56 protein-coding genes, 12 pseudogenes and 1 riboswitch (1 of these 69 only partly in view) are annotated in these 57671 nt (G+C 44.8%); of the genes and pseudogenes, 51 read left to right on the forward strand and 17 right to left on the reverse strand.

Annotated elements, in window-relative coordinates:
- From MMY81_RS04695 to MMY81_RS04760, 14 genes and pseudogenes are all read left to right on the forward strand, one after another.
- Nucleotides 1-926: the final stretch of an exonuclease domain-containing protein gene (locus MMY81_RS04695; RefSeq protein WP_252311816.1), read on the forward strand. It extends 1240 nt beyond the left edge of the window; the window shows 926 of its 2166 coding nt (coding positions 1241-2166); its start codon lies beyond the left edge, outside the window; its stop codon occupies nt 924-926.
- Nucleotides 927-972: 46 nt separating this feature from the next.
- A complete protein-coding gene (locus tag MMY81_RS04700; protein ID WP_252311817.1) occupies nt 973-1212 on the forward strand; it encodes a hypothetical protein in 240 nt (79 codons plus the stop codon).
- Nucleotides 1208-1555, forward strand: coding sequence for a helicase C-terminal domain-containing protein (locus MMY81_RS04705; protein ID WP_252311992.1), 348 nt, complete (start codon nt 1208-1210; stop codon nt 1553-1555). The genes MMY81_RS04700 and MMY81_RS04705 overlap by 5 nt, the downstream gene beginning before the upstream one ends.
- Nucleotides 1556-1571: 16 nt before the next feature.
- Nucleotides 1572-2228, forward strand: coding sequence for an amidohydrolase family protein (locus MMY81_RS04710; protein ID WP_252311818.1), 657 nt, complete (start codon nt 1572-1574; stop codon nt 2226-2228).
- Nucleotides 2182-2637 carry an amidohydrolase family protein gene (locus MMY81_RS04715; protein WP_252311819.1) on the forward strand — a complete coding sequence of 152 codons (456 nt, stop codon included), beginning with the start codon at nt 2182-2184 and terminating at the stop codon, nt 2635-2637. Before MMY81_RS04710 ends, MMY81_RS04715 begins: the two co-directional genes overlap by 47 nt.
- Complete coding sequence (locus MMY81_RS04720) at nt 2637-2882, forward strand: hypothetical protein (protein ID WP_252311820.1); 246 nt, start codon at nt 2637-2639, stop codon at nt 2880-2882. Before MMY81_RS04715 ends, MMY81_RS04720 begins: the two co-directional genes overlap by 1 nt.
- A gap of 10 nt (nt 2883-2892) precedes the next feature.
- Nucleotides 2893-3064, forward strand: a pseudogene (locus tag MMY81_RS04725) (YpmA family protein).
- 13 nt (nt 3065-3077) lie between these two features.
- Nucleotides 3078-3554, forward strand: a complete 477-nt coding sequence (locus MMY81_RS04730) for a hypothetical protein (protein ID WP_252311821.1) — start codon at nt 3078-3080, stop codon at nt 3552-3554.
- A gap of 22 nt (nt 3555-3576) precedes the next feature.
- Entirely contained in the window at nt 3577-4866 is a 1290-nt protein-coding gene (gene asnS, locus MMY81_RS04735; protein WP_252311822.1) for an asparagine--tRNA ligase, read from the forward strand.
- A gap of 109 nt (nt 4867-4975) precedes the next feature.
- Nucleotides 4976-5677, forward strand: coding sequence for a DnaD domain-containing protein (locus MMY81_RS04740; protein WP_170146896.1), 702 nt, complete (start codon nt 4976-4978; stop codon nt 5675-5677).
- A gap of 15 nt (nt 5678-5692) precedes the next feature.
- A pseudogene (gene nth / locus MMY81_RS04745) lies at nt 5693-6353 on the forward strand (endonuclease III).
- Complete coding sequence (locus MMY81_RS04750) at nt 6346-6849, forward strand: YpoC family protein (RefSeq protein ID WP_252311823.1); 504 nt, start codon at nt 6346-6348, stop codon at nt 6847-6849. Before nth ends, MMY81_RS04750 begins: the two are co-directional and overlap by 8 nt.
- A gap of 45 nt (nt 6850-6894) precedes the next feature.
- Nucleotides 6895-10005: a dynamin family protein gene (locus tag MMY81_RS04755; protein WP_252311824.1), complete on the forward strand. Its 3111-nt coding sequence runs from the start codon at nt 6895-6897 to the stop codon at nt 10003-10005.
- A gap of 20 nt (nt 10006-10025) precedes the next feature.
- The gene (locus MMY81_RS04760; RefSeq protein ID WP_252311825.1) at nt 10026-10439 is read left to right on the forward strand and encodes a hypothetical protein; all 414 of its coding nucleotides are present in this window, start codon (nt 10026-10028) and stop codon (nt 10437-10439) included.
- Nucleotides 10440-10511: 72 nt separating this feature from the next.
- Here the strand turns inward: MMY81_RS04760 and MMY81_RS04765 are convergent, their stop codons facing one another.
- Together MMY81_RS04765 and recU are read right to left on the reverse strand one after the other, a co-directional pair.
- Nucleotides 10512-13076 carry a transglycosylase domain-containing protein gene (locus MMY81_RS04765; RefSeq protein WP_252311826.1) on the reverse strand — a complete coding sequence of 855 codons (2565 nt, stop codon included), beginning with the start codon at nt 13074-13076 and terminating at the stop codon, nt 10512-10514.
- A gap of 86 nt (nt 13077-13162) precedes the next feature.
- Nucleotides 13163-13765, reverse strand: a complete 603-nt coding sequence (recU, locus tag MMY81_RS04770) for a Holliday junction resolvase RecU (RefSeq protein WP_252311827.1) — start codon at nt 13763-13765, stop codon at nt 13163-13165.
- A 157-nt stretch (nt 13766-13922) separates the two neighbouring features.
- On the opposite strand from recU, the gene MMY81_RS04775 reads away from it, so the two are divergent.
- From MMY81_RS04775 to MMY81_RS04795, 5 genes are read left to right on the forward strand one after another with little or no spacing between them, the layout of a single operon-like run.
- Entirely contained in the window at nt 13923-14168 is a 246-nt protein-coding gene (locus tag MMY81_RS04775) for a DUF370 domain-containing protein (RefSeq protein WP_120193210.1), read from the forward strand.
- A gap of 12 nt (nt 14169-14180) precedes the next feature.
- Nucleotides 14181-14552 (forward strand): YppE family protein, encoded by a 372-nt coding sequence (locus tag MMY81_RS04780; RefSeq protein ID WP_252311828.1) that lies wholly within the window; start codon nt 14181-14183, stop codon nt 14550-14552.
- A gap of 2 nt (nt 14553-14554) precedes the next feature.
- The gene (locus MMY81_RS04785) at nt 14555-14995 is read left to right on the forward strand and encodes a sulfurtransferase (protein ID WP_252311829.1); all 441 of its coding nucleotides are present in this window, start codon (nt 14555-14557) and stop codon (nt 14993-14995) included.
- Nucleotides 14996-15003: 8 nt separating this feature from the next.
- Nucleotides 15004-15165 (forward strand): rhodanese-like domain-containing protein, encoded by a 162-nt coding sequence (locus tag MMY81_RS04790; RefSeq protein WP_252311830.1) that lies wholly within the window; start codon nt 15004-15006, stop codon nt 15163-15165.
- Nucleotides 15162-15380 carry a sulfurtransferase gene (locus tag MMY81_RS04795; RefSeq protein ID WP_252311831.1) on the forward strand — a complete coding sequence of 73 codons (219 nt, stop codon included), beginning with the start codon at nt 15162-15164 and terminating at the stop codon, nt 15378-15380. Before MMY81_RS04790 ends, MMY81_RS04795 begins: the two co-directional genes overlap by 4 nt.
- Nucleotides 15381-15423: 43 nt before the next feature.
- Here MMY81_RS04795 and MMY81_RS04800 read toward each other — a convergent pair whose 3' ends face one another.
- The 4 genes from MMY81_RS04800 to MMY81_RS04815 all read right to left on the reverse strand — a co-directional run bounded on the left by MMY81_RS04800 (nt 15424) and on the right by MMY81_RS04815 (nt 18520).
- Entirely contained in the window at nt 15424-16029 is a 606-nt protein-coding gene (locus MMY81_RS04800) for a trimeric intracellular cation channel family protein (protein ID WP_252311993.1), read from the reverse strand.
- 131 nt (nt 16030-16160) lie between these two features.
- Nucleotides 16161-17837: an ABC1 kinase family protein gene (locus MMY81_RS04805; RefSeq protein WP_252311832.1), complete on the reverse strand. Its 1677-nt coding sequence runs from the start codon at nt 17835-17837 to the stop codon at nt 16161-16163.
- 28 nt (nt 17838-17865) lie between these two features.
- A complete protein-coding gene (locus MMY81_RS04810; protein ID WP_252311833.1) occupies nt 17866-18198 on the reverse strand; it encodes a phasin family protein in 333 nt (110 codons plus the stop codon).
- A 142-nt stretch (nt 18199-18340) separates the two neighbouring features.
- Nucleotides 18341-18520, reverse strand: a complete 180-nt coding sequence (locus tag MMY81_RS04815) for a hypothetical protein (protein WP_252311834.1) — start codon at nt 18518-18520, stop codon at nt 18341-18343.
- 235 nt (nt 18521-18755) lie between these two features.
- Between MMY81_RS04815 and ilvA the strand changes: the two genes are divergently transcribed.
- From ilvA to MMY81_RS04845, 6 genes are read left to right on the forward strand one after another with little or no spacing between them, the layout of a single operon-like run.
- On the forward strand, nt 18756-20003 hold the full coding sequence (gene ilvA / locus MMY81_RS04820) for a threonine ammonia-lyase IlvA (protein ID WP_252311835.1): 1248 nt from the start codon (nt 18756-18758) through the stop codon (nt 20001-20003).
- Nucleotides 20004-20018: 15 nt separating this feature from the next.
- Nucleotides 20019-20765, forward strand: coding sequence for a DUF3891 family protein (locus MMY81_RS04825; RefSeq protein WP_252311836.1), 747 nt, complete (start codon nt 20019-20021; stop codon nt 20763-20765).
- Nucleotides 20766-20818: 53 nt separating this feature from the next.
- Nucleotides 20819-21343, forward strand: coding sequence for a type 1 glutamine amidotransferase domain-containing protein (locus MMY81_RS04830; RefSeq protein WP_252311837.1), 525 nt, complete (start codon nt 20819-20821; stop codon nt 21341-21343).
- 18 nt (nt 21344-21361) lie between these two features.
- Nucleotides 21362-21544, forward strand: a complete 183-nt coding sequence (locus tag MMY81_RS04835; RefSeq protein ID WP_120193201.1) for a hypothetical protein — start codon at nt 21362-21364, stop codon at nt 21542-21544.
- Nucleotides 21545-21556: 12 nt separating this feature from the next.
- Entirely contained in the window at nt 21557-21874 is a 318-nt protein-coding gene (locus MMY81_RS04840; protein ID WP_252311838.1) for a thioredoxin family protein, read from the forward strand.
- Nucleotides 21875-21887: 13 nt separating this feature from the next.
- Nucleotides 21888-22310: a TlpA disulfide reductase family protein gene (locus tag MMY81_RS04845; protein ID WP_252311839.1), complete on the forward strand. Its 423-nt coding sequence runs from the start codon at nt 21888-21890 to the stop codon at nt 22308-22310.
- Between the two features lie 75 nt (nt 22311-22385).
- Here the strand turns inward: MMY81_RS04845 and MMY81_RS04850 are convergent, their stop codons facing one another.
- Nucleotides 22386-23114 (reverse strand): metallophosphoesterase family protein, encoded by a 729-nt coding sequence (locus MMY81_RS04850; protein ID WP_252311840.1) that lies wholly within the window; start codon nt 23112-23114, stop codon nt 22386-22388.
- Between the two features lie 201 nt (nt 23115-23315).
- On the opposite strand from MMY81_RS04850, the pseudogene MMY81_RS04855 reads away from it, so the two are divergent.
- From MMY81_RS04855 to MMY81_RS04875, 5 genes and pseudogenes are all read left to right on the forward strand, one after another.
- A pseudogene (locus MMY81_RS04855) lies at nt 23316-24451 on the forward strand (conserved virulence factor C family protein).
- 23 nt (nt 24452-24474) lie between these two features.
- A complete protein-coding gene (locus MMY81_RS04860; RefSeq protein WP_252311841.1) occupies nt 24475-24687 on the forward strand; it encodes a hypothetical protein in 213 nt (70 codons plus the stop codon).
- The gene (locus MMY81_RS04865; RefSeq protein ID WP_252311842.1) at nt 24684-25199 is read left to right on the forward strand and encodes a PH domain-containing protein; all 516 of its coding nucleotides are present in this window, start codon (nt 24684-24686) and stop codon (nt 25197-25199) included. The genes MMY81_RS04860 and MMY81_RS04865 overlap by 4 nt, the downstream gene beginning before the upstream one ends.
- On the forward strand, nt 25183-25629 hold the full coding sequence (locus MMY81_RS04870) for a PH domain-containing protein (protein ID WP_252311843.1): 447 nt from the start codon (nt 25183-25185) through the stop codon (nt 25627-25629). The genes MMY81_RS04865 and MMY81_RS04870 overlap by 17 nt, the downstream gene beginning before the upstream one ends.
- Before the next feature lie 130 nt (nt 25630-25759).
- Nucleotides 25760-26659, forward strand: coding sequence for a PH domain-containing protein (locus tag MMY81_RS04875; protein WP_252311844.1), 900 nt, complete (start codon nt 25760-25762; stop codon nt 26657-26659).
- Between the two features lie 28 nt (nt 26660-26687).
- On the opposite strand, the gene MMY81_RS33055 is transcribed toward MMY81_RS04875, so the two are convergent.
- The 4 genes from MMY81_RS33055 to MMY81_RS04895 form a co-directional block, all read right to left on the reverse strand.
- Nucleotides 26688-27680: a DUF2777 family protein gene (locus tag MMY81_RS33055; RefSeq protein ID WP_252311845.1), complete on the reverse strand. Its 993-nt coding sequence runs from the start codon at nt 27678-27680 to the stop codon at nt 26688-26690.
- An 88-nt stretch (nt 27681-27768) separates the two neighbouring features.
- The gene (locus MMY81_RS04885; protein ID WP_252311846.1) at nt 27769-28725 is read right to left on the reverse strand and encodes an MBL fold metallo-hydrolase; all 957 of its coding nucleotides are present in this window, start codon (nt 28723-28725) and stop codon (nt 27769-27771) included.
- Between the two features lie 58 nt (nt 28726-28783).
- Entirely contained in the window at nt 28784-29698 is a 915-nt protein-coding gene (locus MMY81_RS04890; RefSeq protein WP_252311847.1) for a hypothetical protein, read from the reverse strand.
- Nucleotides 29699-29721: 23 nt separating this feature from the next.
- Nucleotides 29722-30759 carry a toxic anion resistance protein gene (locus MMY81_RS04895; RefSeq protein ID WP_120193190.1) on the reverse strand — a complete coding sequence of 346 codons (1038 nt, stop codon included), beginning with the start codon at nt 30757-30759 and terminating at the stop codon, nt 29722-29724.
- Nucleotides 30760-30955: 196 nt separating this feature from the next.
- Between MMY81_RS04895 and MMY81_RS04900 the strand changes: the two genes are divergently transcribed.
- From MMY81_RS04900 to kapB, 6 genes and pseudogenes are all read left to right on the forward strand, one after another.
- Nucleotides 30956-31366, forward strand: coding sequence for a DUF2203 domain-containing protein (locus MMY81_RS04900; RefSeq protein WP_252311848.1), 411 nt, complete (start codon nt 30956-30958; stop codon nt 31364-31366).
- Between the two features lie 42 nt (nt 31367-31408).
- Nucleotides 31409-32154 (forward strand): annotated as a pseudogene (locus tag MMY81_RS04910) (NRDE family protein).
- 200 nt (nt 32155-32354) lie between these two features.
- A pseudogene (gene gltB / locus MMY81_RS04915) lies at nt 32355-36946 on the forward strand (glutamate synthase large subunit).
- Between the two features lie 84 nt (nt 36947-37030).
- Complete coding sequence (locus MMY81_RS04920; RefSeq protein ID WP_252311851.1) at nt 37031-38515, forward strand: glutamate synthase subunit beta; 1485 nt, start codon at nt 37031-37033, stop codon at nt 38513-38515.
- A 127-nt stretch (nt 38516-38642) separates the two neighbouring features.
- Nucleotides 38643-38867 carry a hypothetical protein gene (locus tag MMY81_RS04925; protein ID WP_120193185.1) on the forward strand — a complete coding sequence of 75 codons (225 nt, stop codon included), beginning with the start codon at nt 38643-38645 and terminating at the stop codon, nt 38865-38867.
- A 30-nt stretch (nt 38868-38897) separates the two neighbouring features.
- The gene (gene kapB, locus MMY81_RS04930) at nt 38898-39266 is read left to right on the forward strand and encodes a kinase-associated lipoprotein B (RefSeq protein WP_252311852.1); all 369 of its coding nucleotides are present in this window, start codon (nt 38898-38900) and stop codon (nt 39264-39266) included.
- On the opposite strand, the gene MMY81_RS04935 is transcribed toward kapB, so the two are convergent.
- Both MMY81_RS04935 and MMY81_RS04940 read right to left on the reverse strand, forming a co-directional pair.
- A complete protein-coding gene (locus MMY81_RS04935) occupies nt 39263-40060 on the reverse strand; it encodes a PucR family transcriptional regulator (protein WP_308215231.1) in 798 nt (265 codons plus the stop codon). The genes kapB and MMY81_RS04935 overlap by 4 nt on opposite strands.
- A complete protein-coding gene (locus tag MMY81_RS04940) occupies nt 39991-40971 on the reverse strand; it encodes a PucR family transcriptional regulator ligand-binding domain-containing protein (RefSeq protein ID WP_252311853.1) in 981 nt (326 codons plus the stop codon). Before MMY81_RS04940 ends, MMY81_RS04935 begins: the two co-directional genes overlap by 70 nt.
- A gap of 198 nt (nt 40972-41169) precedes the next feature.
- Between MMY81_RS04940 and MMY81_RS04945 the strand changes: the two genes are divergently transcribed.
- From MMY81_RS04945 to MMY81_RS04980, 9 genes and pseudogenes are all read left to right on the forward strand, one after another.
- Nucleotides 41170-42387 (forward strand): cystathionine gamma-synthase family protein, encoded by a 1218-nt coding sequence (locus MMY81_RS04945; RefSeq protein ID WP_252311854.1) that lies wholly within the window; start codon nt 41170-41172, stop codon nt 42385-42387.
- Between the two features lie 20 nt (nt 42388-42407).
- Nucleotides 42408-43616, forward strand: a complete 1209-nt coding sequence (locus MMY81_RS04950) for a M20 metallopeptidase family protein (RefSeq protein WP_252311855.1) — start codon at nt 42408-42410, stop codon at nt 43614-43616.
- A gap of 19 nt (nt 43617-43635) precedes the next feature.
- On the forward strand, nt 43636-44667 hold the full coding sequence (locus tag MMY81_RS04955; protein ID WP_252311856.1) for a homoserine dehydrogenase: 1032 nt from the start codon (nt 43636-43638) through the stop codon (nt 44665-44667).
- 35 nt (nt 44668-44702) lie between these two features.
- Nucleotides 44703-46144 (forward strand): annotated as a pseudogene (locus MMY81_RS04960) (aldehyde dehydrogenase family protein).
- Between the two features lie 81 nt (nt 46145-46225).
- Nucleotides 46226-47134, forward strand: a pseudogene (locus tag MMY81_RS04965) (M24 family metallopeptidase).
- Nucleotides 47131-47367, forward strand: a complete 237-nt coding sequence (locus tag MMY81_RS33815; protein WP_308215221.1) for a M24 family metallopeptidase — start codon at nt 47131-47133, stop codon at nt 47365-47367. Before MMY81_RS04965 ends, MMY81_RS33815 begins: the two are co-directional and overlap by 4 nt.
- A 152-nt stretch (nt 47368-47519) precedes the next feature.
- Nucleotides 47520-47927, forward strand: a complete 408-nt coding sequence (locus MMY81_RS04970; RefSeq protein WP_252311857.1) for a hypothetical protein — start codon at nt 47520-47522, stop codon at nt 47925-47927.
- Between the two features lie 8 nt (nt 47928-47935).
- Nucleotides 47936-48538, forward strand: a complete 603-nt coding sequence (locus MMY81_RS04975; protein WP_252311858.1) for a hypothetical protein — start codon at nt 47936-47938, stop codon at nt 48536-48538.
- A 375-nt stretch (nt 48539-48913) separates the two neighbouring features.
- Entirely contained in the window at nt 48914-49702 is a 789-nt protein-coding gene (locus MMY81_RS04980) for a DMT family transporter (protein WP_252311859.1), read from the forward strand.
- 123 nt (nt 49703-49825) lie between these two features.
- Here MMY81_RS04980 and yidD read toward each other — a convergent pair.
- Nucleotides 49826-50030 (reverse strand): annotated as a pseudogene (yidD, locus tag MMY81_RS04985) (membrane protein insertion efficiency factor YidD).
- 131 nt (nt 50031-50161) lie between these two features.
- Nucleotides 50162-51005: pseudogene (gene dapA / locus MMY81_RS04990) on the reverse strand (4-hydroxy-tetrahydrodipicolinate synthase); the annotation flags it as partial.
- A gap of 155 nt (nt 51006-51160) precedes the next feature.
- A riboswitch (Lysine riboswitch) is annotated at nt 51161-51341 on the reverse strand.
- 607 nt (nt 51342-51948) lie between these two features.
- On the opposite strand from dapA, the pseudogene MMY81_RS04995 reads away from it, so the two are divergent.
- The 5 genes and pseudogenes from MMY81_RS04995 (at nt 51949) to MMY81_RS05015 (ending at nt 54582) form a co-directional block, all read left to right on the forward strand.
- A pseudogene (locus MMY81_RS04995) lies at nt 51949-52293 on the forward strand (type II toxin-antitoxin system PemK/MazF family toxin).
- Nucleotides 52294-52446: 153 nt separating this feature from the next.
- Nucleotides 52447-53195: pseudogene (gene nfsA / locus MMY81_RS05000) on the forward strand (oxygen-insensitive NADPH nitroreductase).
- A gap of 225 nt (nt 53196-53420) precedes the next feature.
- Nucleotides 53421-53807, forward strand: coding sequence for a hypothetical protein (locus tag MMY81_RS05005; protein ID WP_252311860.1), 387 nt, complete (start codon nt 53421-53423; stop codon nt 53805-53807).
- Nucleotides 53804-53983, forward strand: a complete 180-nt coding sequence (locus MMY81_RS05010; RefSeq protein WP_252311861.1) for a hypothetical protein — start codon at nt 53804-53806, stop codon at nt 53981-53983. Before MMY81_RS05005 ends, MMY81_RS05010 begins: the two co-directional genes overlap by 4 nt.
- Nucleotides 53984-54270: 287 nt before the next feature.
- A complete protein-coding gene (locus tag MMY81_RS05015; RefSeq protein WP_374561378.1) occupies nt 54271-54582 on the forward strand; it encodes a hypothetical protein in 312 nt (103 codons plus the stop codon).
- A gap of 44 nt (nt 54583-54626) precedes the next feature.
- On the opposite strand, the pseudogene MMY81_RS05020 reads toward MMY81_RS05015, so the two are convergent.
- Nucleotides 54627-55975 (reverse strand): annotated as a pseudogene (locus MMY81_RS05020) (YjiH family protein).
- A gap of 271 nt (nt 55976-56246) precedes the next feature.
- On the opposite strand from MMY81_RS05020, the gene MMY81_RS05025 reads away from it, so the two are divergent.
- Nucleotides 56247-56531, forward strand: coding sequence for a hypothetical protein (locus MMY81_RS05025; protein WP_252311862.1), 285 nt, complete (start codon nt 56247-56249; stop codon nt 56529-56531).
- A 123-nt stretch (nt 56532-56654) separates the two neighbouring features.
- Here the strand turns inward: MMY81_RS05025 and MMY81_RS05030 are convergent, their stop codons facing one another.
- A complete protein-coding gene (locus MMY81_RS05030) occupies nt 56655-57449 on the reverse strand; it encodes an HAD family hydrolase (protein ID WP_252311863.1) in 795 nt (264 codons plus the stop codon).
- Between the last annotated feature and the right edge of the window lie 222 nt (nt 57450-57671).

A 57671-nucleotide genomic window follows, 5' to 3' on the forward strand; every position in this document is an offset into this window, starting at 1 on the left:
CCTACTGTTTTTACGAACGTGCTAAAAAACAGGCAGCGGAAAGCCAAATTGTGATCGTAAATCACGCCCTGCTTTTTTCAGACGTTAAACGCAAAAATAGTATACTGCCTTCGTATGAAAGACTTATTATAGATGAAGCGCATCAAATTGAAGAAGCGGCGTCTAAACATCTGGGAGCAGACGTGGATTATTATTCATTCCAGTATTTATTAAACAAAATCGATGCCGGCACCGGCAAAGGCAGCTTTTTTAAACTGCAGTTAATAGAAGAAGAAACGGTTCATGCCCTCACGGATACATGGTACCAAAGACGACGGGATCATATTGCCCTTCTGAAATATGAGTGCAGCGAATTATTTCGTCTGCTGCGGCAGATTTGTATGAAAAACAGCCATTCCGAACGGACGGACGTCGGGCGGATGCTGTACCGCTATGAGCCCGGCGGCCAAAACGGCCCAGCCTGGAAGGCAGCCAGAGAAGCAGTTAACCGGCTGAACATGATCTTCCGGGAAGAGAAAAAAGAATGGGGAGTATTCCAGCAAATTCTGCAGAAAAATACGATCCCTTCTGATTACAACGAAGCGCTGCTTACAGACTTCCAGCAGACAACGGATGATCTAAGTGAGTCATTTCACGAACTCGCACAGGTCACCCTGGAGCAGACAGACGACCATGTTTACTGGATGGAAGCTGATCATAAAGGAGCTGCAAACGGAGTATCTATTTACAAACGGCCTCTGGATGTTTCAAATGATCTGGCAGATAAACTGTTTGGAGCCAAGAGCAGCGTAATTATGACGTCTGCGACCTTAATGGTGGAACAGTCGTTTTCTTATGCTGTATCGAAATGGGGCTGGACGATTTTACGCCGGAGACGCTGTATATCCCATCCCCGTATTCCTATGAAAACCGCTCTGCTCTTTTGATTCCAAGTGATTTTCCAGGGTCAGGGACAGGGATTATGTAGAGGCAATGGCTGATTTTATCTACCACGCGGCTTCTGTTACAGACGGCAGAGTACTTATTTTGTTTACTTCCTTTGATATGCTGGCCGACACGTATCATATGCTCCGTGAATGGGACGAAATGAACAGCTTTACGATTATAGCTCAGGGCATTCACAGCGGCAGCAAAAGCAAACTGTTAAAAAACGTTCCAGCAGAACAAGCGCACCATTCTGCTTGGGACGAACGCTTTTTGGGAAGGAATTGATCTTCCCGGCGACCAGCTGCGCTGTTTAATTATAGCCCGGCTGCCGTTTTCTCCTCCCGGAGATCCGCTTATTCATTCCCAGATGCAGCGGATCGAAAAAAAGGGAGGAAATGCATTCCAGGAAATGTCACTGCCTCAGGCAATTCTGCGTTTCAGGCAGGGTTTTGGACGAATGATCCGGGGCCATTCGGACAGGGGCACGGTTGTTGTGCTGGATAAACGAATTATGAAAGCTTCCTACGGCCCGGCGTTTCTACATTCGCTGCCGAGTATGCCCGTTGTGCATAAGCAGTCAGATGCATTGTTAAATTATATTCATGATTTTTATAACGAAACTAATTAATAAAGGAGAACAATCCATGCGTTATACGATAAAAAATGTTCATATTGTCCGGGGAAACCAAAATAATGCGGTTTCTTACAATCAGTGGCTTCGAGTAGAAGACGAAAAAATTGCAGCGATAGGAAGCGGAGAACCTGAAGTACAGGCCGGGGAAGAATTGATTGACGGTAAGGGGCGTTGGCTGACTCCGGGAATGTACAACACGCACGGTCACACACCAATGGCCCTTCTGCGCGGAGTATCAGATGATGTGGTGCTGCAGGAGTGGCTTGGCAATAATATCTGGCCAAGAGAAGCTCTGTTTGATAAAGAGGTATCAGAAGCAGGCACCATGCTGGCTCAGGCAGAAATGATCCGTTCGGGAACGGTAGCGTTTCAGGACATGTACCATATTGATATGGACGCAGTCTTCCAGACGGCTCAGGATTCAGGCTTAAAGGCAGTACTGGCACGCGCCATGATTGGCCTTGTCGATCAGCCGGAGCAGAAGAGACGGCTCGATGAAGCCATCTATCTTGGAGAGAAATGGGATACAGAAGGCGGTTCCCGCATCAAAGGAATGATGTTCCCGCATGCTCCTTACACATGTCCGCCGGGTTTTATGAAAGAAATAGTAAAAGCAGCCCATGAAAAAATGGACGCTCGGTGTTCATTTAATGGAAACGCGCCGTGAAAAAGCAGACTATGAAAAAGAAAACGGCGTCGATTTATTCGATGACTTGATGAATATGGGATTTTTCGAGGAGAAAACTATACTCACCCATACGGTGCACATGAGCGAAAAGGAAATGCAGCAGCTTAAAGGAAAACCTGCCTATATTTCACACAATCCAATGAGCAATGCTAAGCTGGGCTCTGGTATTATGCCTATGATGCAGATGAGAGAGCATGGGCTGTCGATTTCCATCGGTACAGACAGCACGGTTTCAAACAACAATCTGGATATGTTTGAGGAAATGCGGATGGCGGCCTTCATGCAGAAAGCATCTCATGAAAACCCGGCAGTGATTTCTTCTGAAGAAATATATAAGATGGCTACACAAATCGGAGCAGAGACGCTGGATTTACGAATGCCGGCGTAGTGGAAACCGGAGCGGATGCAGACTTTCTGTTAATTAATGCAGAAGAACTTCATCTCCAGCCAAAGCAGAATATTTCTTCTCATCTCGTCTATGCTGCTTCCGGAAGAGACGTAACGGATGTATTTGTAAATGGCCGCAGGTTAATGAAAGATCGGGAACTGCTTACGATGGACGAAGAAAAAATCATCTATAACGTGAACCGTCAGTTTGATAAACTAGAGAAAGTATACCAAAGCAAAAATTAGGAGGGGCAGTATGAGTGATCAATTGGAAGTAATGTCAACTACCCGTTTCAAAGCCGCAGACGATGTGTACAAGATAGTAGACACATTAAATAGAACGTTTAAAAGACGATGATCTGATGTTTGGGCTTGCGCTTGACGAAAAAGATTCGGATTATATGGTGTTTACGATCTACCGCACATAAAGGAGACAGATCTATGCTGAAAAAATGGTATGTCATTCTGCCTGCAGCAGCCGTTCTGTTTTTAGCTGCAGTGTTTATTCTGCTGCTGGTCGCAAGAGGCCCACTTCTCGAAGAAAGGGCTCTGGGAGAAGATCTTGCGCTGGAAGAACAGAATGTAGAAAGTGTGGACGATGTTTTTTTATATAATGGGAGCACTTTTTTATACAGCACCCTGGTAACAAATGAAGATGAAAGCCGTGACTGGGTGTTTTTGAATGAGGAAGAGGCGGTGGAGCGGATAAATGCCGCAGAGACCATTACGCTTGAAGAAGCCGAGACCCGGATTATGGAAGATAATAACGTAGAACGGTTAAAAAAAGTAACCCCGGGGATCGAAGAGGGCATTCCGGTATATGAAGGGGTATACGAAGCAGAAGGCAGGCTTCAGTATTATTATATCCGTATGGCAGATGGAGAATTTATTAAACGGTACAGTTTTAGAAAAGATTAGCTATTAACAGGAGGCCCGGAACATGAAACCAACGATAGAACAGATCAGCCAGCACGTAGATCAGACAATTACACTTGGCTGCTGGCTTGCTAATAAACGCTCAAGCGGAAAAATTGCTTTCCTGCAGCTGCGGGATGGAACAGGCTTTATTCAGGGGATTGTTGTGAAAAGTGATGTAGGAGAAGAACTGTTTCAAAAGGCAAAAGGGTTAACGCAGGAAAGCTCCATGTATGTAGAAGGGATAGTAAAAACCGACGAGCGGTCCCCATCCGGCTATGAACTGCAGGTAACCGGGCTTGAAATCATTCATGAAGCGGTTGATTATCCAATCACGCCAAAGGAACACGGCACGGAATTTTTAATGGATCACCGCCATTTGTGGATGCGTTCCAAAAAACAGCACGCCATTCTGCGCATTCGAAACGAAATTATCCGGGCAACATATGCTTTTTTTGACAAAGAAGGTTTTGTTAAAATTGATCCGCCTATTTTGACAGGTAATTCAGCAGAAGGCACAACAAACTTATTTCATACGAAATATTTTGATGAAAATGCCTATCTTTCCCAGTCCGGCCAGCTCTATCTGGAAGCGGCCGCCATGGCATTCAACCGCGTATTTTCATTTGGCCCTACATTTCGGGCCGAGAAATCAAAAACACGCCGCCACTTAATTGAATTCTGGATGATCGAACCGGAAATGGCATTTACCGACCATGAAGAAAGTCTGCAGATTCAGGAGCAGTATGTATCTCATATAGCAAAAAGCGTCATTGATCACTGTCCGCTTGAATTGGAAGCATTAGAACGTGATATTACAAAGCTTCAGCAGATTCAGGCACCGTTTCCGCGCCTCACGTATGATGAAGCCATCGTCTTTCTAAGAGGACAGGGATTTGATATTGCCTGGGGAGAAGACCTTGGAGCACCCCACGAAACAGCTATTGCAGAATCCTATGACAAGCCGGTATTCATTACGCATTATCCGCTTGGCATTAAGTCGTTCTATATGAAGCCGGACCCGGAAAATCCGGAAGTCGCCCTTTGTGCAGATTTAATTGCGCCGGAGGGATACGGTGAAATTATTGGAGGAAGCCAGCGTATTGATGATTTTGATCTGCTGGAACAGCGGTTTGAGGAACATGGTCTTTCTGAAGACGCCTACCGCTGGTATCTGGAGCTCCGCCAGTATGGGTCAGTACCCCATTCAGGATTTGGACTGGGACTGGAACGGACAGTTGCCTGGATGTCCGGTATTGAACATGTAAGAGAAACCATTCCATTTCCGCGTCTATTAAACAGGCTTTACCCATAAAAATAAATAGCCGCAGCCCTTAAAGCAAAGCCCTCTACTGTGAGGGTTTTGCTTTTAAGTCCTATAGGTAAATGATAAAATGAAACATGGCAGAAGGAGAGATCGGCTTATGGAACAATCGGATATTATTGACATAATGCACAGCGGATATTTAAGTGTCCCTAAGTTTTTGTTTGACCACTACAACGAGATGGACATTTCTGATTCTGAAATGATGATCCTGCTTCATCTGCACCGCTTTATGGAAGAGGGAGAATTTTTTCCGACACCGGATGCCATTGCAGCGAAAATGACCATCACAGCCGAGCAGTGCGCAAAAGCGCTCCGCCATCTTGTCGCTCATGGTTTTATCACAATAGAAGAGCGGGAAAACAATGAACGGGTCCGATTTGAAACGTACTCGCTGCGTCCGCTGTATGAACGAATCGTGGAGTCAATTACATCAGAGCGGCAGCAGCAGAAAGCCCACAAAAATGTAACCGAAGAAGGGGAAATCTACGCGATGTTCGAAAAAGAACTGTCCCGTCCGCTTTCCCCGATGGAGTCAGAAACGATCAGCGTATGGTTTGATCAGGATCATTATACGCCGGATATGATTAAAGCAGCCCTCAAAGAGGCCGTGATGTCCCAGACGCTGAGCCTGCGCTACATTGACCGTATTCTGCTGGAATGGCATCGGCGCGGTATTAAAACCGAAGAGCAGGCAAAAGCTTATAATGATACGCATCGAAGAAACCAGGTACAGCCGCCCCGTCAGAAAGAAAAGACCAAACCGGCCTCGTATCCGAATATAAACTGGCTTGATGAATAATGGAGGAAAGAGAGCATGCTGACGAATAAAAAAACAACACAGGCGATGGATATCATCGAAGAGATGTTTCCGGAAGCTGAATGTGAACTGATTCATGCCAATCCTTTTGAACTGTTAATTGCAGTAGTGCTTTCTGCGCAATGTACGGATGCTTTAGTTAATAAAGTAACGCCCGCTTTGTTTGCCAAATATAAAAAACCGCTCGATTATACACAAGTAGAGCAGGAGGAGCTGGAACAGGATATCCGCTCAATCGGCCTGTTCCGCAGCAAAGCAAAAAATATCCAGAAACTTTGTACCTCCTTGATAGAACAGCATAACGGAGAAGTTCCTAAAACGCGGGAAGAGCTGATGAAGCTTGCCGGAGTTGGAAGGAAAACAGCGAATGTAGTAGCTTCCGTTGCTTTTGGAATGCCTGCAATTGCTGTGGATACACACGTAGAGCGCGTCTCCAAACGTCTCGGCATCTGCAGATGGAAAGATTCTGTCACCGAAGTGGAGCAGACGCTGATGAAGAAAATACCTGAAGAAAAAATGGTCTGACTCCCACCACCGCCTTATTTTCTTTGGACGCTATCACTGCAGGGCACAGCGTCCCAAATGCGGTGACTGTCCACTTCTGCTTCTCTGCCGGGAAGGCACTAAGCGGATGAAACAAGGAAAAGTCCATGCCTGAATTAATTATTGAACCGCAGTGGAAAAAGCCGCCCTTTTATGATAAAGATACAGATTTTATACAGGCGGCGTCCGCCAGCTGGAAAGAGGAGATGAGTATGTATCCTTTTTTAGCTGAGATTGCTTTTCAAAACGGGCAGGCGGGTTACGAGTTTTGGGAAGCCCCGTTTCCAGCATTAGAGCACTGGCAGACATACTGGCAGCAGAATAAAATAGAAATAAAACATCACATTGCAGCGCGGGAGGCGGAAAAAGCCCATCCTTTAATCATTCCTGCCATTTCCGGAATTATTGAAAGTTATTTTTGGATGAACGGTCAGCCTGCAAGTATAGGTGACGGAAGCTGGGAGGCCCTCGACATTGTTCCTGTAAATGGAAGAGAACGAATCGATTTCATCTGCAGCCGGCCGGTACACCATCACAGTTACGCGCAGCTTAATGAGCTTTACGAAGAAAGCCGCCGTAAGGCTGCAGTACTTAAACGAACACGGACATAAACAGGAAAGATGAAGAAAGCGGGGTCATGCAAGGTGGAAAACACAGTGGTATCCAAATGGGAAGAATTATTTGAACAAAGAAGCCGTCGGAGAAGAGAAGCCCTTCAGGCTAAATCCGAGAAAAACTCTTTTGAGCTGGCGTTCTGCGGCCATTTTTCAGCTGGAAAATCAAGCGTTATTAACGATCTGCTCGGCCATGATATTCTTCCGACAAGCCCCATTCCAACCAGTGCCAACATTATTTCCATAAAAAAAGGAGACGTTGCGCTTGAACTGGTCGATCAAGAGGGGGGCAGACAGAAGTGGGAGCAGGAGATTCCCTGGGATAAAGCGAGAAAATGGGGAATGGACGGAAATGCAATAAGAGAAATGACCATTTTTGGTCCGTTTCCTTTTCTGCACGAACATGCAGCGATTATTGATACACCGGGAGTGGATTCCACGGATCCGGACCACCAGAAAATAACCGCGTCCCAGCTGTTTACGACGGATATGATTGTGTACGTGACCGACTACAATCATGTGCAGTCCGAAACAAATATTGAATTCCTGCAGCAGCTGTCCAGAGAAAAAAAGCCCATCGTTCTGGTGATTAACCAAATTGATAAACATAATAATAATGAATTGAGTATTCAATCGTTCGAAAATGCAGTCCGAAATATGCTGGCAAAATCCAACATTCGAATATTATCGCTGTTTTTTACTTCGATGAAAGAAGAAAGTCACCCTCTAAATCAAAAGCAGGATTTTACCCGGTTCGTTAAATCCGTTCTTTATTACAGCCAGTCGTTAATAGCGCCAAGCGTGCAAGCCCTGGAAACAGCAGCCGTATACGACCTTCTGGAGCAGCTTGAAGATGAAGAGGAAGAAGCCTGGGAGAAATGGGAAGAAGAAATACGCGCTGAAGGAATGGATCCAGCGGCTCTGCAGAAAATAGACAGTGCCGAAGAGGATCGTTCAAAAGAAGAAGCGGAGAAAAAAGAAAAACTGTCTCATACAGCAAAAGAAAGAAAACAAATACTGGAAAATGCTATCCTTTTTCCACATACGACGACCGAAAAAGCGAAAGCCTGGCTGGAAAGCATGGATCCCGGCTTTAAAACAGGGGGGCTTATTAAGTCAAAGAAAAAAATAGAAGCGGAACGAGAGAAACGAGAAGCAGAGCTGTGTGCCGACCTGAACGAAAAAATAAAGAAGCAGATGGTCTTTCATCTCCGTGATCTGCTGAATCAAATGGAAACATATGATGAAAAACGATTTGACGAAAATAAAGAAGCGATCCAGCAGGTCTCTTTTGAAGCGGACCCGGCTTTTCTTCGTTCCTTTATTTCTTCCCAGACAACCGACCGACGGTTTCTGTATACATTCATGGAGCAGGTCTCACAATCTACGGCCCGGCATTTAAAAACACAGTCTTCCGACCTTTTTGATACGCTTCAGGATGCAGTGAAGGATTATTACGAAACACGTGCAGACCGGCAGAAACAGGAAACAGAACAATCCGCATCGTATGAACAGCGGTGGGGACAGTGGAAAGAAACAAAACAGCAGTTTGAGAATAAAAAGCAGGCAGCAAAAAACTGGCTCCATCAGAACGAGTCAAAAGAACTGCAGGAACAGATTGAGCAGGTTTCCGTTCAGGAGGCACCCCGGGACATACCGGAAATGCACATCGTTCAGGAAACAGAGAGTCTAATCAGCACAGAAGAATATACGGAGGAAACAGCTGCAGTCAAACAAATGGATGAATCCATTATCCCTGCAGTAGAGTCTTATCTGGAGAAGTTTATGGAAAAGCCGCTTTTTCAAAACGAAAAACAGGCTCTGAGCCGGGAAGTACATCAGTTCAAAAACCATCATATAAAAATATCTTTATTCGGCGCATTCAGTGCAGGGAAATCCAGCTTTATTAATGCGATGCTCGGCAGTAATGTTCTGCCGGTGTCTCCGCATCCAACGACCGCTGCCATAAACCGTGTCCTGCAAAGTGATGATACACACGATCATGGTACTGTAGATCTTCATTTAAAAGAAGAATCGTTTTTGGATAAGGAAATTCAGGCTGTATCTAAAGAAATCGGCGAAAGCTGGACTTTCCATACGTTAAAAAACTGGAAGCGCCCATCCGGCCAGCAGGCAAACGCGCGGCTGAGAACGTATTATCAGCATTTATATACCCTGCAGCAGAGTATCAACCGTTACAAGCAGGACCTGGGAACAAAAAAAACGATTCTGCTTGACGAGCTTCAGGAATGGGTAGCCCAGGAAGAGAAAGCTTCCATGATTAAAGAAGTGATTGTATATTATGACTGTGAGTGGACACGTAAAGGCCTGGAGCTTATTGATACACCAGGAGTGAATTCAATTCATGGAAGGCATACGAATGTTGCATTTGAGCAGATCAGACAGTCCGATGCTATTTTTTACGTAACGTATTATAACCATGCCTTTTCAAAAGCCGATCAGATCTTTTTGCAGCAGCTGAACCGGGCTAACGAAAGCTTCTCGCAGGATAAGCTGTTTTTCCTTATAAATGCATCGGATCTGGCAGACAGCCCTGCCGAACTGAACGGAGTGAAAAGCCATGTGCGTGATCAGTTAAAGCGCAATGGCTTCCAGTCCCCGCGTCTTTCCGCCGTTTCAAGCAAGCAGGCTTTAGCGGATAAGGAGGAAGGCAGAACGTCTGTTTACAGTGGGTTTCAGGAATTTGAAACGCAATTTACTAATTCCGTATGGCATGATCTTCGTTCCAGCCACCTGGCATCTATTCAAGATCGGATGCGGAGTATTGCAGACGAACTGCAGCGGACGCTGAAAACGATGAATACGAATCAAGCCGGGCTGGAAGAAAAAAAGCGGAAGCAGGAATCGGTAGTACAGGAAAAAAAGGACGAGCTGACGGAACTTTCTCTGCGTCCGCATCTTCCGGCTTTTCTTCAGGAAATTGATGAACAATGTGCCTACTTGATTGACAGAGTGACGTTTGGAATGAATGATTACTTCACAATGGCGGTGAATCCTGCCGTTATTTCTGCCTCCTCTAAAAAACAGCAGAAAGAGCAGCTGAGAAACGGTATTAGAGAGGTAGATGGATTTGTACGCCAGTTTGTTATGCAGGAAAAGAAACGCTTCATATACGCATCGAATCCTTCGTAAAACAAAAAACACTTCAGATAATGAAGCAGAAAGTAGATAAATGGAGAGAAGATCTCCCGCTTCTTGACCTTCCCGATATAGAATGGAAAGAATGGACATCAACCATTGCTTTTCCATCCCTCGAAGAAGAAACGTATACAGCAATGTTTCGATCGAGCCGGGATTTCTTTGAAAATAAAGTGAATATGGAAATGAAACAGCAGGCCTCTGATGATGTACGTTCCCAGATGAACGTTATCGTTAAAAGGTATCAGCAGGAGCTGGAAAAGGAAACAACAGAGATGACAGACGACCTGGAAAAAAGAACGTCTGAAGGCTTTGAACAGCAGCTCAATGATGAATTGGAGCGGCTGGAGTGGCTTTATGACATTAATAAAAAGCCTTATATTGAAGAAGAGACAAAATGGCTTGAAGCTGAATTTGAAAAGCAGTAAGTTTAGAAACAGGTTTCAAACAATCTAAAAGGAGAGCGGCCTGTACAGGCTGCTCTCCTTTTTGCATATATTTTATTGCTCCGTTGTGGTTTCGTCTTCAGAGGAGCCGGAAGTGCTGTTCGAAGAAGCAGATCCTTCGTCTTCCGGAGCAGTGTTGGATTCCGATTCCTCAGCAGGAGGCGTTTCTTCAGTTGAAGATCCGCTGTCATCCTGCTCTGTTCCGCCGGAATTATCGTTATCGCTACTGCCGTTGTCCTGGCCGCCGTTGTTTTCGGAAGGCTCAGATTCTGTACCGCCGGATTCATCTTCTGAATCTGTGTTTTCTTCATCGGTAGTACTTTCTGTATCATCGGAAGATTCTTCGTCTGAAGGTTCTTCTTCCGGCGTTACTTCTTCCTCTTCGGTTGCTTCCTCTTCCGGAGGTGCTTCTTCTTCAGGAGCCTCTTCTGTATCCGGTACTGTTTCTTCGACCGGAACTTCTTCAACCGGCTCATTATTAGTATCGCCGGAATCATTACCAGATCCCAGATCGGGCTCTGTAGGAGGAGCTGTTAAATCCTGGTCGTTGCCTTTTACAATCAGCTCCGTCGTAATGTCTGAAGAAGATGTGGATCCTGACGCACGTTCACCGGTGCTTTTAACTAAATCAACCTCTTCTACGGAATCCGGCATCTCGAAATCCGGTGTGTCGATGCCGTTTGACGCATTGTCCATAGTCAGACGGAATATTTCTTTGGCGATTTCCCGTTCAGATTCATTCATATAATTGGCTCCCCGATCGCCGCTGAAACCGGTCCAGACAGAAGCCGTATACCGGCTCGTATAGCCGGTAAACCAGACATCCGGTACACCGCCTTCCGGAATCCCGTTAGCATCGAGTTCATCCTGAGTAAAGTTAGTCGTGCCGGTTTTTCCGGCGAGAGGAAGGCCTGGTATATTTGCAGCCCCGCCTGTTCCGGATGATTCTGTGACTACATCTTTTAACATATCCGTTATCATGTAGGCAGTGTAGTCATTCATTGCTTCGGTAGATTCAGGCTCCATCTCTATTTCACGGCCGTCCGGAAACTCAATTCGTGTAATCGCATAGGGTTCGTTGTATGTCCCACCATTACCGAAAGCGGCATAGGCTCCGGCCATATCAAGACTCGACACACCTGGTTCAAACGATCCCAGCGCGGCAGATTCGTAAAATTCGTCAAATTCAATCCCGAGACCTTCGGCAAATTCTTCTGCTTCCGGAAGACCGGTTTCCTGCAGCGTTTTCAGCGCAGGGATGTTTAAAGACTGAGTCAGTGCTTCACGCATGCTTACTTCTCCGGCATAATTCCGGGAGGAGTTTCGGATAGGCGTTCCATCTGAATAGGCATGTTCTTCATCGGTAAGCTGGTGGTAGGTGGACCATTGGTTATTTTCTATAGCCGGGCCATAGTCAACGATAGGCTTAATCGTTGAACCAGCATCGGCATTTGCGCCGGTGGCGTAATTGTAGCCTCTGGCTACATCGGCGCCCTGGCGGTTACCGACCATCGCTTTTATGGCGCCGGTCTGGGTATCAATTAAGGAATAGCCGACCTGAAATTCATCACTGTCAGGATAGCCTGCAATCTGTTCGTTTGTCTGAACCACTTCTTCACCATAATCCTGAGCATCACGGTCAAGCGTAGTGTAGACCCGCATGCCGGCGGAATATAAATCGGCAGAAGTGATTCCTTCTATGTTTTCAAGTTCATTCTGCACGTGGCTGATAAAGGAGTCATAAACAGCTCCTTCTTCAGAAGGAGTATGATCGAGCTGATCTTCCAAAGAGACGCTTGACGCCTGCTCTGCTTCATCTGCTGTAATAAAACCCTGCTCCTCCATTAAATGAATAATAAGATTGCGGCGGTCCAATGAATTTTCCGGATTCTGAAGCGGGTCATAATAGCTGGGACGTCTTGGGATAGCTGCCAGCAGAGCTGCGTCTTCAATTTCAAGCTCGGATACTTCCTTATTAAAATAAATGCTGGATGCTTCGCCGATGCCATAGGCTCCCTGGTTAAAGTAGATTAGGTTTAAGTACATTTCAAGAATCTGGTCTTTGCTGTACTGCTGTTCAAGCTGAACAGCCAGATACTGCTCCTGTACTTTCCGGGCAATAGTTTTGTCCGGGGATAAAAAGGCGTTTTTTACGACCTGCTGGGTAATTGTGCTCGCTCCTTCTGCGCCGAATCCATCAGAAACGTTAGCAAGCACGGCACCGCCGAGACGACGGAAATCTATGCCGAAATGGTCATAAAAACGGGAATCTTCTACAGCAATAAACGCTGATTTTGCATCGTCGGGTACCTCATTAATATCGATAAGCGTCCGGTTTTCGCCGGATTGCAGCCGGGTAATCTGCTCGCCGTTCTGGTCATATATTTCTGCCGCTTCAGAAAGAACAAGCTGCTCCGGATCCAGATCCGGGGCCCCGCTGATCATCGCTACGGCAGTTATGGCGCCGATGGTCATAACGATAAGAACGGCAGCTACTAAAGCCATAAATAGTTTCTTCCACAGTGGAAGCCCTCTTTTTTTCTTGGAAGGCTTTTTTTCAGTCTCCCTGCTTTTTGAAGATTTACGCCTATCCTGGCGGGAACGATATTCATTACTCATCTAGTCATTCTTCCTTTCTTTCTTCAATCCAGCTGTAAAAAGATCAGCAGCTAATTAGTCGCTGAACTTCTAAAAAAGTTACATTATTAGGAGTAATGGGAGTCGATAATCTGCAGGTAATCAACTCTGGCCTGATAACTCTGGGGAACGAGGTAGCCATTTTCTTCAAATGCTGATTTAGGGATGGATTTGCGTGCTTCGCTGTTATCATACCAGTCCAGGAAATGCCGGGCTTCAAAGAAATATACTTCTTCGAGCAGAGTAAACCGCACGAGCAGAAAAGCAACCCCTCCCTGAGCGATAATCCTTTTCATATGAAGGGCCTGGTGATCGTGGATATTCCGCATAGGAAATGAAGTTTTGTTTCTGGTTTCTTTGGCTTCGAAATCAATATAGCGTCCCTGATAGAGGCCGTTGTAGTCAGTAGTGGAAGCCTGTTTAAAATAAGCCTCGGTAATTTTAGCTGCACTTCTGGAAGGATAATCAACATTAACGATCTGCACCGGGGTCGGCTTTTTATGAATAACCGCTATATTCATTTCCAAATAATATTCATTGGTGGCATTAATATCTTCTTCAAGCGACATGCCGCGGTTGGCATAATCCTTGGCAGAAACAGGCAGCGGCTTTTTTTTCTTGTCTTTGGCAAGCGGTGAATATTTTTTCCCATTGGGGTAACGGAATGCCATTAATGATCCGCTCCTTTCCGTCCTGTATGAATGGCATGACATCTTTACTATAATAGCATAAACCACCAGGTGTGAGAATCAGAAGAATGTGCTTCCGGGTGGACAGAAGAAGGAAATTTCATGTTACGATTATAGACGAAACAAAAAGGGGGATATCATGTCAGAAAAAGCAATTAATATAGGATTTGGAAACATGGTTATTTCTGAACGGATTGTATCTATTGTGAGTTCAGATTCAGCACCAACAAAACGGATGATTCAGGAAGCAAGAGATAGAAAAATGCTGATTGATGTGACAAATGGCAGAAAAACAAGAAGCATTATTTTGTCAGACAGTGATCACGTAATGCTATCGGCGATTCAGCCGGAAACGGTAGCCCAGAGACTTCATGAAAATGAGTAAGGGGACATTGGTATGAACAGGCTTATGGAAGTAACAGAAGAGCTGTTACAGCAGAATGAAATGATGCTCGATTTTTATGAAGAGCGTATGGAACATGCGAAAAACAGGGATTATTTTTTTGATACGGTTAAACCTTTCGCTGATAAGGTAAAGTCACTAGCCGATGAGTGGTTTTCTCTTGCCTCAGAATGGGTAAAAAAAGAACAGCCGGTTTATCTGCATCTAAAGCAGCTCGAAGACACGCACGAGAACATGACGATCGCTTCCGTGACGTGTTTTCAGCCGGACACGAAAGAAAAAAGATTTAAAGAGATGAACCAGTCCATTCATTATGTACTCCGGAGCCTGGAGAGCGCCTGGAAAGAGAAGGAAAGCAGGGGATAAAGATGAAGCATCTTATCACAGCGGACGAACTGGAACAAAAAATTGGAACAGAAACGGTCATAGCAGACTGCCGCTTTACGCTCGGCGAGCCGGAACAGGGGCGCCGTGAGTACGAAAAGGGACACATACCCGGAGCAGTACACGCTGATCTGGAGGAAGATTTATCCGACATTACCGAAGAACACGGCGGCAGACATCCGCTGCCGGACATGGATCGGTTTGCTCAAAAAGCCGGAGAATGGGGAATCGACCTCACGACAGAAGTAGTCGTTTACGATGATCAGAACGGTGCGATGGCAGCCCGTCTCTGGTGGATGCTTCGTTACCTTGGACATGAACATGTTTATGTGTTGAACAGTCCTTATTCTTCCTGGGTAAACGAGAACCGGCCGGTCGATACGAAAGTGCCGGAGCCGGAGAAAAAATATTTACAACGGATTTGAAACCGAACATGCTTGTGCATATTGAAGAAGTAAAAGTGGCCCTTCATGATGACAAAACCAAACTGATTGATGCCAGGGACTATGAACGTTATTCCGGGCAGAAAGATGAAGTGGATCCACAGGCAGGCCACATACCAGGAGCGGATCATTACTTCTGGGGGACGTCGTGAGCAGGGAGGCCGCGTGGAAAACTCCCGATCAGCTGAAAGAACACTTTCAGGATCTCGATAAGTACGATCAGGTGATCTCCTACTGCGGATCAGGCGTTACGGCTGCTGTAAACGTCCTGGCAATGGAAGAAGCCGGATTCGATCATGTAAGGCTTTATGCAGGCAGCTGGAGCGACTGGGCTTCCTATCCGGATCTGCCAATTGAAAAAAGCTGAATATAATTAAAATCAGCCCGGTGCTTATTGCACCGGGCTTTCTTTATGAGCTTGGCAGCTGCCTGCGCGGCAGCTGCCAGTTATAATAAACGCTCAGCATGCGAAGTGAAACAATACCTGCTAAGATCAAAACATAGCCGAAAAACTGGTCAACCAGACCGCTGCCTATCAACAATCCGGCCGGTACTGTCCAGGCCACGTAAATATCCCGGCTTAACACGAGGGGACGGCGCCCCGCCAGAAGATCCCGGATGATGCCGCCGCCTGCTCCCGTTAATGCAGCAGCGGCAATGGCAGCGCTCAGCGGGAGGTTCATCTGGGCTGCAAATATTGCCCCCTGCACAGCAAAAGCTGCCAGGCCAACGGCATCAAAAAGCACGCCCCATCTTGTCCAATGGCGAAACCAGACCTGCGGGAGAAAAAAGGCGCCCGTCATCAATAAAAACGCAATAGTAAAAAGCAGCTCCTGATCCCAGAGAGCCGATACAGGAACCCCGATCAGCAGATTACGAACCGCGCCGCCTCCAAAAGCCGTAACAAAACCTAAAATATAAACCCCTATGATATCGTATCGTTCTTCCATTGCTACAATTACGCCGCTTAAAGCAAAAGCAATGGTTCCGATAATATTTAACAGCTCCCATGAAATCATCGTACCAACCCTCTTCCAACAGTTCTTTACCCCATAAAAAAGAGACCCGGCCGAAAGCCAAATCTCTGAATAGTCTATAATACAAAGCTTCATCATAATAAATGATTTGCCGTTTATTGGCAAGTCCGTTAAAAACGACCGGACCGGAAGATCGCAAATAACAGCCAGATAAACATAAAAAAGGAAATAATAAAGCCGATCTCAATAACCGGAATCTGCACAAGAAGAGAAGAGGAGGCCCCGAAAGTAGAACCAACGATCAATCCTACCATAATGATACTAAAAGCAAGCAGAATAACGCTGAAGGAAAGCCGGTTACTGATGCGATCCATTTTATTAAGAATGATCTGTATTTCCGGAATGTCCATATCCACGCCGATCTTGCCTTTAGCGACCCTTTCGAGTGAATCTCTCATATGTTTGGGCATATCCCATAAATACTCAGATTGTTTCTTTGCCTCATCCACTGCTTCATCCATATATCGCTTCGGATGAATTTTCTCTTTAAACAGCCGTCTGCCATAAGGTTCGGAAAGCTCGACAATGCTGAGCTCTGGATCGAGCTCTTCGACGACGCTTTCGATGGTAATAACGGCTTTGGCAAGCATAACGTATTCTTTATGAATTTTAATTTCATAGCGGTGGGCGGTGCCGAATATATCATTGATTGCTTTGCCGATGCTCATTTCATGAAACGGGGTTTCATAGTATTTGGATAAAAGGTATTCTATATCCTCTGTGAACAGTTCAGTATCCAGATCATCAGGGAAATCGGCCATTTCAAAAATTGCCTTTGTGACTTCTTCCGGATTCTTTTTTGTCATCGCAATCACATAGTTAACAAATTCCCAGCGCATCGACCGGCTTAAGCGGGCAACCTGGCCGAAATCAATATAAGCAGCTGTATCTTTTCCCGTAAAAATAATATTGCCGGGATGAGGATCGCTGTGAAAAAAACCATTGATCATCATTTGATGCAGAAAAGAATCGGCAAGCTGCCGGGCCAGTTTTTTCTTGTCGTATTGGATCGGGGACTCTTCGAGATGATGCAGCTTCTCCCCGTGTATAAATTCCATTGTTAGTACGCGGCGGCTGCAATATTCTTCATAAATATAAGGAATATATACAGCCGGAAATGACTCCATGTTTTTCGCCATTTTCTGCGTATTGCGCGCTTCCGTATAATAATCGGCTTCATCGCGTATAGCTTCTACATATTCTTCAACGATCGTATCAAGCCTGTAATACCGGGCCCATTGAAAACGCTGGCATAAGAGTCTCGCCAGGTCACGAAGAACATCAATGTCTTTTTCGATCATCTCTTTAATCTGCGGCCTCGATATTTTTACAGCTACTTCTTCACCCGTATGTAATACAGCGTGGTGTACCTGGCCGATAGAGGCAGCAGCAAGAGGTTCTTCTGTAAAAGATTGAAAAATTTCATCTATCGGAGCGTGAAGATCATGCTCAATCATGCGTTTTCCGAGTTCTACTGAAAAAGGAGGAACTTCATCTTGAAGTTTCTCCAGTTCCTCTACAATAGAAGGGGGGAAAATATCTTTACGCATGCTCACAAGCTGGCCGAGTTTGATGAAAGTAGGTCCGAGTTCCTCGATAACAAGCCGGAGCCTCGTACCAATCGACTGCGCGTTGAAATCATCCGATTCCGCAGATAGACGTTTAGGAAGGGAGAGTATATGAAATAGCCCTACCTCGCGAAGTATATAACCAAAGCCATGTTTGGCAAGGGTAGTCGCAATCTGCCTGTATCGGTTCGCATGCTTTAGTCCTTTCGTAATGGCCATGATTCCTGCTTCCTTTCCTCAGCCCGTATCACTCAGCCGGGTGGTTCCATCCGTCGTTGTTCGGCCTCTCAGCAAGTTTTTTTTCAATATCATGCAGTTTTTCTTCCAGGCGGAGAATGTCAGCCTCGGTGGCAAGTCCCATATCTCTGAAAGACTGCTGGGTTTTATCTTTGCGCTTTTCGCTCCACTTCGTTTCTTTATCCCGCCCCCGCTGGATTAATTCTTCTTTCCATTCCTGCGCTTCGCGGGGCGTGATTTTTCCTTTGTATACAAGGTCATCAAGATAATTCTGCATTTTTTCCCGGCTGTATGCCGCTGCTCCCAGTCCCAGAAAAAAACCTCTTTTCAGCATATCATTCATTATTGTCAGTCCTTCCCGTTTGTTTGTATTTATATTCCCTGTTTTCATCATTTTAATCGGAGAGTAAGTGAAAGCCGTGAAAAGAAAAAAGCCTCCCGGAACAGAATCACTTCGTTCCTGCAGGAAGCTTATCGTTGTGTTCTCAACCGTTATCCCGCACCATGAAAAAAATAAATGCCATAATGCTTAAGATGGAAAAAATAGTCAAGACGACGAGTAATAAAGGTTCTGCATCATTCCACGCGTTTACTGAAGCGTGGGCTGTAGCAGGCCAGACAGCCAGCACTGCCGCTGTCATTAATGCAGCCATCCACTTGTTCATCCGCTTACCCCCTGTAAAATGCTTAATTTATGTAAAACATAACACAAAACAGTTTACCTATTACATAGTATAGTGAATTTTTTGTATTTAATCAATTACGCGCCGTATTTCCTTTCCCTTTTATTTTCAAAGGTTCGCAGATGTAGTACAATGTACAGCAGTTGAACACAGAAGACAGCAGGCGCATAATGAAAATGTGCAGGATAGTTTTGTGAGGCAGAAAGGATAATGACAAATGAGCAGGATTCATATAGAAGACATCATCATCGCAAACCAGACGCTGAAGGACGTTGTTAATCATACGCCTCTGCAGAAAAACCAGGTATTGTCTGAACGTTATCAGGCAAATGTTTACTTAAAAAGGGAGGACCAGCAGGTCGTTCGTTCCTTTAAAATTAGAGGAGCCTATCACTTGATGCACAGCTTGTCCGAAGAAACAATGAAAAATGGTGTAGTATGTGCCAGTGCAGGAAATCACGCGCAGGGTGTAGCTTATTCCTGCAGTGCTTTAAAAGTAAAGGGCCGTATTTTTATGCCGACGACAACGCCGCGCCAGAAAGTGGGACAGGTTAAGCTGTTTGGCAGAGAGTATGTGGATGTTGTTTTAACAGGAGACACATTTGATGATTCATATAAAGAAGCGATGGCTTACTGCGATGAGCATCAAATGGCCTTTATCCACCCATTTAATAATGAGAAAATCATTGCCGGCCAGGGAACGGCAGGCCTTGAGATTATGAATGATATTGAAGAGCCGCTGGACTACTTGTTTTGTTCTATCGGAGGCGGAGGACTCGCTTCCGGCGTCGGTACCTATATCAAGTCTATTTCCCCGAACACGAAAATTATCGGCACGGAGCCTGCGGGCGCTGCAGGAATGAAGGCTTCGTTTGACAACGGCGGGGTTACCGAACTCCAAAAAATCGATAAATTTGTAGACGGAGCAGCTGTTAAGCGGGTTGGGGATATTACGTACGATGTATGCAAGGATATTCTCGACGAAATTAAGCTTGTTCCCGAAGGTAAAATCTGCACGACGATTCTGGAGCTGTATAATGAAAATGCGATTGTTGCTGAACCAGCAGGAGCTATGCCTATTTCGGCACTTGATTTTTACAAAGAAGAAATTAAAGGAAAAACTGTCGTCTGCATTTTAAGCGGAGGAAACAATGATATTGGGCGGATGGAGGAAATGAGGGAAAAGTCTTTGATTTATGAAGGACTGCAGCATTACTTTATTGTTGTCTTTCCTCAGCGTGCCGGAGCTCTGCGTGAATTTCTCGATGAAGTTCTCGGGCCGGATGATGATATTACCCGTTTTGAATATAATAAAAAGAACAATAAAGCAAACGGACCTGCATTGGTAGGTATTGAGTTAAAGAATCAGGCAGACTACAAGCCCCTGATCGAACGAATTAATAAAAAAGGCTTCTCCTACAAAGAAATTGATAAAGAAGAAAGTTTATTTAATTTCCTTATTTAAAAGGAGGAGGCAAGCATGATTGTACAGGAATTTTCCTCTTATTACTTTCTAATAGAACAGCATGAACATGCCCGTCTCAGTGCTGCAGCGGCAGCGCATGTCAACAATCCGCGCTGGAAAGAAGATAACAAATGGGATTCGCTTTTGTATGCTATCCGCCAACACGATAATGCCTGGATCCCTCTGGATCAGATCGTTTCCGGACCTGCTGGAGGGCAGCCTTATTCTTTTGTGGATTACCCGCTGGAGGATAAGCTGGAGGCGTATAAAAAAGGCATTGAAGCAGCAGGAAAAGAGGATTTGTACAGTGGAACTCTTTTAAGCATGCACTATGCGTCCTTTTTAAAAAATGATACGTCGGCAGCGGGCGTGTCTTTTTTTGAAGGAGAACAAAAAAGGCAGAAAGACTGGAAAAAAAGAGTAACCGGTGCCAATCGTCTCGATCATCATCTGGATATTCTCCAGTTTTTTGACGATGTATCGTTATATGCCTGCATTAATAAAGCAGGTACGCCGAAATCAGAAGAAGTGAGCTGGTTTCAAAACGGGTTTCGGCACCGCTTTTCTTTTCTTGGAAAGAAAAAGGTTTATCCGCTCTGGCAGGACAGTTCCGCCGTAAAGATGAAGCCTTCGCCTTTTTCAGAAGCCTTTGATTTTACCATCCAGGGCTGGAAGCTGCCAAAGGACGTATGGCAGAACGAACAGAAAACAATTCATACAGCTGATCTGCAGACATTGACGCAGGAAATTCGTTTCGTATGAGGAGAAGTAGGGGAAACTAGTAACAGCACAGCAAGAGAAAGGGGAAACCGAATATGAGTTTGGAAAATACACGCATCATTGCATTAGTAGAAGACGATTTTGAGGATCTGGAGCTTTGGGTGCCGGTAATGAGGCTTCGTGAAGAAGGAGCTGAAGTCGTGCTTGCAGGTAAAGAAAAGGGACGTACGTATAAAGGTAAATACGGTGTTCCCGCTGAGGCAGAGGCTGCTTTCAGCGAACTTGACGCAGCAAGGTTTGACGGCATTCTCGTTCCGGGAGGATGGGCACCGGATAAATTGCGGCGCTATGAAGAAGTACTGAACTTTGTCAAGCATATGGATGAACACAAAAAAGTGATCGGCCAGATCTGCCATGCCGGCTGGGTGCTTGCCAGTGCAGGAATCCTGCAGGGTGTTACGGTAACGAGCACGCCGGGCATTAAAGACGATATGACCAATGCAGGAGCCATATGGAAAGACGAAGCCGTTGTAACGGATGGACATATTGTTTCCAGCCGCCGTCCCCCTGATATCCCTCTTTATGGAAAAGCATTAGTTAAAGCGTTTCAAAACCTTTAAAGAAAAGAGGCAGAATCCATGAGCGAATTAAAAAGAGAACTTCAGGAGTTTTCCAGAGCGGCCAATGAGTTAAAAGCAGTCTGGAATAAGATGAGTGAACTTGACCGCAAAGAGAGTTTAAAAGATTATCCATTTGCCGAGGATTTTCCAAAAGTCGCTAATGATATTAAGAAGTGGAATGACGCCGTCCACGACTTGTAGAAAGAGGATAAGATGGAACAGATTAATAAAGAACAGCTTAAGCAGATGAAAGAAACATCGTCCGGCGCAGTGTTTTATGCTTCTCCCTTCTGCAGGACGTGTCAAATTGCCGAGCGTGTAATAGAACCGATGAGAAAATTGTACGACGTTCCTTTTTACAAAGTAAATATTAACGAAATTCCTCAGGAAGCTGTAACGGAAAAAATACAGAGCGTTCCCTGCCTGATTGTTTTTAAAAACGGGGAGCCGGTTAAAAAAATGTATACTTTCGATAATCCGCCTTATGTGCTCGAACAGCTTCACGGAGAATTTCAAAGTACGCTGAAATAAGGAGTTATGAAGAATGAACGCACCAGATTTTCAACTGCAGGATATATATAGTGAAACGACTCATCAGCTCGAAGAATGGAAGGGTACGCCGCTGATTCTTACCTTTTGGGCTTCCTGGTGTCCGGATTCTATGAAGGATCTTCATTACAAACATTTGTTTTACGAGCAGATGGACAAAGAAGTAATGGGCTTCTTAACGATTAATGTTACGGGACGAGAAGGAAAAGAAGCAGACGCTGTTCAATTTCTTGAAAAAACAGGCTACAGCTTTCCCGTATTAAAAGATAACGGCACACAGGTCTATGACGCCTATCAGTGCATGGGCGTACCGACTACCTTTCTGCTGGACGAAAACCTGGAGATTCGGCAAAGCTATTCAGATAAAGCTTCGTTTCCGGAAATTGTTCAAGGCATTCATCAGCTGATGAACAAATAAAAACAGACTGAAAAGCCCCTCACCGACGGTGGGGGGCTTTTGAAACCGATAAAAACATCTCCCGGCAAGTATACGTTATTTAGGCTTCTTTCCCGTTTTTATAATATTTTTCATCTGATCTTTGTTCGGATAATCTCCTGCATCATACTGTTCCATCACCCAGGTTTTGTCGTACTCCACCCGTTCGATAGCAGCGTCTATCTGGCCGTTTTCTATACGGATAAGTGCAAATGAAGGGCGGGGGTCCCCGTCAAACGGAAGGCCGATGCTGCCTGTATTAATAATGGTTTTAGCACCTATTTTACGGACAAAAGGTGTGTGAATATGGCCGTAAATGTATATGTCGGCCTCTTCAGCCGAAGCAAGCTTCTTCAGCATTTCTTCGTCATCCGCATCTGCGGGCACTACCTCAAAGAGACTGGATGGAACCGCATGGAAAGCGTGCATGACAATGCCGTCTTCCAGCTCGTCGAGAAAAGAGGTAGGAAGCTTTTCCAGGTAAGCCAGATCTTCTTCCGTGAGGCGTTCAAGCGCCCAATCTCTTTCCTGGTTCATCAGCCCAAGCGCTTTGTCCGGCACTTCTCCTTTTTTGATTCCTCTCGTAATCCATTCGTCCGCGTTGCCTTTTAATACTTTGGCAGGAGTAGATCGTATGGTTTCAAGGGCGTTCTTAGGTTCAGGCCCTCTAAAGCTTAAATCCCCGATAATATACATCTTGTCAATTTTTTGTTCTGCGAGTACCCGGAGTACCGATTTTAGTGCTCTTGCATTTCCATGAACATCTGATAAAACTGCTATTTTCATAATAATGACCTCCTTGAACTTCTGCCTCTAACAGCTTTACAGCTGATTTCCTTACTAGTATACCCTATCCCGGCTTTTTCATACATGCAGACCTGAATATTCCTTTGAAAGCGAATCGTGTAAATTGGCTGAGCGAAACGAGGGTATGTTACAATTTAAAAGAAAGAAAACCCGATAAGACAGGAAAGGCAGGATGATAAAATGAGAATTACTTCGATAGAACCAACACCAAGTCCTAATACGATGAAGTTGACCCTCGATGAGTCGCTGGAGGCCGGCAAAAGCCACAACTTCACGTTAAAAAATAAAGAAGAAGCCCCGGAGTCAATCCAGAAAATTTTTACCGTCGAAGGAATCAAAGGCGTATATCATGTGGCCGATTTCATGGCAATTGAACGGCACCCGAAAGCTGACTGGAAAGAGCTGCTTCCCCAGGTTAGAAATTTATTCGGTGAAAAAATGGAAGTTTCCGCCGATGGAGGAGAAGAAGGAACAGAGGCATTTGGTGAAGTAATGATTCAAAAGCAGATGTTTAAAGGAATCCCGATGCAGCTGAAAATCATGGCAGGCGAAGAGGAAAAGCGTCAGGGTCTCCCTGAACGGTTTCAGGAAGCTGCTTTTAAAGCTCAAAAAGAAGATGATAACATTGTTCTGCAAAGAAAATGGGAAGAGCACGGCATCCGTTATGGAAATGACCTTGATGCCATCGGTGCAGAAGTAGCGGAAGAAATTTCTGCTGTCTACAATCAGGAACGGCTTGACCGTCTCGTGAAAATGGCGTTATCCGAGGATGAAAACAGTGAGCAGTATGCGCAGCGTTTCAAAAAAGTAACGCTCGATATGCTGGATGTTCCGGATTGGAAAGAGCGGTATGCGCTGCTTGAGCAGATGGATCCAAAAGAGGAAGATATTCCGGTACTGGAAAAAGCGCTCAGTGATGAGAAATCATCTATCAGAAGACTCGCTGTCATGTATCTGGGAATGATTGAAGATCCAGTTATTCTGCCGTATCTGACAATGGGATTAAACGACAAGTCGGTAACCGTAAGACGTACGGCCGGAGACTGTTTTTCCGACTTAGGCGACACGGGCGGCATTCCGGCAATGATCGAAGCGCGCTCGAAGACAAAAATAAACTGGTACGCTGGCGCGCAGCTATGTTTCTTTATGAAGTAGGAGATCATTCGGCTGTGCCTGCCCTGCGGAAAACTGCAGAAGATCAGGAGTTTGAAGTGGCCCTTCAGGCGCAGATGGCACTCGAGCGTATTGAAGGCGGAGAAGAAGCAAAGGGATCTGTTTGGAAACAGATGACAGAACGGATGTCAGAAGGTAAATAATACACGGGCGGGAGGTTATTTTAATGACTAAAGACGAAGTGAAAAACAAGCTGAAAGAAAAACAGCTCAGCGAAGCACTGGAGCTGGTAGAGGATGCTGAAAAAGGCCACCTGGATGAACTGGAGCTGGTTCGTTCGCTCGGTCTGCTTGCTGATGAAGAACTAAACAGGGAAACGCTGGCCGTTTTGGAAAACGAAGGCGTTACCATCATTTATGTTGAAGAGGATGACGAATGACTTCCCGTCCTCTCCCTTCCCAGAAAATATCTAAAAAAGCATTATCTGTATGGAGAATTAAAGGAGCAATCGAAGCGCTGGTTTATTTAGCGTTTCCGGCTGCTCTGCTTATTTTTACCATCCGCCAGGACTGGCCGGTATGGATTGTAAGCATTGTTCTTCCTGTAATCGCTGTCTTTGCCATTTGGAAAGCCTGGTTTTTTCCCGCCATGACATGGAAACGCTGGCGGTATGAAGTGTATGAAAAAGAAGTGGAGCTGAGGCGCGGCGTAGTAATTACGAAGCATACGCTTATTCCAATGTCCCGTATCCAGCATGTAGATACAGCTCAGGGTCCTCTCTATAAAAAATATGGACTTTCGGCCCTTACCATTTCCACCGCTGCCGGTATTCATGAAATTCCAGCGCTCGCCGAGGAAGTGGGGCAGGATCTGAGAGACCACATTTCCAGGCTTGCAGAAGCGGAAGATAGTTTATACAGCAGGAAAGAAGCTGATGCGGATGACGAATAGCTGGAAACGGATGCACGGCGCGGCGGTAGTAGTTCTCTTCGTAACTCGTATAAAAGACTTTATTTTCCCGCTGCTTTTAACCTTTTTTGCAGGTGGAACAGGTACTTTGTTCGGCCAGGAGTGGATATTTCCTGCTCTGCTGCTTGTTTTATTTCTGCACAGTTTGTTTTCCTGGCTGTTTTTCCGGTTCCGGCTGGAAGAACAGGAGCTTCGTATTAAACAAGGAATATTTGTAAAAAAAAGACGGTACATACAGCGGAAAAAAGTGCAGTCTGTCGATATTTCTGCCGGCATCATTCAAAGAACGTTCGGCCTCGTCAAAATTAAAATAGAAACAGCCGGAGGCGGTATGGTTCCGGAAGTAAGCATCATTGCGCTGTCAAAGATGATGCAGAAGAGTCCGCGAATCTCTTCTTTACGGAGCAGCTGAATCTGTATCCCCGGAAGAAACCGATGCAATAGATGAGGATACTGTAGTTGAAAAGACGCGTGAGGAAGTCACGTATCAAAAAAAGATACCGGCACGCTATATTTTTTACGCAGGGATCACTTCGGGAAAGGTGGGGCTGTTCTTTTCAGCTGCCGCCGCTATTTTTTCGCAGTTTGATCAATTCATTCCGGAATCTTTTTATGAAAGCACTGTAGGGTATATTCTGGATTTAAGCCTTTGGTTTCTCGTATTATTTTTCTTTTTAATTGCAATTATCGCATGGGTCGGCTCTACAGTTGTTACAATGCTTCAATACGGGCAGTTTGAGATCAAATTAATTAATAAAGAAATGATTATCAAGCGGGGCATGCTGGAAAAAAAGCAGCTTACGCTTCGTCCTGAACGGATTACAAGCGTCCGCTACACGTGTAATCCGCTTCAGCAGATGCTCGGTTTTTGGAGAATTTACATCGACAGCGCAGGGGGCGGGTCAGAAAAAGAATCGTTTTCCACCGTCCTTCTGCCGCTTGGTTCAAAAACTATGGCAGAAGAAATCATACATCACATCCGTCCGGATCTGCAGATGGAGCCGGGTCTCGCGCGCGTGCCAAAGCGTGCAGCAAGGCGCTATATATTCCGGGCCTCCTGGATGGGGTGGCTGCTGGCAGTGGCTGCAGCTATCTGGGTGCCGTATGGAAGCGTGTTATTTGTTCTGCCGCTGCTGCTGACCTGGCTGGGCTGGACTCAGTACCGCGCCTCCGGATTGGCTGAAAATCACAATAAGCTTGTTTTGCAGAACCGGCTTATCAGCAAGCAGCATGCCGTACTTCCGAAAACGGCAATACAGTCCTACACAAAGCAGTATCATTATTTACAGAAAAGAAATCAGTTATGTTCTATTACGGTCGACATTTTGTCATCAAGCGGCGGCAGGGAGTTCAGCCTCCGCGATCTGGATAATGATAAAGGAAAAGACCTTCTCCAGTGGTTTTCAGAACCTGCAGAACAAAAAGAGGTGCCCGCAGACTAGCTGCCGGCACCTCTTTTTTTAGAGTAGGTTATTGATCTGATTTTTCATTTCTTGTGTAGGCATTATTAGTATACACATATATTTTGCGCTCTCCATTATCCGCGGTGCATTCAAATCGATCATATACATAGTCGGTTTCTTTGTTATGAATGTGCCGCACATAATGATGCTGAATCATCACCGTTAACCCATTCCGCTGATAGGAAAGAAAGTTAACGCCCTTCAGCGTAGTTTCCGGGCTGCTCTGCAGCAGCTCATATAAAAGACGATTATGACACTCAAGCAGATCGCTGTCTGTTAAAGAGAAGTGCATAAGAGCCTGCTTTAATCCCTGGCGGGACGTTTTATCCAGCTCATTTAATAAAATCGTATAAGGCTCAAACTGTTCGGGATGAATGCGGACCCAGTCGTGGTTCCGCAGAGTAAGAATATCACCGGCCTCATCGGCAAAGCGGAACCCTTTAACATGCGTAACGTTTACCCAGCCCTGCCTGGGATCGGCTGCTTCCAGTTGAAATGGACAGTTAGCCAGTTCCAGCACATCTCCCATTTTAGGTTCGGTTAAATAAATAACGTCTTTGGATTTTTCGATTTTGTAATAAATATAGTGCACATCATCCAAAGGAGGATGCAATGCTGTATCCTTCGGGGAAAGCTGACGGAGAATATCATTATACTGCTTCATTTCCAGGGAGTTCTGCCTGCTGCGCTCTGTAATCTGTGCTTTTTTATCTTCAATCGCTTCCGATAATGTAACCGAAAATGAAACCTGCTGCCGGTCCGGAGACACGGGTAGAATTTTCTGTCCACTGACATGCATTGTTTTACCAGGCTTGTCCAGCAGAGTATCAATTTTGGAGAAGACAGGCAGCGTAAAAATGCCGGTCACTGTTACTTCGCCATTCCACACCTGTTGAGGCGGTGTAATTATCGAATGTAAGGTAGCAAAAAATGTTCCTTCATTTCCAAGGTCGATCAAAACGGTACGGCCCTGCTGTTGCTTTGCATCTGCTCGATTCACAAAAAAACCTCCAATTGCATATATATAACTATTTATCGTTCGTGGAAATGTATTCATTATAAGCAATTCCTGTTCCTTTTCGCAAGAATTAGTTATTCTGCTGCTTCTTTTTAACGTAATCAAGAAGACCCATTGCGCAGACATACAAATCCAGCTGCAAAAGGTATTTGAATGGATCCCCGTCAGGCAGAGGTGGAAGTTTGTAAAAATCAAGAATGTCTTTATACAATTCTGCCCGGAGGTGTTCCAGATCATTTTCTTTACCGGCTGATTCTTCTGCTGTCTGTACAAAAACAGGAAGCCAATAACGAATCTGACTGCTGACTTCTTCTATATCCTCCGTTTTACCGAAATGGCCAAAATAAATAGCAGCAGGCTTCATAGCAGTTAGGTGATCGAGGGATGCAAGCATCTGCTCCGGCCTGAATTGGTTCGGCGAAGTAGAAGGAAGAAAAATCTGCCTGTTGTGCTGTAACGCGTCTACATATTGAATACCTGCTGTATCCCCTGTAAAGACTCCATTAGTCAAGCTGTCATGAATACTGATATGGTGATCAGCATGTCCCGGTGTGTGATAGAACGTCAGCGTTCTCCCGGCCGTAAGAGAGAGCGTCTCCCCATGTGCTGCAGACATAATACGTGCTTCCGGTACAGGGAGCACCGGGTTAAACAGCTCATCAAAATCGTCGCCATATACCGCTTTGGCTCCTTTAATAAGCTTGGAGGGATCCGCTAAATGGCGGGCTCCTTTAGGATGTACGATCAGTTCGGCATCCGGGCATTCCTGAATAAGCAGGCCTGCTCCCCCCGCATGATCAAGATGAATATGTGTCACAATTATATACCGGATGTCTTCAATCGAAAAACCGATTTTCTGCAGGTTTTCTTTTAAGCGGGGAATAGAAGGGCTAGGACCTGTTTCAATTACTGCGAGTGTTCCGCCGGTTAAAATGTAAGTGCCAGTACGTCCCGGTACTGATAAATCCATTCCATCGGATATCCACAACTCATCGTCTAATTTCATTATTTTCTCTGGCTGGTTCATAACACCACTCCTTTATGTAAAGGTTTACAAAAAAATAAAACCAAAAAGCGGCGGCAGGCTACCGCTGATCTTTTGGCGGATATCTTTTTTCATGAAGCTTGAACAAATAATCAACTCGTTCTGCCTTTAATGCATCTACTTTTCGGTGCAGGCCTTCGAGGGTGGAGCGCATCTGCCGTAAAGTAGACGTTAGCTCTTCCTGGCGTATGAGCTGATTGTCAGGCGAAAGGAGACGGTAAGCTTCGAGCAGGGAGGGAATGTCTTTTTGAAGCATGCGTTTGACAGTATACCTCTCTTCCAGGTCGAGAAGATCATAATGCTGCGTGATCTCCCTGGCCTCCTGAACGATTTCAATAAGGCAGCGTTCCGATGCGCGTGATAAACCGGAGCGTGCCAGCTTTATATGGCTTTCCGTTTTATAAATAAATTGAAACGGCTCCTCGGAGGAGTCGACAAAATGTTTGTCTTCTGTAGTCAGCGCCGAAGAAGCTGCCGGCTCCAGTGCAGGCAGGCGGCCGAGCAGCTGGTCATCGAGCTGCTCGAGCTTATAAAATACACCTTGAAAAAAACGGGACTTTCGGATGCTCCGTAAATACGTTTCCCCGTTTTTCCGATATTGAATATAGGCTTCTTTAAAACGATTTTGTTTGGAGCCGGGGTTATATGCTTTTCGGACATATTCAATCGTGACGCGCTTTTTAATGGCAGCTTCCGATTTATACGTTTCATAGCTCAGCAGCCGCATCCGCTTTTGATTAACACGGAGCCGGAAGTAAAACGTCTTTCCGGATTTTTTAAAGGTCTGGGTTGTTTTTACCTGTTTTCCAAACTCGATCAGCCGGTCCAGTGCAGCTTCTATATCCTGAATCATTACCAGACCGTGCGCATCAGAAAATATCTGGTCTTCTACCTGCCGACGGTGGTCTGGAATAAAACGGTCCACCCACGGATGGGCCATCCAATTCTTCGCCATGTCTACCACCTCTTTGCTTTCACTTAATCGAGCAGCTTTGTTTTCATTTGTTTATTTAATTCATCCAGTTCGGAAATAAATTGTTTTCCGGAATGGACAATGCGCTCGTTGGATTGTTCGGTCAACTCAATAGCTGTTTGTACATCTGCGTATGCTTTTTTGAATGTTTCCATTGCTACTGCCGGTTCTTCAAGCGTACGAAGTGTATCTTCAGTATTGGTTTTCAGCATCTGTGCATTAGTCAGTATCATATTTTCCGTCGCCTCATTGACGCTGTTCACAGCGTTTATGACGTTTCGCTGGTTGCCAAGCGCCAGTTGTATCGAAGCGGTCACCGTAATAATATTTTTGGTCATCGTAATAGCATTAAATACGGCTTCTTCAAGTTTTTCATTGTTTTCTTTAATAAGATCGACACTTGCCAGCGATTGTTGAAGAACCATCACAGCCTGGCTCATGTTTTTCACGCGGGAGATAACCTTAACCTGGCCTTTTTGAAGCTCAGCCGGATTGTCTTTCCATTCTTCTGTGGTCATTTCCTGTTCAAGCATGTCATTAAGCTGCCGTCCGGTCTCAATTTGTTTTTCCAGATCCTCAATCCGCTCCCGGGCTGTTATTTTAAGCTGATCGAGCATCAGGTTATCTTCCTGCAGCTTATCACGGCCGATAAGAAGGGCTTCCACAATATTTTCCACCTGTGCTTCCACGGTTTCGTATTTTTTGGAATATTGTTCTACCGGATTCCGCCGGAGCAGCTTGTTCCAGGTTTTCTGCAGTTTTGTTTCCTTAAGATATTCAGGTTCCAGTTCGCTGACCATGCTTTTAAGTTCATACAGCCTGTCCGGCAGGTCGTTTCCTTCCTGGTTCATCATTTCTTTTACCGGCCTTTTTAAAGAATCAAGCGAATCCCCGGCGTTTTTCTGTTCGGACTGGCCCAGGCCGCCGAGAGATGTCAGCAGGGCATCTGTATCTTTCGATTCGCGGAACCGCTGTATAAACTGTTCCGCTTCTTTCGTTGTATTTTTTTCTTTCGTTTCATTGAGGTGTTCATTTGTATCCATTCTGTATCCTCCTTTGGATTCGGTCGAAAGCATACTGGTCTATATTGAAAATATTATATCATTTTGCCGGAAACTGTGTGCAAATGACTTCCTATTTTACTCATTATTAGATACGATTAACCTCATCACTCGTTTCATTTGGAATACCAATGAGAAACAGAGAGAAAGCGGTTTGTTAAAAAAAGGAGCGTTTAACGTGTTTTCCTATTATTTTACCCTTGAAGAGGCAAATAAAACCCTGGAAGGCTTGACTGAGGAGATGGCTGGTCTCCAGGAGCTGCAGCTGGAGTACCGTGAGCTTCTTGCCTCACGCCTGCGTTTCAAGCAGGAGAGTTTCATCAGCGCCGCAGCAAAAGAAGAAGAACTGTTTGTGCTGGAAGCAGGAATTGATTTTCTGGAGTTTCAGTCCCGAATGCTTATAAAACAGCTGGAAAAACAAAGTATTTTTGTAAAAAGCATCGATCAGGGCCTGGTTGATTTCCCGGCCAGAATGGATGGCACTCCGGTTCTTTTATGCTGGAAGCAGGGTGAGACCGAGATAGCTCACTATCACGGGGTTTTTGAAACGTATCGAAAAAGAAAGAAAGTAAATTATATAGATGACTGAGCAGGGGAGAAGCACATGTGTTTATTAACAATGAGCTATAATATGAGGTCGGACTATCCATTAATTATTGCTGCCAACCGCGATGAATTTTTTGAAAGGCCGACAGAGCCTCTCCATATTTGGGAGAACTCGCCGATTATCGCAGGAAAAGATGTAAAGCTCGGCGGCACCTGGATGGGAGTGACAAAGCCGGTCGGTTTGCTCTTGTTACGAATGTAAGAAATCCATTTGAAAAACCAGGCGATCTGTCCAGAGGGTTTATCGTAAAAGAAGCTCTGGAAGCGGAGCATTTAGAAACTTATTTAGAAAAGCTTCACCAGAGCAGCGGCCGCTATTCCGGTTATAATCTGCTGGCCGGCAGTCTTGAGGGGGTTTATTATCACTCCAATCAAAGCAGCCGGAAACCAGAGCGTCTTGAGCGGGGCCTTTATGGACTCAGCAATGCAGCGCTTAACACTCCGTGGCCTAAAGTAGAAGAGTTGAAATCAGGAGTAGGTGAGGCTGCTGCCCGCAGTGAGATCAGCAAAGAAGAGTTGTTTACCTGTCTATCAAACGAACGGAAATACAAACAATCAGACCTTCCGGATACGGGAGTCGGGAAAGAACTCGAACAGAACCTTTCTTCGGTTTTTATAAAAATGAAAGAATACGGAACAAGATCTCAAACTATTTTGTTAATGGATAATAAGGGCGGAGTGGAAATTACCGAACGTCTTGTAAACAACGATGCAAATGGAGCAGAAGATCGGACGATTTCGTTTACGTCAGAAAATATCCATCAAAATTGACTGTATAATTATGTAACTCCCTTTATCACTATACACTCGTTGAATAAATGAAAGATTCTGTTAAACGCTGAAAGAAAGCGTTTTCATTACTTTTTATCGATGTGAAATAATTTGCCGAAATGTCAGAAAAATGATATGCTTTTGTATATTAAATATGAAGTAATTGAATTATATATAGTAGCAGAGGGGTGGAGAGGGCAATGACAAAGCCTGTATATTCACGGAGGGAGGGTCTTTACGACTCTCAATTTGAGCATGATAACTGTGGTATTGGTTTTCTTGCAAATATTAAAGGAAAAAGGTCGCACGATATAATAGAAAAAGCGATGCAGATCTTAAGGAATCTTGAACATAGAGGCGGCCAGGGGGATGAGCCCAATACAGGAGACGGAGCAGGTGTCCTGCTGCAGGTGCCGCACCGTTTCTTTAAAGAAGAGGCGGAATTAGGATTTTCTCTTCCGGAAGAAGGTTTCTACGGAGTGGGCATGGCCTTTTTATCCAATGATTCTTCCAGACGCCGTCAGTGTGAGCAGCAGGTGGAAGATATAATCAGCCAGGAGGGGGCAGAACTTCTGGGATGGAGAGACGTTCCATTTGATGACAGCACTCTTGGGAAAGCTGCTTTAAAAGCAATGCCGGCAATCCGCCAGGTATTTGTTAAACGACCTGACCACATTAAAAGCAGAAAAGCGTTTGAACGGGCGCTGTATATTATACGCAAACGCAGCGAAGACGAAGCTCATAATGGACTTCAGGAAAACGACGCTTTCTATTTTGCGAGCTTTTCCTCCCAGACCATTGTATATAAAGGGATGCTTACAACAGCGCAGGTAAAAGAGTTTTATCTGGATATTTCCAATCCGGCGTTTGATACGGCCGTAGCTCTTGTACACTCGCGTTTTTCAACAAATACATTCCCGAGCTGGGAAAGAGCGCATCCGAACCGTTATTTGATTCATAACGGCGAAATTAACACGATTAAAGGAAACGTCAACTGGATGCACGCGAGAGAAGCCATTTTCCGTTCGGAAGTATTTGAAAAGGATATTAATAAAATACCTGTTATTGACCAAAGCGGAAGCGACTCGGCAATGTTTGACAATGCGTTTGAATTTTTGACGCTTGCCGGCCGCAGAATGCCTCATGCAGCAATGATGATGATCCCGGAGCCGTGGCAGAATGATGCTTCAATCAGCGAAGAGAAAAAAGCGTTTTACCAGTTTCACAGCACGCTGATGGAGCCGTGGGACGGCCCAACTGCCATAGCATATACTGACGGCAGGCAGGTGGGAGCCTGTCTGGACCGGAATGGACTCCGTCCTGCCCGGTATTATGTAACAAAAGATGACCACATTTTAATGTCTTCCGAAGTTGGTGTACTCGATATCGAGCCGGAAGATGTACTTTATAAAGAAAGGCTTCATCCAGGCCAGATGCTTCTTGTTGATATGCAGGAAGGCAGAATTATTCCGGATGAGGAGATTAAGCACGAAATTGCTTCAGAAAAACCTTATAAGCAGTGGGTCGAAGAACACATGGTCGACCTGGAAGATGTGCTGGAAAGCCGTGAGGTCTACAACACGGACTTTGAACAGCTTGAAACGAAACAGCTGGCTTTTGGCTATACGTATGAAGAAATGGAAAAAATGATCAAGCCGATGGCACTGGAGGGTGCAGATCCAGTAGGTTCTATGGGTTACGATTCCCCGCTGGCGGTACTTTCTAAACGTCCGCAGCTTTTATACAATTATTTCAAACAGCTGTTCGCCCAGGTGACGAACCCGCCTATTGATGCGATACGTGAAGAACTGGTAACGGCTGTAGGCACTTCGATTGGACGTCAGGGAAATCTGCTTCATCCGGAACCGGAAAGTGCGAGACATCTTTATTTGAAGACGCCTTTTATTAATAACGAGGATTTGGCGAAGCTTCGCTCCAATAAAAGAGAAGGCTTAAAATCGGTCACACTTTCTATGGTCTTTAAAAGTAAAAAAGGATCCAGAGGTCTGAAACCGGCTTTAGACAGACTATTTCATGCCGCAGATCGTGCTGTTGAGCAGGGAGCTACCGTGCTTATATTGAGTGACAGGGATGTTGACAAAAATTATGCGCCGATTCCGGCTCTGCTTGCTTTGTCCAGCCTGCATCATCATTTGATCCGAAACGGACTGCGCACCCAGGTCAGCCTTGTGGTGGAATCAGCAGAACCGAGAGAAGTCCATCATTTTGCCGTGCTTCTTGGTTACGGAGCAGAAGCAATTAATCCTTATTTAGTTTTTGATTCACTTGACGCTATGGTTAGAGATGGTCTGATGGAAGACACATCTTATGTAGAGTCGGTGCAGACATATATTAAAGCAGTTACAAAAGGTGTAATGAAAGTACTGTCCAAAATGGGCATATCCACCATTCAAAGCTACCGCGGCGCCCAGATATTTGAAGCTGTTGGTATTGATACACAGGTAATAGATGACTACTTCACATGGACGCCTTCACGAATCGGCGGCGTCACGCTTGATATGATTGGTGAAGAAGTAATGATGCGACACCGTCGTGCCTATACAGACCTTGCAGGACAGGATAAAACGCTTGATCCCGGAGACGATCTGCAGTGGAGAAGAAACGGCGAGCCGCACCAGTACAATCCGCATACGATTCATATGCTTCAGCATGCTACGAAGCGAAAAGACTATAAATTATTCAAAAAGTATTCAGACGCTATTGATAAGCAGGAAAAAGAACAGACGACCCTGCGCGGGCTGCTTGCTTTCAAAAAGAATGGTCTTGACCCGATTTCTATTGATGAGGTAGAACCGGTCTCTAATATCGTAAAACGATTTAAAACAGGCGCTATGTCTTTTGGATCAATATCTGAAGAAGCCCATGAAGCCCTTGCTATTGCAATGAACCGAATTGGAGGAAAATCCAACACAGGTGAAGGCGGGGAAAACCCGAAGCGCTTTACAGCGGAAGAAAATGGAGACTTAAAACGAAGCGCGATCAAGCAGGTTGCCTCTGGAAGATTTGGCGTTACGAGCCATTATCTTGTTAATGCTGATGAAATCCAGATCAAGATTGCCCAGGGCGCTAAGCCCGGTGAAGGCGGCCAGCTTCCTGGTAACAAGGTGTATCCATGGGTTGCAGAGGTACGGGGAACAACGGCCGGAGTAGGTCTGATCTCTCCACCACCGCACCATGATATATATTCGATTGAAGACCTGGCAGAGCTGATACATGATTTAAAAAATGCCAATCCTGAAGCACGTGTGAGCGTAAAGCTTGTCTCAGGAACGGGAGTCGGAACGATTGCTGCAGGTGTTGCAAAAGGACGCGCCGACCACCTCGTAATCAGCGGCTATGATGGAGGAACGGGTGCGGCAGCGAGAACGAGCCTTAAGCATACCGGGCTTCCATGGGAAATCGGACTGGCTGAAACACATCAGACGCTTGTTCTTAATAACCTCCGCGACCGCATAACCGTGGAAACCGATGGAAAGCTTATGACAGGCAGAGATGTAGCGATCGCGACTCTTCTCGGTGCAGAAGAGTATGCATTTTCAACCGCTCCACTTGTTGTTCTCGGATGTATTATTATGAGAGTATGCCACCTGGATACATGTCCGGTCGGCGTAGCTACGCAGAACCCTGAGCTTCGCAAGAAGTTTATGGGTACTCCGGATGATGTAGTGAACTTTATGGAGTTTGTAGCGGAAGAAATGCGTGAAATCATGGCAGAGCTTGGTTTTAAAACCATCGATGAAATGGTAGGGCGCACGGATCTTCTGGAACAAAAACAGGAAGTAGACAACTGGAAGGCAAAAACGGTTGATTTAACCAATCTGCTGTACCGTCCAAGAAAGCTGGATCAGTCCAAGCATTTTGGAACCATTAAGCAGGATCATTCCCTCGATGTATCTCTTGACCGCACAACGCTCATGAAAGCGGCAGAACCCGCTCTTGAAAGCGGTGAGCCGGTATTTGGAGAGTTTGCTATTCAGAATACGGACCGGGTGGCCGGAACGATTGTCGGCAGTGAATTGACGAAGCGGTACGGTAGTGCTGGCCTGCCGGATGACACGATCCGCTTTACCTTTAAAGGCTCCGCAGGTCAGAGCTTTGGTGCATTTGTGCCAAAAGGAATGACGCTTAATCTAATTGGGGATGCAAATGACTATATCGGCAAAGGTCTCTCCGGTGGAAAGATAACGGTAGTACCACCTGATGAAGCAACGTTTGCTGCTGAAGAAAACATTATTATCGGAAATACGACTTTTTACGGAGCTACTTCAGGAGAAGCATATGTCCGCGGTATGGCGGGCGAACGCTTTGCTGTTAGAAACAGCGGTATAAAAGTAGTCGTTGAAGTGTGGGAGACCACGGCTGTGAGTATATGACCGGAGGAGTGGTCGTAAACCTCGGCACGTGCGGCAGAAACTTTGCAGCGGGTATGTCCGGAGGAGTGGCGTATGCCCTTGATACGGACGGCCATTTTGAAACGCACTGCAATACAGAAATGGTTCACCTCGAAAAGGTCGAAAGCGACGAAGATAAAACCGAATTAAAGCAGCTGGTGGAAAATCACCTTAAGTATACAGACAGTGCTCTTGCTGAAAGCATTCTTCAAGACTGGGACAACAAAGTAAATGCATTTGTGAAAGTGATTCCTCATGATTTCAAACAGATGCTGTCCTTTATCGCAAAAGCAAAAGACAGCGGTCTTGATGAGCAGGAAGCAATTATGCAGGCTTTTGATGAAAGCAAACTGAGCAAGGCGGAAGCAGGAAAAAACTAATAAGACAGCTGAAGGGGAAGATTGTTTTTCTTCCCTTGTCTTAACATATAGGTTTAATAGAAAAGAATGTCTGGAGTGAAGGAAATGGGGAAACCTACTGGATTTATGGAGTATAAGAGAGAGACTCCATCAAAGAGAGATCCGCTTGCTAGAGTGAAAAACTGGCAGGAGTTTACGATTATCATGCCTGAAGAAAAAGTGGAAAAGCAGGCAGCCCGCTGTATGGACTGCGCAATTCCTTTTTGCCAGACAGGTACGTCTATGCCCGGTTCCGGTGATATAGGCTGCCCGGTATACAATCTTATTCCGGAGTGGAACGATCTGGTCTACCGCGGAAAATGGAAAGAAGCCCTGATTAGACTTCATAAAACAAATAATTTTCCCGAATTCACCGGAAGAGTCTGTCCGGCCCCGTGCGAAGGTTCCTGTACGGTGGCAATCAGCGATGATCCTGTTTCCATTAAATCTATAGAGTTTCAAATTGTAGAAAAAGGTTTTAAAGAAGGATGGATTAAACCACAGCCTCCCGAGAAAAGAACTGGAAAAAAAGTAGCCGTTATTGGATCGGGTCCGGCAGGACTTTCTGCTGCAGCCCAGCTTAATAAAGCCGGACACTCAGTTACGGTTTTTGAAAAAGACGATCGGATCGGCGGTTTGCTGACATATGGTATTCCCGATGTAAAGCTTCCTTATCATGTCGTCAACCGCAGGTTAAATATTATGCGGGAAGAAGGCATTGAATTCCGTACAAGTGTAGAAATTGGTAAAGATATTTCTTCCGATCAATTAAACAATGACTATGATTCCGTAATTTTGTGCACAGGCGCTCAAGTACACCGTGATGTTCCGGCTGAAGGGAATGACCTGAAAGGAATTCATTATGCTATGGATTTTCTCCGCCAGAACACGAAATCACTGCTTGATTCCGAGTATTCAGACGAAAATTACATTAATGCAGAAAATAAGAATGTAATCGTGATTGGAGGCGGTGACACAGGAGCGGATTGTATCACTACATCGCTTCGTCACGGCTGTACTTCCCTTACCCAATTTGACATTAATGTGCAAAAAGATGAGGAAAGAAAAGAAGATAATCCGTGGCCTCTTTATCCAATTGTTCACAGCAAAGAAGATGCACATAAAGAAGCAGAAGCTGTATTTGGAGACGATCCGCGTGCGTATAAAGTTATGACAAAGAAATTTGTCGGCGATGAAAATGGAAATGTGAAAGAGCTTCACACCATTGACGTAAAAACGGAATGGAAAGACGGAGAAAAAATCCGGACAGAAATTCCCAACACTGAACGTGTCTGGAAAGCTGAACTTATACTTCTTGCCGTTGGCTTTACCGGTCCCGAGCAGGAGATCTTAAAAGACATGAAAGTAGAAACCGACAGCCGCAGCAATATTAAAGCGGAATATGGTAAATACGCAACAAGCCGCGAAGGCGTGTTTGCAGCCGGTGACAGCAGACGGGGCCAGAGCCTTGTTGTCTGGGCTATTAACGAAGGCCGCGAAGCAGCAAGAGAATGCGATAGATATTTGATGGGTGCTACTAATTTGGTATAAAAGAGAACCCCGGACTGCCCGGGGTTCCCTTTTATACTTTTTAATAATTTCACAAACCATATTAAAAGTGATTTTTCAGCTGGATTTTGTTAAGATGAATAAAACACATCAATAAACGAGGGAAGATATGAAAAAAGCATGGAAAATCCTACTTAGAATACTGGCCGTTTATGCTGCGGTGATTGTATTAATTCTTACGGCAACCATCATTACCGTTATGCTTTCGTTTGCCATTATAGTCGCAGATGATCTATTTGGATTAAGCAGTCTGCGTCCAATAGCCGACGACACGCTAACCCCATGGTCCGAGAGGCTCTGGCATTGGTTTGTGCTGATCACGCCCGGGGGTTAAAACATATAATATATTGGAGGAGTAACTATTATGGAAACAGCAATTGTCCGTGTGCCTTATAAAACAGGTGCATACATCGGAGAGAAAATAGAAGAAAAGAACGATAAATCATTAATCAAAGTGCGCGAAGTCCTTAAGCACCCGAAACAGGGGGATCTGCATAATCCAAATCAAGTGGACGTAGCGATGTTTCATGAGCGTAAGGCACTGGCAGAATTTGAAAAAGTCTGGATTCCTACCGCTATGGTTAAAGAGGCGGAACTGAGCGGCCGGAGCTATAATGAAACGTTAAAGCAGGCATATAATACCTACTTTCAGGAATTGGAAAATAAAGAGACTTCTTTTGATAAGAAGTCTCTGGAAACACTGCAGAAAGCAGCCGAAGATTATAAGTTTTAGTGAAATGAGGAATAGCCGTATGGTGTACCGGATCGAAGCATGTGGAGTCTTACGGATAGATCAATTAGAAATAGTTCATCAGAGTCATCCAGACTGCAGCCTGTAAGGTTTTCAATTTTTTTTAACCGGTACAAAAGAGACTGGCGGTGAAGGTTCAATGCCCGTGCTGTCTGGCTGACATTTCCTTTATGCTGGTTGTAGACGACAAAGGTGTGAACGAGGTCGATTCCTCTTTCTTTGGAATATTTACGTAAAGGGGCAATTGTAATTTCGGTAATTTCTTCAAGCTCCTCATTTTCGGTCATGGCAAACAAGGCCCGGTCAAAACGAGTATCAGCGAATGTGCTGATAAACCCTTTCTCTTTATGAGCATGTCCAATATCAAGCGCAGCCTTTGCTTCCTGGAAGCTGACATTAAAACAGTAGCGCCCATATGTTTTTGCTACCCCCCAGGACACTATGGCCTGGGGATTTTTTTGTTCAAGCCGGTACTGCAGCAGGTCAATAAAAGGGTAAGCCGTTTCAATGCTTTTCTCGGTAAATAATTCCACAAAAATGATTAATTCTTCTTTTTGAAACGTGCTCATCGTTTTTATATTCATCGTTCGTCCAGCGTGATACGTTTCTTCCTCCAGTATATCCCCGATGGTGCGCAGCCAGGTGGAATAGGAGTGGGAGGCATGATTACTGTGCTGATGAAGCTGGCTGTTTTCCGGCTTGGCGATCAGGCATAAATAATCTGTATCCAGATCGTAATGAAGAGACTTTGCCCGGATAATGTATCGTCCAGGGATTCAAAAGTACCTTTTGCCAGACTCCAGACAAAGTCATCCTTTAAGCGCAGCTCGGTTTCCAATGCTGTCTGGTCATGAAGAAAACAAAGTGCAGATGTTGTTGCTGCATGTTCTAAAAGAATAAGGTGGTCAAGGAGCTCTTTTTCTGCCTTTATTCCTTTACTCGGCCATTGAATTAAAATAAATCCCTGAATTTCCCGTGCTGTCTGCACCGTCAGCTGCAGGATACTGGAGTGGGGTGTGCTGATCCAGTGCATGTTGCTTGGAAGCGACCTTGTTTCCACCCCGTCTTCATACGAATAAGAAAGGGGGTCTCCCTGGTTAAGAAGGTAATCATTCCAAAGAGATTTAAGTCTTTCTGCATTTCGTGTCTGGTGTTTAAAACGTCCCCGGCGGTCGGTAACAATTACCGGCATGTCCAGCTGCTTCTGGAGATAAGACGTGATTTCTCCGAGTCCTTCCCCGCGCAGCACAATTTCAAGCAGTTCTTTACGGATACTGTCAGACCGTTTAACGGCATCGCGTTCTTCCTGGTTAAGAGCAGAAGAGATCTGCTGCGTTACTTCACTAAAACGAACATCCCAGGGCAGCTGGACGAGAGGGAATTTCTGTTCGCTGCAGTAGGATATGACAGATTCCGGCAGCTGTGGTATGTAATGTCCAATAGAGACAATCAGCGCAGCGGCACCGGCTTCTTTTACTTCCTTTACAAATGTAAGCAGTTGACTGATTTGGTCTTTGTAGCCAATGCCGGTGGTCAGCACAACTTCATTTTTCCGGACAAAATCCTCTACAGGGGCTTCAATAATAGATACCCATTCCACCTGATTTTGTTTACTTGCTTCATAAGCTGTCAGCAGGAGAGATTGATCCATTACAGGAAGAGCCATTACATCTTTTACAGTAAACATAGGCGTCACCCCCGGTCTTTTTCTACAGTACATTCTATTGTTATTATTGTAGCATATGTTTATGTGAGATAATCTATTATCCAACTTGTCCAGTGCTTATTCAAAACTTTCATACAATTTGATGAATGGAATTAATGGAATGTTTCTATACAATAGAGGTAGACAAGAAATTGTATACGAAATAAGGAGTGGTTTAAAATGACAGAATTTAAAGATAACAACGTAAAAGCCTCCACAAAATCAGTATGGGCAGGAGAAAAAGAATACCGTGCTTTTGGAGCTTCCCAGGTTCCGGTTGTACACAGCGTGGCGTACACGTATGACGACCTGGATCACTGGTATGACGTGGCAATCGGTAAAACGAAAGGCCACATTTACGGGCGTAATACTAACCCGACAGTAGAATCCTTTGAAAAAAAGGTTCAGGAGCTTGAAGGAGCAGAAGCGGCTACCAGCTTTTCTACAGGGATGGCTGCTATCAGCAACTCGCTTGCTACATTTCTGCGCCCGGGAGACCGCGTTGTTTCTGTTAAAGACACGTACGGCGGCACGAATAAAATTTTCAGCGAATTTCTGCCGCAGATGAATATAGACGTTATGCTCTGCGAAACGGGCAACGAGGCCCAGATCGAAGAAGAAGTAAACAAAGGCTGTGAAATTCTCTATTTAGAAACACCTACTAATCCAACAGTGAAAATTACAGACATCGAAAAAATGGTAAAAATCGGTCATGAGGCCGGAGCACTTGTGTTTGTAGATAATACGTTTGCTACACCTATTAACCAAAATCCTTTAGAGTACGGAGTAGATCTCGTTCTGCACAGCGCTACGAAATTTCTCGGAGGACACGCCGATGCGCTTGGAGGCGTAATCTGTGGAAGCAAAGAGCTTGTAGAGCAGGTTTATCATTACCGTGAAATCAATGGAGCGACAATGGATCCGATGGCCGCCTATTTGATGATCCGCGGCATGAAAACTCTTCACCTCCGGGTAAGGCAGCAGTGCGAGTCTGCTATGAAAATTGCAACGTTCCTTAAAAATCATGAGCAGATTGATCAGGTATTTTATCCAGGACTCGAAGATCATCCGGGCCATGATATTGCTAAAAGGCAGATGAAAGATTTTGGAGGCATGTTCAGCTTTTCGATGAAAGGCGGACTGGAAGCGGTTAAGCTGTTTCTTCCTAAATTGGAATTTGCAAATAGAGCAGCAAACCTGGGTTCAGTAGAAACAACGGTAGGACCTGCAAGAACGACAAGCCACGTGGAAAACACGCCGGAAGAAAGAGCGGCGCTTGGTATTCCGGAAAGTCTCGTACGTTACTCAGCAGGTATTGAGGACACAGATGACCTGATCAGAGATTTAACACAGGCTCTTGCTTATCTTCCGGAGCCGGTTGCAGCAAAAAGCTACTAATAGAAAGGTTGACTAGATGCATGGACTCCAGCCACCATATTTATAATCAGGCAGAAGCTTTAACAGAAAAGCTTATTTCCTGGAGAAGAGAGCTTCATCAGCATCCGGAGCTCAGTTTTCAGGAAACACACACATCCGCTTTTATTGCTGAAAAGCTGGAGGAAATAAAAGGAATGACGGTACTAAAAGGAAAAGAAAATACCGGAGTGGAAACCGGTGTAGTCGGCATCCTGAAGCGTGGGAGCGGTTCAGTAACCGCTCTGCGTGCAGATATTGATGCCCTGCCAATTACAGAGGAGAATGATCATCAATACGTTTCCCATAATGAGGGAGTTATGCACGCCTGCGGCCATGATGCCCATGCAGCGATGCTTCTGGGTGCGGCACATCTTGCTGCAGAAAATATAGAAAACGTTAATGGAACCATTAAATTCATTTTTCAGCCTGCCGAAGAAGATACGGACCGTACAGGAACGACCGGTGCTTCCTATATGCTCGAGAATGGCATCTATGAAGACGTCGAACATGCCTATGCGCTCCATATTGACCCCGAGCATCCTCTGGGCAGCGTCCGGCTTCATGAAGGTGCCAGCATGGCAAGTGTCGATACCTTTGAAGCGGTGATTGAAGGAACAGGTGGACACGGTGCTTATCCGCATCTGGGAACGGATCCGACATGGATGCTTTCTTTTCTTCTGCAGGCCGTGCAGGGGGTAAGTTCCCGGCGGATTTCCCCGCTGGAACCTGCTGTTATAAGTATTGGTGAAATTAAATCCGGATCAAGCTACAACGTGATTCCGGATAAGGTTTATATAAGAGGTACGATGCGAAGCTATTACGAAGATACACGCAGCCGGATAGAAGAGGAATTAAAACAGGCATTTGCCATTATTTATTCGCTTGGAGGAACGTACACTCTTTCCATTCACCGCGGGGAACCGGCTCTTATGAACGATCGGAAAGTGGTGGACCTTTTAACCCAAACCGTAACGGAGATGTTCCCCCGGATGACTATTCTCAAGGAACCTTACGGGCTGGGTGGAGAAGATTTTGCGCATGTGGCAAAAGAAGTACCAGCGGCCATGATGTTTATTGGAGCCGGGCTGCCGGGACGCAGCAACAGCGGGCTGCACATGCCGCTGTTTGATTTCGAAGAGGCAGTGCTTCCAGTCGGTGCAGCTATTCTAGCAGATGCAGCCCTTCGTCACAGCAGAGAAACAAATACGTAAACCGAAAAGGAGAGAGCGTATGGCACATAAGCTCGCATTTATTGGATTTGGAGGAGTGGGGCAGGGACTTGCCTCTATTCTTATCGATAAAAAAGAAAAACTTAAAGAGCAGTACGGTACCGATTTTCAGGTGGTTTCTATTTCTGATTTGTATAAAGGTTCGATCCACGATCCGGAAGGTCTCAACCTGGAACAGGTACTCGATTCTCTAAAACAGCATAAAACGCTGGAAGGCTATCCGGAAAGCAGTCGGTTAATACGGGGCTGGGACAGTATGGAAACAATAGAAAAATCAAATGCCGACACGATGATTGAGATCACCTTCACGGACGTAAATACCGGGCAGCCGGCTATTGATCATTGCAAAAAGGCATTTGAATCCGGTAAAAATGCTGTCCTCACAAATAAAGGCCCGGTGGCTCTTGCTGTGAAAGAACTGCAGAAGCTTGCCTCTGAGAAGGGCGTGGAATTTTTATTTGAAGGCACGGTCATGAGCGGTACACCGGCTATACGCATGCCGCTGACCTCCCTGGCAGGTAATGATATAAAGGAAATCAAAGGTATCTTCAACGGCACGACGAACTACATGCTGATGAGAATGGACCAGGGACTTGAATTCGAAGATGCATTAAAAGAAGCCCAGGATAAAGGCTTTGCAGAGGCAGATCCGACGAATGACATCGAAGGATATGACGTTATGTATAAAATGGTTATTATGGCTAACGTCGTAATGGGAGCTTCCATTACTAAAGAAGAAGTGGCCAGAACCGGTATAACAAGCCTCACGCCCGCTGACATGAAAGAAGCAAAAGATAATGGGGAAACTTGGAAACTAATAGGAAAAGTAGTCCAGGAAAACGGCAGTGTCAAAGCATCTGTCGGACCGGAGCGTTTAAAACTTGATGATCCGCTTGCCGGAATTAATGGTGCTCTGAACGCAGTAACGTATGAATGTGACCTATCCGGACCTGTAACGCTTATAGGTGCCGGAGCAGGTATTCCGGAAACCGGTTTTGCCCTGCTGATAGACCTGCTGAACATGAAAAAATAATCTATTCAACAGTACGAGAAAGGTGGAGAAGCAATATGGCGACAAAAACAGCTGGAAGAAAAATGCTTTTAGGCGGAGAATGGGTGGATCGTGAAGATCGTATTCCCGTATATGATCCCGAAAATGGAGAGCAGATTGATTCCGTACCGGCTGCTGCAAAGGAAGACATGGAATATGCCATCCAGGTGGCCGAAGAAGGAGCCGCTATTGCAGAATCCCTTACTGTACGGGAAAGAATGGATATTTTAAATAAAGCAGCAGCTTATATTGACGAGCGCAGGGAAGAATTCGCGGAGACGATTGCCAAAGAGGGAAGCAAAACAATCAATGAAGCACGCGGGGAAGCAAAACGGGCCGCTGAAACGTTGAGACTCGGCGCGGAAGAAGCAAGGCGGCTGACAGGAGAATCCATTAATTTTGATCAAATGCCGGGTAACGAAAACCGGATGGGTTATTATTATCATTTTCCGGTTGGAGTTATTGCCGCAATTACGCCATTTAACGATCCGCTCAACCTTGTAGCCCACAAAGTAAGTCCGGGTATTGCAGCAGGAAACGCTATGATCGTTAAGCCAGCAACAGAGACCCCGCTGAGCGCTTTAAAACTCGCAGAAGCTCTTGTGCATGCAGGACTGCCTAAAAAAGTGCTTACAGTGATTACAGGTAGAGGCAGAGACATTGGCGATACGCTTGTAGAGAGCAGTAAAGTAAACATGATCAGCTTTACCGGTGGATTGGAAACAGGAGAAGCTATTGCTAAAAAGGCGGGTCTTAAAAAGCTGTCCATGGAACTTGGCTCGAACTCTCCGGCAATCGTTATGGCCGATACAGATTTGAAAAAAGCAGCTGACTCGCTTACATCCGGAGCATTTGCCGCTTCCGGACAGAACTGCCTCGGCGTGCAGCGGATCTTTGTAGAATCGAGCGTATACGATGAATTTAAAAAGCATATGACAAAAGCAGTAAGCTCGGTTAAATTAGGCAGAAAGCTCTCGGAAGATACGGACATGGGCCCGCTGATTAATGAAAAAGAAGCCAGGCGTGTGCAGGAATGGGTAGAGGAAGCTTTGGATGCCGGAGGAAATATACTTGCCGGCGGAAAGCGCGAAGGAGCGCTTTATCATCCTACTCTACTGGAAAACGTGCCGGAAGATGCCACCATTGTAAAGAAGAAGTATTCGGTCCGGTGGTTATGATTTTTCCGGTTGATTCGCTTGATGAAGCAATTACACGATCCAATCAGGTCAACTACGGCCTGCAGGCAGGTATTTTCACGAAAAATATTGATGCGGCCATGAAGGCAGCACGCAGGCTCCATGTCGGCGGTGTTATGATAAATGACAGCAGTGATTTCCGTATTGATGCCATGCCTTTCGGCGGCGTAAAAGGCTCAGGCCTCGGCCGTGAGGGAGTAGCTTTTGCGATTGAAGAAATGTCGGAAAAGCGGATTATTTGTTTTAAGTTGGAGGATTTCTAAAAAAATCGGCTGTGAAGGAGTGGAGAAATGTTTCCTCTTGATGAATATAAAGTTCGGATGAACCATACAAAGCAAAAAATGATGGAATATGGGATAGAAGTACTGCTGGTGTCCAACCCGTCTAACATGTACTATTTAACTGGTTATAATGCCTGGTCGTTTTATGTGCACCAAATACTGGTCGTTATGATAGACGAAGAGCAGCCTATCTGGATAGGAAGGGAAATGGATGCGCACAGCGCGAAGGTGACCACCTGGCTTGATGAAAATCATATCATTCCTTATCCGGATGAGTTTGTGCAGTCTTCTATTAAGCATCCGATGGATTTTGTGGCGAATATTCTGATAGAAATTGGCCAGGGATCCAGAAAAATCGGTTTGGAAATGGATTCGTTCTACTTCACTGCCATGTGCTACGAACGTATTACGACCCAGCTCCCCGACGCTGAATTCAGAAACTACAACACACTTGTAAACTGGGTGCGTTTAATTAAATCAGATCTGGAAGTAGAATATATGAGGCGGGCCGCCAGAATTCTGGAAAATGCGATGACGGCTGCCTATGAAACGGCAGATGTCGGAGTCAGGGAAAACGATGTAGCCGCAGCCATTACCTCGGCACAGATACGCGGCACGGCCGAATACGGCGGCGACTATACGTCGATTGTTCCTATGATTCCAACGAGCGAAAACACAGCGAGCCCTCATTTAACGTGGACCGACCGACGTACGTAGAGGGAGACTATTTAACGATAGAAATAGCAGGGGGCATACAAGCGTTACCACACGCCGATGTCAAGAACGATGGCAATCGGCCATGCACCGGATAAAGTAACAGAGCTCTCCAAAGTCGTTCAGGAAGGCATAGAAACAACGCTTGATGCCATCCAGCCCGGAATGACTGCAGAAGAAGTAGAAGCGATCTGGAGCCGCACCATTGCTAAGAGAGGCTATTACAAAGAATCCAGGCTCGGTTTTCTATTGGCTTGAGCTATCCACCGGACTGGGGCGAGCATACCGTCAGTTTTCGAAAGGGCGACAAAACAATTCTTCAGCCGAACATGACATTTCATTTAATGCCGGGCATCTGGCTTGATAATTATGGTGTTGAAATCACCGAATCGATTCTTATTACAGAAAACGGATGCGAAACGTTTGCGGACTTTCCCAAGCCGCTTTACGTAAAAGAAGCGAATTCCAGTAAAACCAAACAGCCTTTCTAACAGCAGATCTAAGCAGAGCAGGCCTTCGGATTAATATATCCGGAGGCCTGAGCTTTGTGCTAGAGCGCTTTTCAAACACTGATGCAGGTGATACGATGAAAATACTGTTAAAAGAAACATAACAACGGGCGTCAGGCGGGATGGGGAAAGTCATGCAGAAAATTTCGATTATAGAGCGGTTGCTGGGATATATTACATTTCTCGCGGTTTTATTCTATTTAGCTGATGTGATTTTTGCCATGCCGGCCTCTGTTTATATATACAGCACGGCAGCGGCCATTCTGCTGGTGTTTTCGCTCTTAAATATGAATCGTTTTACTAAAAGTATTATACTGGTGCTGCTTGGGGCAGGACTCTGGATGTTTATGTACTATCAGGAAGCTTTTTCCCTCATACTGTTTAGTTTAGGCGAAAATATGAATCTGCTAGCTTTATTTATTCTCGTTCCTCTTTTCGGAGTGTTCATGAGCGAAGCCGGTTTTTTAAAAGCACTGCAGCACGCCCTCCAGAAAGAGAACAGAAACACCAATCGAGGCCGTATTTATTTGGGTATGTATTAACGGCCGGCATGGGATCTCTATTAAACCTGGGCTCCATGCCGCTCGTACATAAAATTGGTTCGGAGAGTTTCACTTCCTTTGAAAATAAACGCTTTGGTCTGCTGATTATTAGAGGATTTGGGTTTTGTATGCTCTGGTCCCCTTATTTTGTTAATGTAGCGCTGATTCTGGTATTATACGATTTATCCTGGACGGATATTGGAGGCTTTGGTTTAATTATGGGCGCCTGCTACAGCGTAATTGTAGCCCTGTTTTTCCGATCTTCTGTATTTTCCGATCCGGATGAAAGGGTGAACCGCTCAGAAAACAAAGCTCCGGCTGCCCAGCAGAAGCAGCTCAGGCTGTTTTTGTTATTTGTGGTGATTCTGCTTTTGCTGTCATTTCTGCTGGAGATGACACTGCCGTTCGGGATGTTGACAGTGGTGGTTTTATTAGGGCTGCTTTATCCACTAATATGGGCAGCTGTATTAAATATGTTCCGCAGCTACGTGGAAGAGGCCCATGAAGAGATAAGCTGGAGCTTTAAAAGATTATATAACGAACTGGGTATTTTTATTACAGCTGGTTTTTTTGGGGAAGCATTGTCCCTGAGCCCTGCTGGGAAATGCTGACCCGGCTTCTAATGAACTGGTCGGGAGGACTCGTGCCAGCTCTTTCTGCACTTTTAATGGCAGTGGCGATGGTACTGGCCTTTTAGGAATTCATCCCGTTATTATAGTGATTGGAATAGGCGGCTCACTTGACCCGGCTTTGTTTGGGGTAACGCCCTCTTTTATGGGAATGCTTATGCTGGCAGCTTGGATGCTGGCTACCCAGTTTTCTCCTTTTTCCGGCTCGGTTCTTATGGCTTCTCATCTGATGAATGTGCCTGCCTGGAAACTGGTTAAAAAAATACTCCCTTTTTATTAACGGTGTATGTTGTTTTTATCTTTCTGTTAAGCGCGCTTCACTGGTTTCAAAGCACAGGATTATAAAGGGGTCTTTTTATGAACGGTTCATCGCAGTGGATAAATTATATACTTTTATTTGGCGTAATGATTATGTGGGGGATGAACGTTACGGCAATTAAAGTGCTGGTAGAATACGTTCCCCCTGCTGCTATGCAGTCATGGAGAATTTTATTAGCGGGACTTGTACTTGCTGCTATCATTTCCGTAAAGGGAGAATGGCGGCGCATTACAAAAAAACAGACTGTTTACATTGCTTTTGCCTCTTTAACCGGGGTAACGGCTCATCATCTATTTTTAGCTTTTGGACTTGCTAATACAACAGCAGTAAACGGTTCGTTGATAGTAGCACTTGTACCTGTGTTTACTTCTATTCTAGCGCTGCTTATTTTAGGGGATCCCTTTACAAGAATTAAATTTATAGGAATTGTATCCGCGTTTACTGGAGTTTGCTTTGTTATTATCGCAGGCTCTGACAGTGGGGCAGAAAGCATAGCCTCTGGTGATATACTTATGCTGGCAGCTGTTTTTGCACAGGCCTTAAGTTTTATTTTTATACGGAAAGCAACCAGCGACCTATCTCCTCGTCTAGTAACGGGAATAATGTTTATAGTTGGCTCTATGGGCTTATTTTTGTTTAGTGCACTTCTTGAGCCGGAAGGACTGCCGCCGCTTGCGGAGATACCGGCAGGGGTGTGGATGATATTTTTGGGATCGTCTGTACTGGCTACAGCTTTAGGGCATCAGGTGTTTAATTTATCTATTCAGAAGATAGGAGCCGGGCAAACAGCCGTTTTAATAATTTTGTGCCTTTTTTTGGAATGGTAGGCTCTGTTTTATTTTTGGGAGAATCTATCTATATGCTGCAGGGGATCGGTTTTTACTAATTGTAGCCGGTGTGCTGATGAACAGGCTATCTGGAACAAAATGGATGCAGAAAAGAAAAGCTTATTAGGGCTTTTCTTTCTTTTCCGGTACATGATCGATGCCGCCCGGATGAAAAGGGTGGCATTTGCTTATTCGGACAATGGTCAGCCAGGCTCCTTTAAATGCCCCAAAACGTGAAAAAGATTCGTAGCCGTATTGGAGCAGGTCGGGTAAAAACGGCAGGTGGCGGGGTATAAGGCGAAATAAACCGCTGGTATCCCCGGATGATCCAAAGAAAAGGTGTTTCACAGCTGTATACCTCTTTTCGAAAAAAAGCAGCCTCCGCTGAAAGCGGGGCTGTTTTTTATAATGAGTATAACGTGTTATCCAACATAAAGCGATTTTTTGGTTCAACGCGGTAAAAACTAAAGCAGCTTCCTCTTCAGTCAGGCGCACCATCGGGAGTCTGACATCTCCGGAAATAACACCTGCATTTCAAGAGCGGCTTTTACCGGAACTGGATTTGGCGCAGAGAACATAGACTTCATTACCGCAGCAGTTCGCGGTGCAGCTTAGAAGCATAGGCGGGATTTCCATTTAAAAAGCTTTGTACCATGTCCTGCATTCTCGTTTCCAATAATATGAGAGGAGACAGAGACAACGCCGGTGCCTCCAACGGAAAGCATAGGAAGCGTTAAGCTGTCATCGCCGCTGAAACAAGAAAAGAATCCGGCGTGCTGGAAATAATCTGTGAAGCCCAGTCCAGGTTGCCTGTTGCTTCCTTAACACTCATAATATTTTCAACTTCTGCAAGACGGATAATCGTTTCCGGTATCATCCTGCGGCACTGCGTCCGGGATATTATAAGCATAACTGGAAGTGTAGTAGCTTCTGCTATAGCTTTGAATGCTGATACATCCCTTCCTGGGAAGGCTTGTTGTAGTAAGGAGTAACGAGCATTACCGCATCGACACCTGTTTTTTCGGCAAGCTTTGTTAATTCAATGGAGGCACGTGTGTTGTTGCAGCCTGTACCTGCGATCACCGGCACCCGGCCGTTGGCTACATAGACTACGTGTTCAAAAAGCATTAGCTTCTCTTCGCGGCTGAGCGTTGGAGATTCACCAGTAGTACCTGCTACGACAAGACTTTCGCTGCCGCTGCTGATTAGGTGGTTTACAAGTCTGGTAGAGAGCGAAATCAATCTCTCCATCTTTATCAAATGGCGTTGCCATTGCTGTACTTATTCTTCCAAAATTAATCATTACATTCACCCTTTTCTTGAGATTTATGTTTCAAAATCACAAAACGAATAGAGTGAGGGCAAGGTACTTTCCCGGAGCGTTTTTCCATACAAAAAACAGCAACAGGAGAGACCTCATTGCTGTTTAACGTTTCCGGGATTATAAGAACCGTTAAAGCGTGAGATAGCCCTCCATGCAGCCACATGGCTGCATGACAGTCCCGCATCTATTAAATACGAAACCAGCTTCTAATTCTTGAGCATAATAGAAGCTTCGGCAAATACTCCTTTCATCAGCTTTCCCGAAACTCAAGTTTCTCCGCGGATTAATGATAGCATTTGCACCTCTAACCTCACTTCTTCTAAAAGAAGTAGGATATTACATTTTGTTGTAAATTCACCATATCAAAGATTATAGTATAATGCAATAGTTTTTATTTACGCATTTTTATGAAAAAAGACACTAGCTTTATCCTATATTTATCGTAAAAGGCTTTATTATAGGAAAATATAAAAAAAAGAAAATATTATTTTCAATACAGGCATATTTGCTTTATACTGTGGGTAAGGAATAAAAATGCAGGGGGTCATTTTATTATGTCACCATTTCACCAGTAGCGTTTGAACTGAGAGAGGATCTATATTCTGAGATCAAACATTTAACGGATCAGGAAAAAGATTCATTTTTTCATGATGTACTGCTTGACCAGATTAAGAAAAGAAAATCTAGAGACATGCAGGAAAAAATGAAGCAAGGCTATTTGGAAATGGCCCAGCTTAATGCACAGGTTGCCGTGAGTTTGAAGAAGCGGAATCTGAAGCCCTAACTGTCGGAGAATTGGTTTTAGCTGCGAAATAGGCAGCTGAAACCGCCTTCTTTGGCGTTTCTTATTTCCTGAAATAAGACCAAGGAGGTGAACAGATGAGTTGAGTGAACGTAGTCATGATCACTATCCATCAAAAAAATAGTAAAACGAGGCGACGTTTTTTTTGCTGATTTGTCTCCAGTTGTAGGTTCAGAACAGGGAGGGGTAAGACCCGTTCTTATCATTCAAAATGACATTGGGAATAGATTCAGTCCACCGTTATTGTAGCCGCAATCACGGCCCAGATTAAGAAAGCCAAGCTGCCAACCCACGTAGAGATTGATGCCGAAAGCATCGTTTTGACAGGGACAGCGTATTTTACTGGAACAATTGCGTACAATTGATAAGCAGCGCCTTACAGATAAGATTACTCATCTGGATGACGAAACAATGGAGCGTGTCAAAGAAGGCCTGGAGATCAGCCTTGGCACTAAAGAAGTCTAGCTTAAACGAAACCTTACATAATTTTAGCGGAAAAAAGACGTGCAGTGCCTGCAGTCTGCATTTCTTTTTTTGCTGCCCCCAATCCAAACAAAGTAAAACACGCTGATGCAGCGTGTTTTTTTTTAGAATAACTTTCAAAAAGGAGATAAGATGATGAACCATACGATAGAAACGATTCTCGACCACCGCTCCGTCAGAAAGTTTAAAGATATCCCCCTTGAGGAAGAAACAGTAGAAATGCTCGTACGGGCCGCCCAGGCAGCTTCTACCTCAAGTTTTGTCCAGGCCTATACAATCATCGGCATAGAGGATCCGTTAAAAAAAAGAAAATTAGCTGACCTTGCCGGCGGCCAGCCTTATGTGGAAAAAAATGGTTACTTTTTTCTATTCTGCGCTGATTATCACAGGCATGAAGAATTGTTGCGAACTAGAGATACAGACATAAATGTTTCAACGGAGAGTACGGAAGGATTTATGGTGGCGGTTATTGATGCTGCTCTGGCAGCACAGAACATGGCCGTAGCGGCAGAATCTTCAGGGCTTGGAATATGTTATATAGGCGGAATACGCAATAAATTACAGGAAGTAGATACCTTAATAGAAACACCGGATTACGTTCTGCCTTTATTTGGAATGGCAGTGGGCTATCCTGAAAAAAGAGAAGGTATTAACCGAGACTTCCGCTGGAAGCAGTGTTTCATAAAAATCAATACAGTAAGGATAAGGCAGCGTTAAGCGAAGCGTATCAGGCATATGATGAGATCATTAAGGCTTATTATCAAAACAGGCCGTCGGCAAGTAAATCGATGACATGGACAGATCAAATGCAGGCCCTGCTGGAGCGTTCCAAAAGGCAGTATATGAAAACGTTTGTCCAATCTAAACAATTGGACCGTCATTGATGATCGTGTAATAAACATAATTATAAGCCATATATGTCAATAAAACGTAATATATAATGATTTAGCTTGTTCAGAAGCCCTCACCGCTGATTTGTGTTCATAAACTTGCATATACTCTATTTTATTTTTCATTGTTGTGTGATACACTACTCAATGGTCAATCAGACAATCACACAATGGGACACTAAATAGAGAATGAGTCCAAATATGAAGGGGGGCTTTCACATGTTGAAAGCATTGAGAGAGAAATACAGCCATAAAAAAACGGGCTGGTCCAACGAAACCGCGGAACGAATAGAAGCATACGCTGCATCAGAACAATCCGTTTATGAAAAACAAAAGCTGGTCGAAGAACAGCAGAACCATCTTCTTTATTCGGAAATGGAAAAATATTTATATACGATTCATCCATCCTTTTTATTGAATGCAGGAGTAGCGAGAGCGCTTCATAACCGGCTGCTTGCACGTTCGCAGGGCAAATTTTCCATTTCTTTGCATGTGACAAGTGAAATGCGCCTGGCACTGGACTTTTATAATACGGATCTTTCCATTTTATTCGGCTGCTTGAGAAAAAAGGCTACAGCATTAAAAATAGGGAAGAACAGTTTATGACAGTACTTTTAAACATGCTGAGTGAAAATAACTACCGGATGTTTCTGGACCGTTATGATGACTTTGCGGATGCAGAAGACTCATTGGAAGCTGCTATTTACGCTTATCTAGAACTCGTGGATAACCGTAATAAATTTGAAAGCGGCAGAATGGATTTCCTTAACAAGTACCTTTAAATAAAGGGCTGCTGAGCAGTTCCTATACAGAAAAAGCTGATTAAATTGATTAAAAGCTTCGAAAAAGAATTCAAGGAAGATTTTAAAATGAATAAGCTGGAAAAGCGTATGCGCGGTATCAGCTGATTAAAAAGTGCAGGTTTAAAACTCTCCGAATGGAGAGTTTTTTTAATTGTTTAGAGGCTGCAGATCCGGCCAAATGGAAGTTTCCTATCCTGTTCTGTTTACTTATCGAAACCATTTGTTATAAAATGGGGTAAAGGTTAGGGATAGGGAGTGAATAGATCGTGTCAAAAGATACAGGGAAATATTTTATTCATAAGCTCGAAGAATCCAAAGAACAATTTGAAAGAACGATCGATTGTAAGCACACCGCGTTTGACGATTTATATCCTTATATGAATGAGCAGCCGCAGTTTTTCTGGTATAAACGCTACGTAGCCTGGCAGGAACTTTTAACCACGGTAAAGCATGCAGAGGATCTGGATGTAAACTGGAAAGATGTATTTAACGATTCCCAGCAGGCATTTATCGACAAACAGGTATTAGATGCCAAAGTACTGGACGAATGGTACGGAAAAGAAAGAAAAGAAGCATAAAAAAGCATCCGGCCTTTTGCAGGCCGGATGCTTTTTTTGATGAATCAAAAGATAAAATGGGCACAAACAACAATAACGGGAAGCGTAATAATCGTACGCTCCAGAAAAATAATGACAAGATCCAAAAAGGATACCGGCAGTTTGGAGGCAAGAAGCAGTCCACCAACCTCGGACATGTATATTAACTGCGTGACTGATAAGCTGGCAATAATAAACCGGGTCATGTCACTTTCTATGCCGGCTCCTAATATAGCAGGGAGAAACATATCTGCAAATCCAATCAGCATGGATTCAGAAGCGGCGGCAGCCTCCGGAACCTGCATCAGGGTAAGCAGCGGAACGAAAGGTGCTCCCAGGATAGTAAAAAAACTGGTGAATTCGGCTACAATTACAGCCAGTGTGCCAAGTGCCATAACGATAGGCAGAACGCCGATCCACATGTCGAGGACGTTCTTAATTCCACCGCTGAAAATAGAACGGATGCCGTTTTCGCCGGATTTAGCGACCGCCTGTCGTATTCCCCATGAAAAAGGAGTAATGGAGGAAGGGCGCTCCTTTGCAGACTGATCCGGACGTGTTCTGAAATAATCGTCTTTTTTTCTGGAAAGTGGTGGAATTCGCGGCATAATAATGGCTGCTACAAATCCTGCTGCTATGATAGTGAAATAGTAAGGAAGAAAATAACCGAGCAGCTCCACATATTCTAATATAACAATACTGAATGTGATGGAGACCACGGAGAATGTAGTTCCGATAACGGCGGCCTCACGTTTGTGTAGTAGCCTTGTTCATACTGCTGATTCGTAAGCAGAACACCGATTGTGCCATCTCCCATCCAGGATGCGGCACAGTCAATCGAAGAGCGGCCGGGAAGCTTGAAAAGCGGCCGCATAATGGGCGTAAGTAAAGCGCCGGCAAATTCAAGCAGGCCGAAATTAAGCAGAAGCGGCAGGAATAAACCGGCAAATAAAAATACGGAAATAAGAACCGGAATCAAATCGTAAAGTAGCAGTCCACCGGTGACATCAGAGATAACCGGCTCGGGTCCGATACTAAATAACACCATAACGGCAAAGATAAATCCAAGAATTCTTACAATCATCCAAAATACAGAAACATTGAATAAAGTCTGCAGAAAGGGGGAAGGAATATGTACAAAGCGGGCAGCAATGGTGCCGATAACCGCAGCCAGCATAAAGGCAGCCGCAATGTATGGAAGCGCAGGCCCTATTGCTCCCTGAAACCAGCCGGCGAGAATAGCTACTACAATGGTCACTTCTCCTCCGATGGATACAGGCACCATAAATAAAAGAATACCTATAATGGATGGAATGAGAAAACGCAGCATAGAACCCCGGCTTTGCGAAGGCTTAGTTGTAGAAGAAGAATTCATGTCGACACCTCTTTATGTATATTTTTTGCATAAAACATAACAATCAGTAACTATAACCCTTAATAAGCGGAGAGAGCTTTGTATAAAATCTTATAATTCATTATAAAAATAACATTTTTTATCATAAAAAGAAAGAGCTGTCATGTTGATGGAATGTTCCGACAATTGCTATGAAGCCATTTTAGCATGAACGGCAGGCAATAAGAAGCGGTAAATATAGATAATACTATAGAAAGAAAATTTATACGAAATGCAGACGGGAGCCAGCACAATGCAGTACATTTTTGAAATAGAGAGAATTACAGAAAAACAGCCTAAAGATGAGCTTCAAACGAGGATTGCGTTTGTTAAAGCAGAAGTCATTCACGCTTCAGAAGGGACGATCCTGTATGAAATGACTATACCGGTTGAATATCACTACTACGGAGTTTATCCCGATATAAAGGCGATAGGAAAAATAGTAGAGGATCGAAAAATAAAAAGGGAAGCTTTTTTCAAACTGAGGCGGTATATAAAAAAGCTGCGGCCTTTTCTCGAATTAACAGAAGAAGACTAAATCATTCCCCGGCGGAGCTGCCGTGTTGTGATGTACTTACATATGTAAAAAAATACCGGGCAGCAGACCAGCCCGGTAAAATAAAGGCAGCGTTTGTTTCCTTATTAGGGAGGAGCTGCTTCGTTATTTATTTTTGAAAAAAGTATCAGCAGCATGGACAGTTTCCCAGAGGTCGGCTGTCTGCATAGCAGCGGGAACTTTACTGTCGGCTGGTTTGTTTTCGCGGTTAATCCATATGTTGGATATACCTGTGCGGTTGGAGCCGAGTATGTCTGTATAGAGATTATCACCAATCATCAAAGCATTCTCTTTTTCTATGCCGGACAGCGTCAGGGCATATTGGAAAATAGAAGCATCCGGCTTGCCCTTACCAAACGCACCGGAAATAATGATATGGGAAAAATAAGGAACCAGCTGGGGGGTCATCTGCAGTTTAATATGCTGCAGGGAAGGGGCGCCATTTGTCAGCAGTACAAGCTGGTAACGGGAGCTTAATTCCTCGAGAACCTCGAACGTATCCGCATAAACATAAGGCAGATGCCGGCGGTGAAATACGAACCGTTCGGCAAGGTGCCCGGCAAGGTCCTCATTTTGAATATCCTGGTCGTTTAAAGCACCTTTCCATACCGCAGTCTGATAATCCTTGATAAGAGTTCCCATTAATCGAAACCGGTGATCATGTATATCGCCAAAGCTTCCCCACAGTCCCTCAAAAGGATTGATGCCTATATCCTGGGTGAACGTATAACTTTCAAGTTCTGCGTACAGCTTTGGTGCCCATTTCCGCACAGATTGAACCAGCGCTTTTGCATCAGCCCCGTAGGCCGTACTTTCCATCGCTGCAGCCCGGATGGACTCCTCTACACTCTTTTTGTCCCACAACAGTGTATCGTCTAAATCAAATATTAGTGTGTTCATTATGTATGCCTCCTTTGTTTCTCCCGTCTATTATAATCGAACCCGTTCAAAAAGGCATCCTCTCATGTTTGAATAACCGTCCGTTCTCCCAAATTTGAATTTTTTCTTTATTTGAAACTCAATTGGTGTACAATAATGGGGTAGGATGTTATGCCGTCCATTGGGAACATTAAGTAAATAAAAAAAGTTTTATGAACAAAATAACGTGTTTCTTTCATATTT

Source organism: Sinobaca sp. H24 (assembly GCF_023845525.1).

Excerpts from the sequence above, each read along its gene's own strand:
- MMY81_RS04700 (WP_252311817.1), top strand. The coding sequence starts at position 973 with ATGGCTGATTTTATCTACCACGCGGCTTCTGTTACAGACGGCAGAGTA.
- MMY81_RS04710 (WP_252311818.1), top strand. The coding sequence starts at position 1,572 with ATGCGTTATACGATAAAAAATGTTCATATTGTCCGGGGAAACCAAAAT.
- MMY81_RS04715 (WP_252311819.1), top strand. The coding sequence starts at position 2,182 with ATGAAAAAATGGACGCTCGGTGTTCATTTAATGGAAACGCGCCGTGAA.
- MMY81_RS04730 (WP_252311821.1), top strand. The coding sequence starts at position 3,078 with ATGCTGAAAAAATGGTATGTCATTCTGCCTGCAGCAGCCGTTCTGTTT.
- asnS (WP_252311822.1), top strand. The coding sequence starts at position 3,577 with ATGAAACCAACGATAGAACAGATCAGCCAGCACGTAGATCAGACAATT.
- MMY81_RS04740 (WP_170146896.1), top strand. The coding sequence starts at position 4,976 with ATGGAACAATCGGATATTATTGACATAATGCACAGCGGATATTTAAGT.
- MMY81_RS04750 (WP_252311823.1), top strand. The coding sequence starts at position 6,346 with ATGCCTGAATTAATTATTGAACCGCAGTGGAAAAAGCCGCCCTTTTAT.
- MMY81_RS04760 (WP_252311825.1), top strand. The coding sequence starts at position 10,026 with ATGAAGCAGAAAGTAGATAAATGGAGAGAAGATCTCCCGCTTCTTGAC.
- MMY81_RS04765 (WP_252311826.1), bottom strand. The coding sequence starts at position 13,076 with ATGAGTAATGAATATCGTTCCCGCCAGGATAGGCGTAAATCTTCAAAA.
- recU (WP_252311827.1), bottom strand. The coding sequence starts at position 13,765 with ATGGCATTCCGTTACCCCAATGGGAAAAAATATTCACCGCTTGCCAAA.
- MMY81_RS04775 (WP_120193210.1), top strand. The coding sequence starts at position 13,923 with ATGTCAGAAAAAGCAATTAATATAGGATTTGGAAACATGGTTATTTCT.
- MMY81_RS04780 (WP_252311828.1), top strand. The coding sequence starts at position 14,181 with ATGAACAGGCTTATGGAAGTAACAGAAGAGCTGTTACAGCAGAATGAA.
- MMY81_RS04785 (WP_252311829.1), top strand. The coding sequence starts at position 14,555 with ATGAAGCATCTTATCACAGCGGACGAACTGGAACAAAAAATTGGAACA.
- MMY81_RS04790 (WP_252311830.1), top strand. The coding sequence starts at position 15,004 with ATGCTTGTGCATATTGAAGAAGTAAAAGTGGCCCTTCATGATGACAAA.
- MMY81_RS04805 (WP_252311832.1), bottom strand. The coding sequence starts at position 17,837 with ATGGCCATTACGAAAGGACTAAAGCATGCGAACCGATACAGGCAGATT.
- MMY81_RS04810 (WP_252311833.1), bottom strand. The coding sequence starts at position 18,198 with ATGAATGATATGCTGAAAAGAGGTTTTTTTCTGGGACTGGGAGCAGCG.
- MMY81_RS04815 (WP_252311834.1), bottom strand. The coding sequence starts at position 18,520 with ATGAACAAGTGGATGGCTGCATTAATGACAGCGGCAGTGCTGGCTGTC.
- ilvA (WP_252311835.1), top strand. The coding sequence starts at position 18,756 with ATGAGCAGGATTCATATAGAAGACATCATCATCGCAAACCAGACGCTG.
- MMY81_RS04825 (WP_252311836.1), top strand. The coding sequence starts at position 20,019 with ATGATTGTACAGGAATTTTCCTCTTATTACTTTCTAATAGAACAGCAT.
- MMY81_RS04830 (WP_252311837.1), top strand. The coding sequence starts at position 20,819 with ATGAGTTTGGAAAATACACGCATCATTGCATTAGTAGAAGACGATTTT.
- MMY81_RS04835 (WP_120193201.1), top strand. The coding sequence starts at position 21,362 with ATGAGCGAATTAAAAAGAGAACTTCAGGAGTTTTCCAGAGCGGCCAAT.
- MMY81_RS04840 (WP_252311838.1), top strand. The coding sequence starts at position 21,557 with ATGGAACAGATTAATAAAGAACAGCTTAAGCAGATGAAAGAAACATCG.
- MMY81_RS04845 (WP_252311839.1), top strand. The coding sequence starts at position 21,888 with ATGAACGCACCAGATTTTCAACTGCAGGATATATATAGTGAAACGACT.
- MMY81_RS04850 (WP_252311840.1), bottom strand. The coding sequence starts at position 23,114 with ATGAAAATAGCAGTTTTATCAGATGTTCATGGAAATGCAAGAGCACTA.
- MMY81_RS04860 (WP_252311841.1), top strand. The coding sequence starts at position 24,475 with ATGACTAAAGACGAAGTGAAAAACAAGCTGAAAGAAAAACAGCTCAGC.
- MMY81_RS04865 (WP_252311842.1), top strand. The coding sequence starts at position 24,684 with ATGACTTCCCGTCCTCTCCCTTCCCAGAAAATATCTAAAAAAGCATTA.
- MMY81_RS04870 (WP_252311843.1), top strand. The coding sequence starts at position 25,183 with ATGCGGATGACGAATAGCTGGAAACGGATGCACGGCGCGGCGGTAGTA.
- MMY81_RS04885 (WP_252311846.1), bottom strand. The coding sequence starts at position 28,725 with ATGAACCAGCCAGAGAAAATAATGAAATTAGACGATGAGTTGTGGATA.
- MMY81_RS04890 (WP_252311847.1), bottom strand. The coding sequence starts at position 29,698 with ATGGCGAAGAATTGGATGGCCCATCCGTGGGTGGACCGTTTTATTCCA.
- MMY81_RS04895 (WP_120193190.1), bottom strand. The coding sequence starts at position 30,759 with ATGGATACAAATGAACACCTCAATGAAACGAAAGAAAAAAATACAACG.
- MMY81_RS04920 (WP_252311851.1), top strand. The coding sequence starts at position 37,031 with ATGGGGAAACCTACTGGATTTATGGAGTATAAGAGAGAGACTCCATCA.
- MMY81_RS04925 (WP_120193185.1), top strand. The coding sequence starts at position 38,643 with ATGAAAAAAGCATGGAAAATCCTACTTAGAATACTGGCCGTTTATGCT.
- kapB (WP_252311852.1), top strand. The coding sequence starts at position 38,898 with ATGGAAACAGCAATTGTCCGTGTGCCTTATAAAACAGGTGCATACATC.
- MMY81_RS04940 (WP_252311853.1), bottom strand. The coding sequence starts at position 40,971 with ATGTTTACTGTAAAAGATGTAATGGCTCTTCCTGTAATGGATCAATCT.
- MMY81_RS04945 (WP_252311854.1), top strand. The coding sequence starts at position 41,170 with ATGACAGAATTTAAAGATAACAACGTAAAAGCCTCCACAAAATCAGTA.
- MMY81_RS04950 (WP_252311855.1), top strand. The coding sequence starts at position 42,408 with ATGGACTCCAGCCACCATATTTATAATCAGGCAGAAGCTTTAACAGAA.
- MMY81_RS04955 (WP_252311856.1), top strand. The coding sequence starts at position 43,636 with ATGGCACATAAGCTCGCATTTATTGGATTTGGAGGAGTGGGGCAGGGA.
- MMY81_RS04970 (WP_252311857.1), top strand. The coding sequence starts at position 47,520 with ATGCAGAAAATTTCGATTATAGAGCGGTTGCTGGGATATATTACATTT.
- MMY81_RS04975 (WP_252311858.1), top strand. The coding sequence starts at position 47,936 with ATGGGATCTCTATTAAACCTGGGCTCCATGCCGCTCGTACATAAAATT.
- MMY81_RS04980 (WP_252311859.1), top strand. The coding sequence starts at position 48,914 with ATGAACGGTTCATCGCAGTGGATAAATTATATACTTTTATTTGGCGTA.
- MMY81_RS05005 (WP_252311860.1), top strand. The coding sequence starts at position 53,421 with ATGTTGAAAGCATTGAGAGAGAAATACAGCCATAAAAAAACGGGCTGG.
- MMY81_RS05010 (WP_252311861.1), top strand. The coding sequence starts at position 53,804 with ATGACAGTACTTTTAAACATGCTGAGTGAAAATAACTACCGGATGTTT.
- MMY81_RS05025 (WP_252311862.1), top strand. The coding sequence starts at position 56,247 with ATGCAGTACATTTTTGAAATAGAGAGAATTACAGAAAAACAGCCTAAA.
- MMY81_RS05030 (WP_252311863.1), bottom strand. The coding sequence starts at position 57,449 with ATGAACACACTAATATTTGATTTAGACGATACACTGTTGTGGGACAAA.